This window comes from Paracoccus sp. DMF (assembly GCF_004407025.1).
Classification (GTDB): Bacteria; Pseudomonadota; Alphaproteobacteria; order Rhodobacterales; family Rhodobacteraceae; genus Paracoccus; species Paracoccus aminovorans_B.
Map to the genome: position 1 here is coordinate 1 of NZ_SOKV02000025.1, position 51,046 is coordinate 51,046.

At 68.0% G+C, this 51,046-nt stretch carries 48 protein-coding genes and 1 pseudogene; 34 read left to right on the forward strand and 15 right to left on the reverse strand.

Going from position 1 to position 51,046, the window contains the following annotated elements:
• From E3D03_RS13365 to E3D03_RS13445, 17 genes are all read left to right on the forward strand, one after another.
• Nucleotides 1-277: substrate-binding domain-containing protein (locus tag E3D03_RS13365; RefSeq protein ID WP_263567336.1), on the forward strand; the 277-nt coding region annotated here is incomplete at its 5' end.
• Nucleotides 278-330: 53 nt separating this feature from the next.
• On the forward strand, nt 331-1,842 hold the full coding sequence (locus E3D03_RS13370) for a sugar ABC transporter ATP-binding protein (protein WP_263567337.1): 1,512 nt from the start codon (nt 331-333) through the stop codon (nt 1,840-1,842).
• Nucleotides 1,843-1,857: 15 nt separating this feature from the next.
• The gene (locus tag E3D03_RS13375) at nt 1,858-2,868 is read left to right on the forward strand and encodes an ABC transporter permease (protein WP_062562376.1); all 1,011 of its coding nucleotides are present in this window, start codon (nt 1,858-1,860) and stop codon (nt 2,866-2,868) included.
• Between the two features lie 3 nt (nt 2,869-2,871).
• Nucleotides 2,872-3,984 carry a Gfo/Idh/MocA family protein gene (locus tag E3D03_RS13380; RefSeq protein ID WP_263567338.1) on the forward strand — a complete coding sequence of 371 codons (1,113 nt, stop codon included), beginning with the start codon at nt 2,872-2,874 and terminating at the stop codon, nt 3,982-3,984.
• An 8-nt stretch (nt 3,985-3,992) separates the two neighbouring features.
• Entirely contained in the window at nt 3,993-4,898 is a 906-nt protein-coding gene (locus tag E3D03_RS13385; protein ID WP_263567339.1) for a sugar phosphate isomerase/epimerase family protein, read from the forward strand.
• Complete coding sequence (locus tag E3D03_RS13390) at nt 4,895-5,905, forward strand: Gfo/Idh/MocA family protein (RefSeq protein ID WP_263567340.1); 1,011 nt, start codon at nt 4,895-4,897, stop codon at nt 5,903-5,905. Before E3D03_RS13385 ends, E3D03_RS13390 begins: the two co-directional genes overlap by 4 nt.
• 9 nt (nt 5,906-5,914) lie before the next feature.
• Nucleotides 5,915-6,712, forward strand: coding sequence for a TIM barrel protein (locus tag E3D03_RS13395; protein ID WP_263567341.1), 798 nt, complete (start codon nt 5,915-5,917; stop codon nt 6,710-6,712).
• A 4-nt stretch (nt 6,713-6,716) separates the two neighbouring features.
• Nucleotides 6,717-8,636, forward strand: coding sequence for a bifunctional 5-dehydro-2-deoxygluconokinase/5-dehydro-2-deoxyphosphogluconate aldolase (locus E3D03_RS13400; protein WP_263567342.1), 1,920 nt, complete (start codon nt 6,717-6,719; stop codon nt 8,634-8,636).
• Nucleotides 8,637-8,779: 143 nt separating this feature from the next.
• Nucleotides 8,780-10,609, forward strand: coding sequence for a 3D-(3,5/4)-trihydroxycyclohexane-1,2-dione acylhydrolase (decyclizing) (gene iolD / locus E3D03_RS13405; protein ID WP_263567343.1), 1,830 nt, complete (start codon nt 8,780-8,782; stop codon nt 10,607-10,609).
• A gap of 12 nt (nt 10,610-10,621) precedes the next feature.
• Entirely contained in the window at nt 10,622-11,518 is an 897-nt protein-coding gene (iolE, locus tag E3D03_RS13410; RefSeq protein ID WP_263567344.1) for a myo-inosose-2 dehydratase, read from the forward strand.
• A 9-nt stretch (nt 11,519-11,527) separates the two neighbouring features.
• The gene (locus E3D03_RS13415; protein WP_263567345.1) at nt 11,528-11,713 is read left to right on the forward strand and encodes a hypothetical protein; all 186 of its coding nucleotides are present in this window, start codon (nt 11,528-11,530) and stop codon (nt 11,711-11,713) included.
• Nucleotides 11,710-12,516, forward strand: coding sequence for a 5-deoxy-glucuronate isomerase (iolB, locus tag E3D03_RS13420; protein ID WP_263567346.1), 807 nt, complete (start codon nt 11,710-11,712; stop codon nt 12,514-12,516). Before E3D03_RS13415 ends, iolB begins: the two co-directional genes overlap by 4 nt.
• Before the next feature lie 210 nt (nt 12,517-12,726).
• Nucleotides 12,727-14,331, forward strand: a complete 1,605-nt coding sequence (locus tag E3D03_RS13425) for an ABC transporter substrate-binding protein (protein ID WP_062562366.1) — start codon at nt 12,727-12,729, stop codon at nt 14,329-14,331.
• Between the two features lie 67 nt (nt 14,332-14,398).
• Nucleotides 14,399-15,406, forward strand: coding sequence for an ABC transporter permease subunit (locus E3D03_RS13430; protein WP_263567347.1), 1,008 nt, complete (start codon nt 14,399-14,401; stop codon nt 15,404-15,406).
• On the forward strand, nt 15,403-16,305 hold the full coding sequence (locus tag E3D03_RS13435; RefSeq protein ID WP_263567348.1) for an ABC transporter permease subunit: 903 nt from the start codon (nt 15,403-15,405) through the stop codon (nt 16,303-16,305). The genes E3D03_RS13430 and E3D03_RS13435 overlap by 4 nt, the downstream gene beginning before the upstream one ends.
• Nucleotides 16,306-16,308: 3 nt before the next feature.
• Nucleotides 16,309-17,145 (forward strand): ABC transporter ATP-binding protein, encoded by an 837-nt coding sequence (locus E3D03_RS13440; protein ID WP_263567349.1) that lies wholly within the window; start codon nt 16,309-16,311, stop codon nt 17,143-17,145.
• On the forward strand, nt 17,142-17,978 hold the full coding sequence (locus E3D03_RS13445; protein ID WP_263567350.1) for an ATP-binding cassette domain-containing protein: 837 nt from the start codon (nt 17,142-17,144) through the stop codon (nt 17,976-17,978). The genes E3D03_RS13440 and E3D03_RS13445 overlap by 4 nt, the downstream gene beginning before the upstream one ends.
• Nucleotides 17,979-18,070: 92 nt before the next feature.
• Here the strand turns inward: E3D03_RS13445 and E3D03_RS13450 are convergent, their stop codons facing one another.
• Both E3D03_RS13450 and E3D03_RS13455 read right to left on the reverse strand, forming a co-directional pair.
• Nucleotides 18,071-19,072 (reverse strand): lysine-2,3-aminomutase-like protein, encoded by a 1,002-nt coding sequence (locus E3D03_RS13450; RefSeq protein ID WP_263567376.1) that lies wholly within the window; start codon nt 19,070-19,072, stop codon nt 18,071-18,073.
• Nucleotides 19,073-19,201: 129 nt separating this feature from the next.
• Complete coding sequence (locus E3D03_RS13455) at nt 19,202-19,945, reverse strand: calcium-binding protein (RefSeq protein WP_263567351.1); 744 nt, start codon at nt 19,943-19,945, stop codon at nt 19,202-19,204.
• Between the two features lie 225 nt (nt 19,946-20,170).
• Between E3D03_RS13455 and E3D03_RS13460 the strand changes: the two genes are divergently transcribed.
• The 3 genes from E3D03_RS13460 to E3D03_RS13470 are packed head-to-tail and all read left to right on the forward strand — an operon-like array spanning nt 20,171 to nt 22,490.
• Entirely contained in the window at nt 20,171-20,482 is a 312-nt protein-coding gene (locus E3D03_RS13460; RefSeq protein ID WP_263567352.1) for a PepSY domain-containing protein, read from the forward strand.
• Nucleotides 20,482-21,159, forward strand: a complete 678-nt coding sequence (locus E3D03_RS13465; RefSeq protein ID WP_263567353.1) for a response regulator transcription factor — start codon at nt 20,482-20,484, stop codon at nt 21,157-21,159. The genes E3D03_RS13460 and E3D03_RS13465 overlap by 1 nt, the downstream gene beginning before the upstream one ends.
• The gene (locus E3D03_RS13470; RefSeq protein ID WP_263567354.1) at nt 21,156-22,490 is read left to right on the forward strand and encodes a sensor histidine kinase; all 1,335 of its coding nucleotides are present in this window, start codon (nt 21,156-21,158) and stop codon (nt 22,488-22,490) included. Before E3D03_RS13465 ends, E3D03_RS13470 begins: the two co-directional genes overlap by 4 nt.
• A gap of 38 nt (nt 22,491-22,528) precedes the next feature.
• Here the strand turns inward: E3D03_RS13470 and panC are convergent, their stop codons facing one another.
• Both panC and panB read right to left on the reverse strand, forming a co-directional pair.
• A complete protein-coding gene (panC, locus tag E3D03_RS13475) occupies nt 22,529-23,377 on the reverse strand; it encodes a pantoate--beta-alanine ligase (protein WP_263567355.1) in 849 nt (282 codons plus the stop codon).
• On the reverse strand, nt 23,374-24,204 hold the full coding sequence (panB, locus tag E3D03_RS13480) for a 3-methyl-2-oxobutanoate hydroxymethyltransferase (RefSeq protein WP_263567356.1): 831 nt from the start codon (nt 24,202-24,204) through the stop codon (nt 23,374-23,376). Before panB ends, panC begins: the two co-directional genes overlap by 4 nt.
• A 480-nt stretch (nt 24,205-24,684) precedes the next feature.
• Here panB and argC point away from each other — a divergent pair, with 480 nt between their 5' ends.
• The gene (argC, locus tag E3D03_RS13485) at nt 24,685-25,713 is read left to right on the forward strand and encodes an N-acetyl-gamma-glutamyl-phosphate reductase (protein WP_263567357.1); all 1,029 of its coding nucleotides are present in this window, start codon (nt 24,685-24,687) and stop codon (nt 25,711-25,713) included.
• A 114-nt stretch (nt 25,714-25,827) separates the two neighbouring features.
• Complete coding sequence (locus E3D03_RS13490) at nt 25,828-25,995, forward strand: hypothetical protein (protein WP_198289619.1); 168 nt, start codon at nt 25,828-25,830, stop codon at nt 25,993-25,995.
• A gap of 56 nt (nt 25,996-26,051) precedes the next feature.
• On the opposite strand, the gene efp is transcribed toward E3D03_RS13490, so the two are convergent.
• Nucleotides 26,052-26,618 (reverse strand): elongation factor P, encoded by a 567-nt coding sequence (efp, locus tag E3D03_RS13495; RefSeq protein ID WP_062562355.1) that lies wholly within the window; start codon nt 26,616-26,618, stop codon nt 26,052-26,054.
• A gap of 120 nt (nt 26,619-26,738) precedes the next feature.
• Between efp and epmA the strand changes: the two genes are divergently transcribed.
• Together epmA and E3D03_RS13505 are read left to right on the forward strand one after the other, a co-directional pair.
• On the forward strand, nt 26,739-27,785 hold the full coding sequence (gene epmA / locus E3D03_RS13500) for an EF-P lysine aminoacylase EpmA (protein ID WP_263567358.1): 1,047 nt from the start codon (nt 26,739-26,741) through the stop codon (nt 27,783-27,785).
• A 146-nt stretch (nt 27,786-27,931) separates the two neighbouring features.
• Nucleotides 27,932-29,212 (forward strand): lytic murein transglycosylase, encoded by a 1,281-nt coding sequence (locus E3D03_RS13505; protein ID WP_263567359.1) that lies wholly within the window; start codon nt 27,932-27,934, stop codon nt 29,210-29,212.
• 359 nt (nt 29,213-29,571) lie between these two features.
• Here E3D03_RS13505 and E3D03_RS13510 read toward each other — a convergent pair whose 3' ends face one another.
• From E3D03_RS13510 to E3D03_RS13520, 3 genes are read right to left on the reverse strand one after another with little or no spacing between them, the layout of a single operon-like run.
• On the reverse strand, nt 29,572-29,751 hold the full coding sequence (locus E3D03_RS13510) for a hypothetical protein (RefSeq protein WP_156429148.1): 180 nt from the start codon (nt 29,749-29,751) through the stop codon (nt 29,572-29,574).
• 7 nt (nt 29,752-29,758) lie between these two features.
• Complete coding sequence (locus tag E3D03_RS13515) at nt 29,759-31,531, reverse strand: PHA/PHB synthase family protein (RefSeq protein ID WP_263567360.1); 1,773 nt, start codon at nt 31,529-31,531, stop codon at nt 29,759-29,761.
• Entirely contained in the window at nt 31,528-32,175 is a 648-nt protein-coding gene (locus E3D03_RS13520) for a helix-turn-helix domain-containing protein (protein ID WP_318013740.1), read from the reverse strand. The genes E3D03_RS13515 and E3D03_RS13520 overlap by 4 nt, the downstream gene beginning before the upstream one ends.
• Nucleotides 32,176-32,379: 204 nt before the next feature.
• On the opposite strand from E3D03_RS13520, the gene E3D03_RS13525 reads away from it, so the two are divergent.
• From E3D03_RS13525 to E3D03_RS13535, 3 genes are read left to right on the forward strand one after another with little or no spacing between them, the layout of a single operon-like run.
• The gene (locus tag E3D03_RS13525) at nt 32,380-33,447 is read left to right on the forward strand and encodes an HlyD family secretion protein (protein WP_263567362.1); all 1,068 of its coding nucleotides are present in this window, start codon (nt 32,380-32,382) and stop codon (nt 33,445-33,447) included.
• Nucleotides 33,444-36,206, forward strand: a complete 2,763-nt coding sequence (gene rbbA / locus E3D03_RS13530) for a ribosome-associated ATPase/putative transporter RbbA (RefSeq protein ID WP_263567363.1) — start codon at nt 33,444-33,446, stop codon at nt 36,204-36,206. Before E3D03_RS13525 ends, rbbA begins: the two co-directional genes overlap by 4 nt.
• 1 nt (nt 36,207) lies before the next feature.
• Nucleotides 36,208-37,320 (forward strand): ABC transporter permease, encoded by a 1,113-nt coding sequence (locus E3D03_RS13535; RefSeq protein ID WP_263567364.1) that lies wholly within the window; start codon nt 36,208-36,210, stop codon nt 37,318-37,320.
• Nucleotides 37,321-37,385: 65 nt separating this feature from the next.
• On the opposite strand, the pseudogene E3D03_RS13540 reads toward E3D03_RS13535, so the two are convergent.
• Nucleotides 37,386-37,527 (reverse strand): annotated as a pseudogene (locus E3D03_RS13540) (IS5/IS1182 family transposase); the annotation flags it as partial.
• Between the two features lie 200 nt (nt 37,528-37,727).
• On the opposite strand from E3D03_RS13540, the gene rarD reads away from it, so the two are divergent.
• Nucleotides 37,728-38,660 (forward strand): EamA family transporter RarD, encoded by a 933-nt coding sequence (gene rarD / locus E3D03_RS13545; protein WP_263567365.1) that lies wholly within the window; start codon nt 37,728-37,730, stop codon nt 38,658-38,660.
• Nucleotides 38,661-38,800: 140 nt separating this feature from the next.
• Here rarD and E3D03_RS13550 read toward each other — a convergent pair whose 3' ends face one another.
• The 5 genes from E3D03_RS13550 to E3D03_RS13570 form a co-directional block, all read right to left on the reverse strand.
• Entirely contained in the window at nt 38,801-38,917 is a 117-nt protein-coding gene (locus E3D03_RS13550) for a DUF2474 domain-containing protein (RefSeq protein ID WP_263567366.1), read from the reverse strand.
• A complete protein-coding gene (gene cydB, locus E3D03_RS13555) occupies nt 38,917-39,921 on the reverse strand; it encodes a cytochrome d ubiquinol oxidase subunit II (protein WP_263567367.1) in 1,005 nt (334 codons plus the stop codon). Before cydB ends, E3D03_RS13550 begins: the two co-directional genes overlap by 1 nt.
• A 1-nt stretch (nt 39,922) precedes the next feature.
• On the reverse strand, nt 39,923-41,326 hold the full coding sequence (locus E3D03_RS13560; protein ID WP_062562345.1) for a cytochrome ubiquinol oxidase subunit I: 1,404 nt from the start codon (nt 41,324-41,326) through the stop codon (nt 39,923-39,925).
• Nucleotides 41,327-41,675: 349 nt separating this feature from the next.
• On the reverse strand, nt 41,676-43,895 hold the full coding sequence (locus tag E3D03_RS13565; RefSeq protein WP_263567368.1) for a heavy metal translocating P-type ATPase: 2,220 nt from the start codon (nt 43,893-43,895) through the stop codon (nt 41,676-41,678).
• Nucleotides 43,896-44,133: 238 nt separating this feature from the next.
• Nucleotides 44,134-45,039: a LysR family transcriptional regulator gene (locus E3D03_RS13570; RefSeq protein ID WP_263567369.1), complete on the reverse strand. Its 906-nt coding sequence runs from the start codon at nt 45,037-45,039 to the stop codon at nt 44,134-44,136.
• Between the two features lie 105 nt (nt 45,040-45,144).
• On the opposite strand from E3D03_RS13570, the gene E3D03_RS13575 reads away from it, so the two are divergent.
• From E3D03_RS13575 to E3D03_RS13595, 5 genes are read left to right on the forward strand one after another with little or no spacing between them, the layout of a single operon-like run.
• The gene (locus E3D03_RS13575; RefSeq protein WP_263567370.1) at nt 45,145-46,146 is read left to right on the forward strand and encodes a hydroxyacid dehydrogenase; all 1,002 of its coding nucleotides are present in this window, start codon (nt 45,145-45,147) and stop codon (nt 46,144-46,146) included.
• A gap of 11 nt (nt 46,147-46,157) precedes the next feature.
• Nucleotides 46,158-46,835, forward strand: a complete 678-nt coding sequence (locus E3D03_RS13580) for an RraA family protein (protein ID WP_263567371.1) — start codon at nt 46,158-46,160, stop codon at nt 46,833-46,835.
• Nucleotides 46,836-46,886: 51 nt separating this feature from the next.
• Nucleotides 46,887-47,843, forward strand: a complete 957-nt coding sequence (locus tag E3D03_RS13585) for a tripartite tricarboxylate transporter substrate binding protein (protein ID WP_263567372.1) — start codon at nt 46,887-46,889, stop codon at nt 47,841-47,843.
• The gene (locus tag E3D03_RS13590) at nt 47,843-48,304 is read left to right on the forward strand and encodes a tripartite tricarboxylate transporter TctB family protein (protein ID WP_062562339.1); all 462 of its coding nucleotides are present in this window, start codon (nt 47,843-47,845) and stop codon (nt 48,302-48,304) included. The genes E3D03_RS13585 and E3D03_RS13590 overlap by 1 nt, the downstream gene beginning before the upstream one ends.
• A 21-nt stretch (nt 48,305-48,325) precedes the next feature.
• Nucleotides 48,326-49,834 (forward strand): tripartite tricarboxylate transporter permease, encoded by a 1,509-nt coding sequence (locus E3D03_RS13595; RefSeq protein ID WP_263567373.1) that lies wholly within the window; start codon nt 48,326-48,328, stop codon nt 49,832-49,834.
• 104 nt (nt 49,835-49,938) lie between these two features.
• Here the strand turns inward: E3D03_RS13595 and E3D03_RS13600 are convergent, their stop codons facing one another.
• Nucleotides 49,939-50,343 (reverse strand): hypothetical protein, encoded by a 405-nt coding sequence (locus E3D03_RS13600; RefSeq protein ID WP_263567374.1) that lies wholly within the window; start codon nt 50,341-50,343, stop codon nt 49,939-49,941.
• A gap of 313 nt (nt 50,344-50,656) precedes the next feature.
• Between E3D03_RS13600 and E3D03_RS13605 the strand changes: the two genes are divergently transcribed.
• A partial coding sequence (locus tag E3D03_RS13605) for a formate--tetrahydrofolate ligase (protein WP_263567375.1) occupies nt 50,657-51,046 on the forward strand: 390 nt, incomplete at its 3' end.

The window sequence follows — 51,046 nt, forward strand, 5'->3', positions numbered from 1 at the left end:
CGAGATGGCGATCGGCGCCATCCAGGCGCTGAAATCGGCCGGCCGCGACATGAATTCGGTGGTCATCGGCGGCGTCGATGCGACCCAGGACGCGCTTGCGGCGATGAAGGCGGGCGAGCTGGACGTGACGGTGTTCCAGGATGCCGCCGGCCAGGGCAAGGGCGCGGTCGACACCGCGCTGAAGCTCGCGCGCGGCGAGGCGGTCGAGCAGAAGGTCTTCGTGCCCTTCCAGCTGGTCACGCCGCAGAACCTGGACCAGTTCCTGTCCAAGAACTGAAGCCTGCGGCGGGGCCGCCCAAGGCCCCGCCCGAACACGACAGGGGGAAGGCGATGCTTGACCGGACCGGCGCCTGGCAGGGCGAGTTCATTCTGGAAGTCGACAATATCACCAAGGAATTCCCGGGCGTGAAGGCGCTCGACGGGGTGCAGCTGAAGATCCGCCCCGGCACCGTCCATGCGCTGATGGGCGAGAACGGCGCCGGCAAATCGACGCTGATGAAGATCATCGCCGGGGTCTATACGCCCGACGGCGGCGAGGTGCGCTTTGCCGGCCAGCCGCTGAGCGTGAAGACCCCGCTCGACGCGCTGAACTCGGGCATCGCCATGATCCATCAGGAGCTGAACCTGATGAACTGGATGACGGTGGCCGAGAACATCTGGATCCGGCGCGAGCCGCTGAACCGCCTGGGCCTGGTTGATCACGGCCGCATGCGCCAGATGACCGCCGACCTGCTGGGCCGGCTGAACATCCGGCTGGACCCCGACGCCCAGGTCAGCGACCTGACCGTGGCGCAGAAGCAGATGGTCGAGATCGCCAAGGCGGTCAGCTACAATTCCGACGTGCTGATCATGGACGAGCCGACCAGCGCCATCACCGAGGCCGAGGTCGAGCATCTTTTCGCCATCATCCGCGACCTGAAATCGCGCGGCATCGGCATCGTCTACATCACCCACAAGATGAACGAGCTGTTCGAGATCGCCGACGAATTCACCGTCTTCCGCGACGGCAAATATGTCGGCACGCATCCCTCCAGCAGCGTCACCCGCGACGACATCATCCGCATGATGGTCGGGCGCGAGATCACCGAGATGTTCCCCAAGATCGACTGCGAGATCGGCGAGACCATCCTGGAGGTCCGCAACCTGACCCTGCCGGGCGTGTTCCACGACGTCAGCTTCAACGTCCGCAAGGGCGAGATCCTGGGCATCGCCGGGCTGGTCGGCTCGAAACGCTCGAACGTGGCCGAGGCGATCTTCGGCGTGCATCCCGCGCCCATCGGCGACATCCTGATCGACGGCCGGCATGCGCGCATCACTTGTCCTTCGGACGCCATGGCGCATGGCATGGCCTTCCTTACCGAGGACCGCAAGGAGACCGGCTGCTTCCTGATCCTCGACTGCCTGGAAAACATCCAGTCGGCGCTGATCACCCGCGGCCATGTGAAGAACGGCTTCCTGGACCAGAAGACCATCACCGCCAAGGCCGAGGAGATGGCCGCGACGCTGCGCGTCAAGACCCCGAACCTGTTCGAGCGGGTCGAGAACCTGTCGGGCGGCAACCAGCAGAAGCTCTTGATCGCGCGCTGGCTTCTGACCGAGCCGCGCATCCTGATCCTGGACGAGCCGACCCGGGGCATCGACGTCGGCGCCAAGTCCGAAATCCACCGCCTGATCACCGGCCTGGCCGCGCAGGGCGTGGCGATCGTGATGATCTCCTCGGAAATGCCCGAGGTTCTGGGAATGAGCGACCGCATCATGGTCATGCACGAAGGGCACGTCTCGGGCTTCCTGAACCGCGACGAGGCCGATCAGGTCAAGATCATGTCTCTGGCCGCCAAGTAACCAAGAGGGATACCCATGTCAGACGCAAGCCTTGCCGCGCAGCCGCGACGGCACCGCCCGATGATGGCGGAACTCAATATCCTGCTGGTCCTGGTCGGCATCAGCCTGACCTTCGAGATCCTGGGCTGGATCACCCAGGGCCAAAGCTTCCTCGGCAACTGGCAACGGCTGTCGATCATGATCCTGCAGGTCTCGGTGGTGGGCATCATCGCCATCGGCGTGACGCAGGTCATCATCTCGGGCGGCATCGACCTGTCCTCGGGCTCGATCGTCGGCGCCACGGCCATGGTCTCGATGAGCCTGGCACAGGCCGCCGGCTATGAGCGTGCGGTCTATCCGGCACTGACCGGCCTGCCGGTGCTGGTGCCGCTGCTGGTCGGGCTGCTGTTCGGATTGCTCTGCGGCATCATCAACGGCGCGCTGATCGCCTATACCAGGATCCCGCCCTTCATCGCCACGCTGGGCATGATGGTGACGGCGCGCGGCTTTGCCAAATGGTATACCAAGGGCCAGCCGATCAGCTTTCCCTCGGACAGTTTCGCCGCCATCGGCAAGGGCATGATGCCGGTCGTCATCTTCCTGGTGGTGGCGCTGATCTTCCATGTCGCGCTGAAATACACCCGCTATGGCAAGTTCACCTATGCCATCGGCGCCAATCCGCAGGCGGCGCGCGTCTCGGGCATCAATGTCGAGCGGCAGCTGGTCAAGATCTATGCCGTGGCGGGGCTTCTGTCGGCGCTGGCCGGGATCGTGGTCGCGGCGCGCGGCCTGACGGCGCAGGCCGGCATGGGCACCATGTACGAACTCGACGCCATCGCCATGGCGGTGATCGGCGGCGTGTCGCTGACCGGGGGCAGGGGCTCGATCCTGGGCACGATGATCGGCATGGTGATCTTCGGCGTCATCATCTCGGGCTTCACCTTCCTGCGGCTCGACGCCTATTACCAGGAAATGATCAAGGGCGTGATCATCGTCGCCGCCGTGGTGGCCGATGTCTATCGCCAGAAGAAGCGCAAGAAGGTCTGAACCATGACCCGCGCTTCCCTGGGTGTCGCGCTGATCGGCACCGGCTTCATGGGCAAATGCCATGCCATGGCCTGGCGCAACCTGGCGACCGCCTTCGGCGGCCTGCCGCCCCGGCTCGAGATCCTGGCCGACACGCCTGCCGACAAGGCCGAGGCTCTGGCCGCGTCATGGGGCTTTGCCCGCGCCAGCGGCGACTGGAGGGCGGCGGTCGCGGACCCGGCGGTGGATGTGGTGTCCATCACCACGCCGAACGGCCTGCATCGCGAGATGGCCGAGGCGGCGCTGGCGGCCGGCAAGCATGTCTGGCTGGAAAAGCCGATGGCGCTGACGCTTGCTGATGCCGAGGCCATGCAGGCCGCCGCCGCGGCCTCGGGGCGGGTGACGATGCTGGGCTACAACTACACCCGCTCGCCCGCCTTCCGCGCCGCCGTGGACCTGGTGGCGCAAGGCGCCATCGGCCGGCCGATCCACTTTCGCGGCATCTATGACGAGGATTACATGGCCGACCCCGGCTTGCCCTGGAGCTGGCGGCTGACCCGCAAGGACGGCGGCCTCGGCGCGCTTGGCGATCTGGGCTGCCACCTCGTCTCGGCCATGCTGGCGCTGATGGGCCCGGTCGCCCGGCTCTATGCGCAGGCCGATACCGTGATCGCCACCCGTCCGCACCAGGACGGCACGGCGGCGGTCGAGAACGAGGACCAGGCCCAGGCGCTGATCCGCTTCGCCTCCGGCGCCTCGGGCGAGTTCTCCTGCTCGCGGGTGGCGCGCGGCTATCGCTGCCACCTGGCCTGGGAGGTGCAGGGCAGCGAGGGCACGCTGCGCTTCGACCAGGAGCGGATGAACGAGCTCTGGCTCTATCAGCCCGGTGCGGCGCAGGCGGACGGCTTCCGCCGCATCCTGACCGGCCCGGCGCAGCCCGGCTTCGCCGCCTTCTGCCCGGCACCGGGGCATAATTTCGGCTTCAACGAACAGAAGGTGGTCGAGGCGCAGATGCTGCGCGAGGCCATCGAGACCGCCACCCCCGCCTGGCCCGATTTCACCGCCGGGCTGACCATCGAACGCATCATCCACGGCATGGCCCGCTCGGCCGAGACCGGCCAGGCCGTCAACCTGTAAAGGCCACCATGAAAATTGCCATCGACCCCTTTATGCACCGCCATCTGCCGCTGGAGCAGATCCCCGCCAAGGTCAAGGAACTCGGCTATGACTGGATCGAGCTCAGCCCGCGCGGCGATTTCCTGGAATGGTTCAAGGCGCCGCGCGTCTTTCCGGACCGCATCAAGGCGCTGAAGCAGGCACTGCGCGACGCCGAGGTGGGCATCGCCAGCCTGTTGCCGATGTATCGCTGGGCCAGCAATGACGAGGCCGAGCGCCAGGCTGCCGTCAAGCACTGGAAGCGCGCCATCGAAATCGCCGTCGAGCTGGGCGTGGACACGATGAACAGCGAATTCGGCCGCGGCCCGCATCCCGACAAGGGCAGCTGCTATTGCTGCCACACCGGCAGCATGATCGAGGCCTGCGAGGATGCCTGGTGGCGCAGCATCGAAGAGCTGGTGCCGATCCTGGAACGCGAGGGCATCCAGCTGAACGTCGAGCCGCATCCCGAGGACTGGTGCGAGACGCTGCAGCCGGCGCTCGACATCATCCGCACGGTGAACAGCAAGGCGGTGAAGTTCCTCTATTGCGCGCCGCATACCTTCTATTTCGGCGACGATACCAAGGCGATGCTGCGCGAAAGCGCCGATGTGCTGGCGCATGTCCATGTCGGCGACACCTTCAACCACAAGGCCAGCTCGGGCCTGCGCTATATCCTGAACCCGCCCGGCACCCAGGCGCGCGTGCACCAGCACCTGAACATCGGCCAGGGCGAAGTGCCCTGGGACGATTTCTTCGGCACGCTCCACGAGATCGGCTTCGACGGCATCATGACCGCCTGCGTCTTCGCGTGGGAGGACAAGGCGGACCAATCCGGAACCTTCATGCGCAACGAAATGCAGCGCTACATCGACCAATACTGGGGAAAGAAATGACAGTGAACATCGGAGTCATCGGCACCGGCGCCATCGGCCAGGACCACACGCGGCGCATCAACCAGGTGCTGGCCGGCGCCAGGGTCGTGGCGCTGAACGACGTGAACCGCGCCAATGCCGAAAGCTGCCAGCGCGATTTCGCCCCCGAGGCGCGGATTTTCGACGATGCCCATGCGCTGATAGCCGACCCCGGCGTCGATGCGGTGCTGGTCTGCTCCTGGGGCCAGACGCATGAGGAATATGTCCTGGCCGCCATCGCTGCCGGCAAGCCCTGCTTCTGCGAAAAGCCGCTGGCCACCACCGCCGAGGGCGCCCGCCGCATCGTCGAGGCCGAAGAGGCCGCCGGCAAGCGGCTGGTGCAGGTCGGCTTCATGCGCCGCTACGACCCGGGCTATGTGGCGCTGAAGCGCGCCGTGGCCGAGGTCACCGGCGCGCCGCTGATGGTCCATGCCGCGCATCGCAACCCGCGCGTCGGCGACAGCTACCTGACCCCGATGGCGATCCACGACACGCTGATCCATGAAATCGACGTGCTGCGCTGGCTTCTGGACGACGATTATGTCAGCGCCCGGGTGTTCTTCCCGCGCAAGTCGCCCCGCGCCCATGAAAAGCTGCGCGATCCGCAGGTGGTGGTGCTGGAAACCGCCAAGGGCGTGGTGATCGACGTCGAGGTCTTCGTGAACTGCCATTACGGCTATGACATCCAATGCGAGATCGTGGGCGAGGACGGCATCGCCAGGCTGCCCGAGCCGATGTCGATCCAGACCCGATCCGGCGCGGTCCTGGGCAATCCGATCCTGATGGACTGGAAGGACCGCTTCATCGACAGCTACGACGTCGAACTGGCCGATTTCGTCAAGGCGGCCGCCGCCGGCACCGCCGCCGGGCCGACCGCCTGGGACGGCTATGTCGCCGCCGTCACCGCCGATGCCTGCGTGGCCGCGCAGGAAACCGAAGGGCAGGCGGTCGATATCGCGCTGCCCGCCCGCCCCGCGCTTTACAACTGAGGTGTGCCCATGCGTTTCGCCCTGAACCATATCGTCGCCCCGCGCCTGCCGCTCGCCGATTTCCTGGCGCTGGCCGGCCGGCTCGGCTGCCATGAGGTCGAGATTCGCAACGACCTGCCCGACGTGACCGGCCAGCCCCCGGCCGAGGTCGCCCGCATGGCCCGCGACGCCGGCCAGACCATCCTGTCGGTCAACGCGCTTTACCCTTTCAACCAGTGGTCGTCCGACCTGGCCGCGCGCGCCGAGCGACTGGCGGATTTCGCCGCGGGCGCCGGGGCGCAGGCGCTGGTGCTGTGCCCGCTGAACGACGGCAGCGCCATCGCCCATTCGGCGACGGTCGAGGCGCTGGACCGGCTGGGCGCGATCCTGGCCGCGCGCGGCCTGCGCGGCCTGGTCGAGCCGCTGGGCTTTCCGCAAAGCTCGCTGCGCCGCAAGGCCGAGGCCATCGCCGCGATCACCGAGGCCGGCGGCTTCGACCGCTTCGGCCTGCTGCATGACACCTTCCACCACCATCTGGCCGACGAGACCCAGGTCTATCCGCGCCGCACCGCGTTGGTGCATGTCTCGGGCGTGACCGACCCAGGCCTGCCAGTGGCCGGGATGCTCGACGCGCATCGCGTGCTGGTGGACGGTGCCGACCGGCTGCAGAACCTGGCGCAGCTGCGCGCGCTGATCGCCGACGGCTATGACGGCCCGGTCAGCTTCGAGCCCTTCGCACCCGAAGTCCATGCGTTGGGCGACATCGAGGCCGCGCTGCGCGCCAGCATGGAGCTGCTGCGCGCCGGTGTCGAAACCGCCGAGGCATAGCGCCATGAAATCCCTTGACGTCATCATGATCGGCCGTTCGTCGGTCGATCTCTATGGCCAGCAGATTGGCGGCCGGCTGGAGGACATGGGGTCGTTCGCCAAGTATATCGGCGGCTCGCCCACCAATATCGCCTGCGGCACGGCCCGGTTGGGGCTGCGCTCGGCGGTGATCACCCGGGTCGGCGACGAGCATATGGGCCGCTTCATCCGCGAGCAGCTGGTCCGCGAGGGCGTCGATGTGCGCGGCGTCGCCACCGACCCCGAGCGGCTGACGGCGCTAGTGCTCTTGGGCATCCGCGACGAGGACAGCTTCCCGCTGATCTTCTATCGCGAGAACTGCGCCGACATGGCGCTGTCCGAGGCCGACATCGACGAGGGCTTCATCGCCGAGGCGCGCTCGGTGCTGGCGACCGGCACGCATCTGAGCCATCCGCGCACCGAGGCGGCGGTGCTGAAGGCGCTGAAGCTGGCGCGGAAGCACGGGGCGAAAACGGCGCTCGACATCGACTATCGCCCGAACCTCTGGGGCGTGGCCGGGCATGGCGCGGGCGAGAGCCGCTTCGTGGAAAGCGCCGCGGTCACCGCCAAGCTGCAATCGACGCTGCATCTCTTCGACCTGATCGTCGGCACCGAGGAGGAATTCCACATCGCCGGCGGCTCGACCGACACCATCGCGGCGCTGCGCGCGGTGCGTGCGGTCTCGGGGGCCACGCTGATCTGCAAGCGCGGCGCGGCGGGGGCCGTGGCCTTCCAGGGCGCGATTCCGGACAACCTCGATGCGGGCGAGACCGGGCCGGGCTTTCCGATCGAGGTGTTCAACGTGCTGGGCGCGGGCGATGGGTTCTTCTCGGGGTTGCTGAAGGGCTGGCTCGACGGCGAGGACTGGCCCAGGGCGCTGGAATACGCCAATGCCTGCGGCGCCTTCGCGGTCTCGCGCCACGGTTGCACGCCGGCCTATCCCTCGCTGGCGGAGCTGGAATTCTTCCTCGGCCGCGGCGTGCTGCGGCCGGACCTGAGGAACGATGCCGAGCTGGAGCAGATCCACTGGGCCACCAACCGCCAGGGCCGGATGGGCGGCGACTGGTCCAGCATGCGGGTCTTTGCCTTCGACCATCGCCTCCAGCTCGAGGAGATGCCGGGCTACACGCCGGAAAAGGGCGGCGCCTTCAAGGAACTGTGCCTGCAGGCGGCGCTGAAGATCGCCGACGGCCAGCCCGGCCATGGCATCCTGTGCGACAACCGCATCGGCCGGCGGGCGCTGCATGCGGCCTCGGGGACGGGGCTGTGGATCGGGCGGCCCTGCGAATGGCCGGGCTCGCGGCCGCTGGAACTGGAGCCGGAACTGGGCCCGGATTGCGGCGCGCTGGCCGAATGGGCGCGCGAGAACGTGGTCAAGGTGCTGTGCTTCTGCCATCCCGGGGACGGTGCCGAAACGCGCGCCGACCAGGAAGCGACGGTCAAGCGGCTGTTCGCGGCCGCCCGCCGCAATGGGCTGGAGTTCCTGCTGGAGGTGATCCCCTCGAAGGTCGGGCCGGTCGATGACGACACCACGGCGAGCCTGATCCGGCAGTTCTATGCCATCGGCGTCTATCCCGACTGGTGGAAGCTGGAGCCGATGCAGACCCGGGCCGCCTGGGCCAATGCCATCGCCGCCATCGAGGAGAACGACCGCCACACCCGCGGCATCGTGGTGCTGGGACTGGACGCGCCCGAAGAGGAGTTGCGCGCCAGCTTCCAGATCGCCGCCGGTTTCGACCTGGTCAAGGGCTTTGCCGTCGGCCGCACGATCTTCGGCACGGTCGCGCGACAATGGCTGACGGGCGAGGTCGGCGACGAGGTTGCCGTGGCCGAGATGGCCGACCGCTACCAGAGACTTTGCGCGGTCTGGGACCAGGCGCGGGAAAAGGCGCTGGCCGCGGCCTGAGCGGTGGGCGCGAGCGGCGAGGCGGGGCCGGGGGGCTCTGCCCCCCACGTCCGTCAGACCCCTCGACGGGGTCTGCCGGACGTCCCCCCGGGATATTTGGACACAAAAGAGAAAGCACGGGCGTGGACCCGGGAAGGTGCGAGATGAGCGGAACGGTGCGTTTGACGGCGGCGCAGGCGATGGTGCGCTGGCTCTCGGTGCAGATGACGGAAGAGGGCGAGCGCTTCGTCGAGGGCTGTTGGGCCATCTTCGGCCATGGCAACGTCGCCGGGATCGGCGAGGCGCTGCACGGCATCGGCACCGCCTTTCCGACCTGGCGCGGCCAGAACGAGCAGACCATGGCCCATGCCGCCATCGCCTATGCCAAGGGCAAGGCGCGCCGGCGGGCGCAGGCGGTGACCAGCTCCATCGGGCCGGGGGCCACCAACATGGTGACAGCGGCGGCGCTGGCGCATGTGAACCGGCTGCCGGTGCTGTTCATCGCCGGCGACGTCTTCGCCAGCCGCCGGCCCGACCCGGTGTTGCAGCAGGTCGAGGATTTCGGCGACGGCACCGTCTCGGCCAATGACTGCTTCCGCCCGGTGGTGCGCTATTTCGACCGCATCCAGCGTCCCGAGCAGTTGCTGAGCGCGCTGCCGCGCGCGCTGCGGGTCATGACCGATCCGGCCGATTGCGGGCCGGTCTGCCTGGCCTTCTGCCAGGACGTGCAGGCCGAGGCGTTCGACTGGCCCGAGGCCTTCTTTGCCGAGCGGGTCTGGAAGATCCGCCGGCCCGAGCCCGATGCGGCCGAACTCGCCGAGGTGGCGGCGCTGATCCGGGCGGCGAAGGCGCCGGTGATCGTCGCCGGCGGCGGGGTGATCTATTCCGGGGCCGAGGCGGCGCTGGCGGAATTCGCCAGCCGTCACGGTATTCCGGTGGCCGAGACCCAGGCCGGCAAGTCGGCCCTGGCGCAGTCGCATGCGCTGAACCTGGGCGCCTCGGGCGTCGACGGCTCGGCGGCGGCGAATGCCGCGCTTGCCGCAGCCGACCTGGTGATCGGCGTCGGCACGCGCTTGCAGGATTTCACCACCGGCTCGCGCACGCTGTTCTCGGGCCGGCTGGTGTCGATCAACGTACAGGGCTACGACGCGGCCAAGCATGGTGCGGTGAGCCTGGTCGCCGATGCCCGGGTGGCGCTGGAGCGGCTGACGGCGGCCCTGGGCGATCACTACGCCACTTTCGACGGCGCGGCGCGGGCCGAATGGCTGGCGGCGGTCGATGCGCATTGCGCCGCCCCGGCCGAGGGCAATGCGCTGCCGACCGACGCGCAGGTGATCGGCGCCGTACAGCGCGCCGCCCCCGAGGCCATCGCCATGTGCGCGGCGGGCACCATGCCGGGCGCGCTGAAGCTGCTCTGGCAGCCGGCGCAGGGCGGCTATCACATGGAATACGGCTATTCCTGCATGGGCTACGAGATCGCCGGCGCGCTGGGGTTGAAGCTGGCGCGGCCGGAGCGCGAGGTGATCTGCTTCGTCGGCGACGGCAGCTACATGATGGCCAACAGCGAGCTGGCAACGGCGGTGATGCGGCGCGTGCCCTTCACCGTGGTGCTGACCGACAACCGCGGCTATGGCTGCATCAACCGCCTGCAGGCCGGCACCGGCGGCGCGGCCTTCAACAACATGTATGCCGATTGCGCCGTCGAGGCGCAGCCGCAGATCGACTATGTCGCCCATGCCGCATCCATGGGCGCCCATGCCGTCAAGGCCGGCAGCATCGCCGCTCTGGAGGCCGAGATCGCCGCCGCCCGGTCCCGCGACATCCCCACGGTCATCGTCATCGACACCACCGCCGCCCCCGGCCCCGGCGACGGGCTGACCGGCGCCGGCCATTGGTGGGATGTCGCCGTGCCCGAGGTCGGCGACACCGACCGGCTGCGCACAGCCTATGCCAGATACATCGAAAACGCCCGCAAACAGGCAACCGTCAATTGAAGGACTGACAGAATGATCCGCTATGGCACCAATCCCATCGCCTGGGCCAATGACGACGACCCGTCGATCGGCGCCCATATCCCGACCGAACAGATCCTGCACGAGGCGGGCGAGGTGATCGGCTTCGACGGCATCGAGAACGGCCACCGCTGGCCCGAGGATCCGCAGGCGCTGAAGGCGCTTCTGGGCCGCTATGGGCTGGCCTTCGTCTCGGGCTGGTATTCGACGGCGCTGCTGACCCGCTCGGTCGAGGAGGAGATCGCCGCCGTGCAGGGGCACCTGGCCAAGCTGAAGGCCAATGGCTGCACGGTCTGCATCGCCTGCGAATGCTCGAACACCGTGCATGGCAGCCCCGACGTGGCGGTGAACGACCGGCCCCGGCTGACCCCGGCCGAGATGGCGGAGTTCGGCGCCAGGATGGAGGCATTCGCCGCCTATCTGGCGGAGCAGGGCATCACGCTGGCCTATCACCACCACATGGGCACCGTGGTCGAGACGCCCGAGGAGATCGACGCCTTCATGGCCGCCACCGGCCCGGCCACGCATCTGCTGTTCGACAGCGGGCATTGCACCTTTGGCGGCGGCAACCCCGAGGAGGTGCTGGCGCGCCATGTCGGCCGCGTCGCGCATTTCCACGCCAAGAACATCCGGCCGGCCGTGACCGCGCGGGTGCGGGCCGAGAACCTGTCCTTTCTCCAGGGCGTGCTGGCCGGGGCCTTTACCGTGCCGGGCGATCCCGAGGGCGCCATCGACTTCACGCCGCTGCTGAAGATCCTGGCCGGCGCGGGCTATGACGGCTGGCTGGTCATCGAGGCCGAGCAGGACCCCGAGGTCCGCAACCCGCTCGCCTATCAGTCCATGGGCCTGAAGGCGCTGAAGGACATGGCGCAGGCCGCCGGTCTGCACTAACCTGCCGCCATGCTGGTCGATCCCCAACACCCGTTCTTCCGCCGCCTCTGGGTCCGTGTCCTCTGCGCGCTCCTGCCGCTTCTCTGGGCGGGGGTGGAGCTGGCCTCGGGCAATATGTTCTGGGCCATCCTGTTCGGGGCGGCGGGGGTCTACCTGGTCGTGGCGCTGTTCATCATCCGCAAGGAGGAGCCATGAAACTGCTGCGCAAGCCGGACGGCCAGACCGGCCTGGTCCATCACGTCACCCCGGAAAACGCCGGCTGGTCCTATGTCGGCTTCGACCTGTGGCGGCTCGGGCCGGGCGAGTCCGCCTCGGGCAGCCTTGGGGGCGACGAGGCGATCCTGGTCATCGTCGAGGGGCGCGCCCGCATCACCGCCGCCGGCCGCGACTGGGGCGAACTGGGCCAGCGGCTCGACGTCTTCGAAAAGACGCCGCCGCATTGCCTCTATCTGCCCGACGGCAGCGACTGGCGGGCCGAGGCTACGACACCGCTGACGCTGGCGGTCTGCCGCGCGCCCGGCAAGGGCGGCCATGCCGCCCGTCGCATCGGGCCCGAGGGCATCGCGCTGACCCAGCGCGGCCAGGGCGCGAACACCCGCTTCATCAACAACATCGCCATGGAAAACGAGGATTTCTGCGACAGCCTGCTGGTCACCGAAGTCTTCACCCCGGCTGGAAACTGGTCGAGCTATCCGCCGCATCGCCATGATGAGGATGACTTTCCCCGGATGACCTATCTCGAGGAGACCTATTACCACCGGCTGAACCCGGCCCAGGGCTATGGCATCCAGCGCGTCTTTACCGAGGACGGCAGCCTGGACGAGACCATGGCGGTCGCCGATCACGACGTGGTGCTGGTGCCGCGCGGCCATCATCCTTGCGGCGTGCCCTATGGCTACGAGATGTATTACCTCAATGTCATGGCCGGGCCGATCCGCAAGTGGCGCTATGAGAATCATCCCGACCACGACTGGATCTGGCAGCGCGACAACGCCTGAGCGGCGCCGGTACGCGCGGTTCGGGCACCGCGGCCGGCCTGCCGGCCGGGGCGCCAAGCAGGCAAAACGCCGGAAACTTGACGCGGTTTTCGGCGTTTCGTCGCGTCATTCCAGCAGAACGACGATAAATCCCGGCAAAGCACTTGACCTGTCAGGCAGATTCGTTTGCATCAGGGACAGTGCAAAATAAGTCCAGACATGGGAGGCAATATGTCGTTCTTCTCCACCCGTTTCCTCGCGGCATCCGCGCTGGCGCTGGTCGCGGCGACGCCCTTGAGCGCCAAGACCTTCGTCTATTGCTCCGAGGGCTCGCCCGAAGGCTTCGACCCCGCCCCCTATACCGCGGGCACGACCTTCGACGCCTCGGGTCACGCGGTCTACAACCGCCTGGTGCAGTTCAAGCCCGGCACCACGGAAATCGAGCCGGCGCTGGCCGAAAGCTGGGATGTCAGCGAGGACGGGCTGACCTATACCTTCCACCTGCGCAAGGGCGTCAAGTTCCATTCGAACGACAAGTTCACCCCCTCGCGCGACTTCAACGCCGATGACGTGATCTTCACCTTCGAGCGCCAGGCCAGCGCCGACAATCCCTGGCACGAATACATCTCGGGCATCACCTACGAATATTATTCCTCGATGGAGATGGACAAGCTGATCAAGTCCATCGAGAAGGTGGACGACAATACGGTGAAGTTCACCCTGAACCACCCCGAGGCGCCGTTCCTGGCCAACGTCGCCATGCCCTTCGTCTCGATCGTCAGCAAGGAATATGCCGACACGCTGGAAAAAGCCGGCACGCGCGAGGACCTGAACAACGCGCCGATCGGCACCGGCCCGTTCAAGTTCGTGGCCTATCAGAAGGACGCGGTGATCCGTTACCAGAAGAACGCCGATTACTGGGGCGAGGCGCCCAAGATCGACGACCTGGTCTTTGCCATTACCCCCGACGCCTCGGTGCGGCTGCAGAAGCTGAAGGCCGGCGAATGCCACCTGATGCCCTATCCCTCGCCCGCCGACATCGCCGACATCAAGGCCGATCCGAACCTGAAGCTGGACGAGCAGGCCGGGCTGAACGTCGGCTACCTGGCCTATAACACCACCGTCGCGCCCTTCGACAAGCCCGAGGTGCGCAAGGCGCTGAACATGGCCATCGACAAGAAGGCGCTGGTCGATGCCGTCTATCAGGGCGACGCGGAAATCGCCAAGAACCCGATCCCGCCGACCATGTGGGGCTATAACGACGCCATCGAGGCCGACAAATACGACCCCGAGGCCGCCAAGGCCGCGCTGGAGGCCGCCGGCGTCAAGGATCTGTCGATGGAAGTCTGGGCCATGCCGGTGCAGCGCCCCTATATGCCCAACGCCCGCCGCGCCGCCGAGCTGATCCAGAGCGATTTCGCCAAGGTCGGCGTCAAGGTCGACATCGTCAGCTACGAATGGGGCGAATACCTGAAGAAGTCGATGGAGCCCGGCCGCAAGGGCGCGGTGATCCTGGGCTGGACCGGCGACAACGGCGACCCGGACAACTTCCTGTCGGTGCTGCTGAGCTGCGCCGCGGCCCAGGACGGCGGCGCCAACCGCGCCTTCTGGTGCAACCAGGAGTTCTCGGACGTGATCGCCAAGGCCAAGGCCACCAGCGACCACGACGAGCGGGTCAAGCTCTATGAAGAGGCGCAGGTCATCTTCAAGAAGGACGAGCCCTGGGCCACGCTGGCGCATTCGACGCAATATGTGCCGATGCGCAAGGAAGTCACCGGCTTCGTGCAATCGCCGCTGGGCGACTACACTTTCGAAAACGTCGATCTGACCGAATAATCTTCGGCGATCATGACAGCGGCCGTGCGGGGACGTGCCCCGCACGGCCCTTTTGGATCAGGGTTCGATGCTGAGATTCATCCTCACCAAACTGCTTTACCTGATCCCGACCATGCTCGGGATCACGCTGGTGGCTTTCGGGTTCATCCGCCTGCTGCCCGGCGATCCCGTGCTGCTGATGGCCGGCGAACGCGGCGTCTCGGCCGAGCGCTACGCCCAGATCGCGGCGCAGCTCGGCTATGACAAGCCGATCTGGCAGCAATATCTGCATTACCTCGGCAATCTGCTGCAGGGCGACCTCGGCAATTCGCTGGTGACGAAAAAGCCGGTGCTGGCCGAATTCCTGACCCTGTTCCCGGCCACGGTCGAACTGGGCCTGGTCGCCATCATCATCGCCACCGTGATCGGCGTGCCGGTCGGCGTCATCGCCGCGATCAAGCGCGGCAGCTGGTTCGACCAGATCTCGATGACCGGGGCGCTGGTCGGGTTTTCCATGCCGATCTTCTGGTGGGGGCTGCTGCTCATCATCCTGTTTTCCGGCATCCTGCAATGGACCCCGGTCTCGGGCCGCATCAGCCTGATGTATTTCTTCCCGCCGGTGACCGGCTTCATGCTGATCGACAGCCTGATCTCGGGGCAGGCGGGCGCGTTCAGATCGGCGCTGAGCCACCTGATCCTGCCCGCGGTGGTGCTGGCGACGATCCCGCTGGCGGTGATCGCGCGCCAGACCCGTTCCGCCATGCTGGAGGTGATGGGCGAGGACTACGTCCGCACCGCCCGCGCCAAGGGCCTGTCGCCCCGCCGCGTCATCGGCGTGCATGCGCTGCGCAATGCGATGATCCCGGTCATCACCACCATCGGCTTGCAGATCGGCGTGCTGCTGGCCGGCGCCATCCTGACCGAGACGATCTTTTCCTGGCCCGGCATCGGCAAGTGGATGATCGACTCGATCTCGCGCCGCGACTATCCGGTCGTGCAATCCGGCCTCTTGCTGATCGCCGCCATCGTGATGATCGTGAACCTGATCGTCGACCTGACCTATGGTCTCATCAACCCGAGGATCCGGCACAAATGACCGATACCACCGTGAAACTCTCGGATGCGGCCATCCGGCGCCGGCAGATCAAGGAATTCTGGTTCTATTTCAGTCAGAACCGGGGTGCGGTGATCGGGCTCGTGGTCTTCGTGGCTCTGGTGCTGACCGCGTTCCTGGCGCCGCTGCTGGCGCCGCACGATCCGACGCAGCAGTACCGCGACGCGCTGCTGGTGCCGCCGGTCTGGCAGGAGGGCGGCCGGGCCGGTTTCCTGCTGGGCACCGACGCCGTCGGCCGGGACATGCTGTCGCGGCTGATCTACGGCGCGCAATATTCGCTGTTCATCGGCATCGTCGTCGTCGCCATCGCGCTGACCGGCGGCATCATCATCGGGCTGATCGCCGGCTTCTACGGCGGCTGGGTCGACAGCGTCATCATGCGGGTGATGGACGTGGTGCTGGCCTTCCCCTCGCTGCTTCTGGCGCTGGTGCTGGTCGCCATCCTGGGCCCGGGCCTGACCAATGCGATGATCGCCATCGCCATCGTCTACCAGCCGCATTTCGCCCGCCTGACCCGCGCCGCGGTGATGGGCGAGAAGGCGCGCGAATATGTCGCCGCCGCCAAGGTGGCCGGGGCCTCGAACCTGCGGCTGATGTTCAAGACCATCCTGCCGAACTGCCTGGCGCCGCTGATCGTGCAGGCAACGCTTTCGTTCAGCTCGGCGGTGCTCGACAGCGCGGCGCTGGGTTTCCTCGGCATGGGCGCGCAGCCGCCGGCCTCGGAATGGGGCACCATGCTGGCCGAGGCACGCGAGTTCATCCTGCGCGCCTGGTGGGTCGTCACCTTCCCCGGCCTCGCCATCCTGGTCTCGGTGCTGGCGATCAACCTGATGGGCGACGGTCTGCGCGACGCGCTCGACCCGAAACTGAAGCGGAGCTGAGCCATGGCCTTGCTGAAAATCCGCAACCTGACCGTGCGCTTCGCCACCTCGACCGGCAGCTTCACCGCCGTGGACGGCATCGACGTGACCGTGGACAAGGGCGAGGTGCTGGCCATCGTGGGCGAGTCCGGCTCGGGCAAGTCGGTCTCGATGCTGGCGGCGATGGGCCTGCTGCCCGATACCGCCGTGGTGACTGCCGATGAGATGAGCTTCGACGGCAAGGACCTGCTCAGGATGACCCCGCGCCAGCGCCGCCGTGTCATCGGGCGCGAGATCACCATGATCTTCCAGGAACCCATCGCCTCGCTGAACCCCAGCTTCACCACCGGCTACCAGATCGAGGAGGTGCTGCGCTTCAACGCCGGCATGTCGAAACGCGCCGCCCGCGTTCGCGCGCTGGACCTGTTCCGCCAGGTCGGCATCCCCGACCCCGAAGAGAAGCTGAAGAGCTATCCGCACCAGATGTCGGGCGGCCAATGCCAGCGGGTGATGATCGCCATAGCCATCGCCACCAATCCGCGCCTGCTGATCGCGGACGAGCCGACGACGGCGCTGGACGTGACCATCCAGAAGCAGATCCTGGACCTGCTGATGGATCTCCAGGAAAAGACCGGCATGGCGCTGATCCTGATCACCCATGACATGGGCGTGGTCGCGGAAACCGCCGACCGGGTGCAGGTGCAATACAAGGGCAGGAAGATGGAAGAGGCCGACGTGCTGTCGCTGTTCGAGGCGCCGAAACACCCCTATACCCGGGCGCTGCTCTCGGCCCTGCCGGAAAACGCCACCGGCGACCGCCTGCCCACCGTGGGCTCGTTCCTCGAGGAGGCCGCGAAATGAGCGTGGTTGAGGGCAAGAATATCATCCGCGACTATCACGTCCCCGGCTCGCTGACCCGCCGGGCGCGCGAGGTGCGCGCGGTCAAGGGCATCAGCTTCTCGGTCGATCGCGGCAAGACCCTGGCCATCGTCGGCGAATCCGGCTCGGGCAAGTCGACGCTGGCGCGCATCGTCGCGCTGATCGACCCCGCGACCGAGGGCGAGTTGCTGATCGAAGGCAAGCCGGTCGACATCACCAAGGGCCTGACGCGTGAGATGCGCTCGAAGGTGCAGATGGTGTTCCAGAACCCCTATGGCTCGCTGAACCCGCGCCAGAAGATCGGTGACGTGCTGATGGAGCCGCTGTTGCTGAACACCGACACCCCCGCCGCCGAGCGCCGCCGCCGGGCCGAGGAAATGCTGGTCAAGGTCGGGCTGCCGGCCGAGCATTTCAACCGCTATCCGCATATGTTCTCGGGCGGCCAGCGCCAGCGCATCGCCATCGCCCGGGCCCTGATGCTGAACCCGACGCTCTTGGTGCTGGACGAGCCGGTCTCGGCGCTGGACCTGTCGGTGCAGGCGCAGGTGCTGAACCTGCTGGCTGATCTCCAGGACGAATTCGACCTGGCCTATGTCTTCATCAGCCACGACCTGTCGGTGGTGCGCTACATCGCCGACGACGTTCTGGTCATGCACAAGGGCGAGGCGGTCGAGCAGGGCACGCGCGAGGCGGTCTTCGCCGCGCCCTCGCATCCCTATACCCGCGAGCTTTTCGCCGCGACCCCGGTGACCGATATCGAGGCGATCCGCCAGCGCGTCGCCCGCCGCCAGGCGCTGCGCGCCGCCACGGCCTGATCTTGCCCAGGGCGGGGCCGAACGCTCCGCGCCAGGCTTCTTTGTTCTGGAAATACCCTCGGGGGGTCCGGGGGGCGAAGCGCCCCCGGTCCTCAAGCCTGCGGATCGCAATAATCGTGCCAGTTTCCGCGCCAGTCGCGGATGCGCCAGCGGCCGCCGCCAGCGGCCACCGCATCGCCCGATTCCAGCCCGACCTTGCCATGTCCGCCCGGCAGGTCCAGCACATAGCGCGGCAGCGCCGTGCCCGAGATCCGGCCGCGCAAGCCCGCCATGATCGCCAGCCCCTCGGCGATGCTGGTGCGGAAATGCCCGGTGCCGCGCGCCAGGTCGCAGTGATGCAGGTAATAGGGCTTGACCCGGTTCCGCAGCAGCGCCCGGAACAGCTCCTCCAGCGCCGCGGGATCGGCGTTCACCCCGCGCAACAGCACCGTCTGCGACAGCAGCGGCAGCCCGGCATCGGCCAGCCGCGCCAGGGCGGCCCGTGCCGCGTCGGTCAGTTCCGCCGCATGGTTGGTGTGGATCACCACCCAGACCGCCAGCCGCCCGGGGCGCAGCGCCGCCAGCATGGCCTCGTCGATCCTCTGCGGCGCCACCACCGGCACCCGGGTATGAAAGCGCACCAGGTCGAGATGCGGGATCGCGTCCAGCCGCGCCAGCAGCGCCGCGATCCGCCGCGCCGACAGCACCATCGGATCGCCGCCGGTCAGGACGACCTCGCGGATCGCCGGCACCGCCGCGATGTAATCCAGCGCCGCGGCCAGGTCGGATTCGGGCAGGCTGCCATCCTCGCCCACCACCTCGCGGCGGAAGCAGAAGCGGCAATAGACCTCGCAGGTCCTGGTGATGTGCAGGATGACGCGGTCCGGATAGCGATGCGTCAGACCGGGGGCGGGGCTGTGCGCCGCATCGCCGATCGGGTCGACCAGCTCCTCGGGGCGCACCAGCAATTCGCGGGCATCGGGCACGAATTGCGCGGCCACCCCGGGGGCGGCCGCGGCCTGGCGCATGGCCGGCGTCACGCGGATGCGAAAGCCGGTCGCGACCTGCTCCAGCACCCCGGCCTCGGCCGCATCGACCAGCCCGGCATCGACCATGCCGGAGACCGAGGTGAGGGGACGGGTAGACAAGCGGCGACTCCGGCGGCTGGGAAACCCGGCTTATCGACCCGGCAAGGCCGCTTGACAAGCCCCGCGCGCGCCATGAAGGCGCGGCGGGGCAGGGGATCAGAACGTGAAGTCGCCCATGTCGAGCTGCGCCCGGTCCATGTCGCGGATCGTGACCGTGGTATCGGCCGACAGCTGCAGCACCAGGTCGTCGCCGACCTGGCGGGCGCCGTTGATGACCTGCTGCACCTGGGCGCGGCTGAAATCGTCGAAGTCGAGCCGGTCGACGCCGTTCTGGAAGTCGCCGATCACGTCGGTGCCCTGGCCGCGTTCGAATTCGAAGACATCGGCTTCGGCGCCGCCCCGCAGCACGTCATTGCCGCGCCCGCCGTCCAGCGTGTCCCGGCCGGCGCCGCCATAGAGGATGTCGTTGCCGGCATCGCCGTCCATCTCGTCATTGCCGGCCTCGCCATGCAGCGTGTCATTGCCATGGCCGCCCTCGAGATCGTCATTGCCGAGGCCGCCGAACAGCCGATCCGCGCCGTGGCCGCCGTCCAGCTCGTCATTGCCGACACCGCCCCAGAGCGAATCATTGCCGTGCCCGCCTTCCAACTCGTCATTGCCGGTGCCACCCCACAGCGAATCGAAGCCGTTGCCGCCGAACAGGTCGTCATGGCCGTCGCCGCCGGCGATGGAATCATTGCCGTCGCCGCCCCAAAGGCTGTCGTTGCCGCCGCCGCCATACAGGCTGTCCTGGCCGCCAAACCCGTAGACCCGGTCATTGCCGTTCAGTCCCGACAGCCAATCGGCCAGGTTGGTGCCCTGCAGCACATCGGCGAAATTCGTTCCGGTCTTGCGTACCATGATCATGGTCCTTTCAGGTTGCGGGCGGGCGCGTTGCGCGCGTCGATGGCCCGGGGTTGGCTCGCGGCGATCAAGGGCGCCGCGATCAGAATATCCTGCTGATGCCACAGGCTGGCTGACAGCCCTCTGACCCGGGCTGTCAGCGTTCTGTCAGCACCGCGACCAGGAAGATCCAGGTCGCAAAATGTCAGGCCGCTGTCAGTCGCGCCACGCTATCCGACAGGCATGAAACCGCTCATCGCCCTCTTTCTGGTCCTGTTGCTGCCGCCGGTCGCCGCCCGGGCGCAATTCGGCCCGACGCCCGATTACGAATTCGCCCGCGACGCGGTCGCGCGCGGCGAAATCCTGTCTCTTGCCGAGGTGCTCGCCAGGTTGCAGGATTCGCATCCCGGCCGGGTGGTCGATGTGGAGTTGGAGCAGGACGACGACATGCTGATCTACGAGGTCGAACTGGTGACGCGCGACGGCCGGCTGATCGAGGTCGAGATCGACGCGGCCACCGGCCGCATCATCAGCCTCGACGAGGACGCCGGCTGATGCGCGCCCTGGTGGTCGAGGACGACGCCCGCATCGCCGCCGATCTGGAACGCGCGCTGACCGCGGCGGGCTTCCGGGTCGAGAGCGCGGCCGATGGCGACACCGCCTGGTTTCGCGGCGGGACCGAGAATTACGACCTGATCGTGCTGGACCTGAACCTGCCGCGTCTCGACGGGCTGACGGTGCTGAAGCGTTGGCGGGCCGAGGGCTGCGAAAGCCCGGTGCTGATCCTGACCGCGCGCGGCGGCTGGACCGAGCGGGTCGAGGGCATCGACGCCGGCGCCGACGACTACCTGCCGAAGCCCTTCCGCATGGAGGAACTGATCGCCCGTGCCCGCGCCCTGGTGCGCCGCGCCGGCGGGCGCGGCACCGCCACCCAGCAGGTCGGCCGGCTGACCGTGGACCTGAACCGGATGACGGCGGCCATCGACGGCATCCCGGTGGCGCTGACGCCGCTGGAGTTCCGGCTGATCGCCTATCTGGCGCTGAACCGCGACCGCACCGTGCCGCCGACCGAGCTCCTGGAACATCTCTACGGCGACGACGATGCGCGCGAGGCCAATGCCGTCGAGGCCGTCATCACCCGGCTGCGCCGCAAGCTCGGCGCCGGCGTGATCGCGACCCGGCGCGGCTTCGGCTATCACCTCGAGGGCGGCGCGGCCCCGGGGGCGGCATGATGCGTTCGATACGCTGGCGGCTGGTGCTGGCGGGCGGGCTCGCCATCGCGCTGGCGCTGGCGCTGTCGGGCATGGGCCTCGCGGTGCTCTTCGATCGCCATGTCGCCCGCGTCGCCGCCGCCGACCTGCGCAACCGCGCGCTGGCGCTGGCCGCCATGGTCGAGCCGCGCGGCGCCAGCCTGCGCGCCCCGCCGGAAGACCCGCTCTACGACCAGCCCTTCTCGGGGCATTACTGGCAGGTCAGCCTGGGCGAGGAGACGCGCCGCTCGCGCTCGCTCTGGGACTATGCGCTGCCGCTCGAGGGCAGGCCGCTGCCGCCGGGCCAGAGCCGGGTGCTGAACCTGCCCGGCCCGCGCGGCGAGCCGCTCCTGGCGGTCGAGCAAAGCCTCGCGGTCGGGCAGGGCGCGGGGGCGCTGCCCCTGCGCATCGTGGTGGCCGAGGACCGCAGCCGGCTCGCCCTGGCGAAACAGGGCTTTCTGGGCGACCTGCTGCCCTATCTGTCGCTGCTGGGCCTGGCGCTTCTGCTGGCCAGCTGGGTGCAGATCACCATCGGCCTGCGCCCGCTGGCCCAGGTCGGCGCCCGGGTGGCGGGGCTGGTTGCCGGCACCCGGCCGCGCATGGGCCGGGACCTGCCGACCGAGGTGACGCCGCTCGCCAACCAGATCGACAGCCTGCTCGACGCCCGCGACCAGGAACTGGAACGCGCCCGCCACCGCGCGGCCAATCTGGCGCATGGCTTCAAGACCCCGCTCCAGGCTCTTCTGGGCGATGCCGCGCAATTGCGCGGCCGGGGTGAAACGGAGCTCGCGCGCAGCATCGAGACCATCGCCACCGAAATGCGCCGCCACGTCGACCGCGAGCTGGCCCGGGCCCGGATTCAGACCGCCGGCCCGGCCAGCGGCGCCGTCCCGGCCGAGATCGCCGGCAAGCTGATCGGCGTGCTGCGTCGTACGCCGGCGGGCGCCCGGCTCGACTGGCAGCTCGACGCCGCGCCCGGGCTGCGCGCCCGCATCGACCCGGGCGACCTGACCGAGGCCATGGGCGCGCTGATGGAAAACGCCATGCGCCATGCCCGCAGCCGCGTGCAGATGACCGTCCGCGCCGAAGCCCCGCGCCTCGTCATCGCCATCCGCGACGACGGCCCCGGCGTCGCCGAGGCCGAGCTTGCCAGCCTGACCCGGCGCGGCCTCAGCCTCGATCCCAGCGGCCAGGGCCAGGGCATCGGCTTGGCCATGGTCGCCGACATCACCGACGCCGCCCAGGGCGCGCTCAGCCTGCAAAACGCCCAGCCCGGCTTCCTGGCCGAGCTGCGCTTCGACCTCATGCCCTGACCGGATTTTCACCGTTTTCCAAATACTCCGGCGACGCTTCAGCCGGTCGCCACCGCGACATTGTCGATCAGCCGCACGCCGTCCAGCCAGGCCGCGACCAGCAGCCGCGCTGGTTGCCCGGGCCGGGCCGGACCCAGGCTTTCGCCGTCGCGCAGCTCCAGGTAATCGACCGGGCCGACGCCCGCCGCGTCCAGCCCGGCGCGCGCCTCGGCCAGAGCCGCCTCAACCTGCCCGCCCGCCTCGATCACCCGCGCGGCCGCGAACAGCGCCTGCGGCAGGGCGGCGGCGCGGGCGCGCGCCTCGGGGTCCAGCCGCTGGTTGCGCGAGGACAAGGCCAGCCCGTCCTCGGCCCGCACGCAGGGGCAGGGCACGATCTCGCAGGGCAGCTTCAGGTCGGCGACCAGCCGGCGCACCAGCTGCAATTGCTGCCAGTCCTTCTCGCCGAAATAGGCCCGGTCGGCGCCGGTCATGTTCAGAAGCAGCGTCACCACCGTCGCCACGCCGTCGAAATGCCCGGGCCGATAGGCGCCCTCCAGGGGCGCGGTCACGCCCGAGACCGAGACCACCGTGGCGTGGTCCGGCGGATAGATCTCGGCCGCGTCCGGCACGAACAGCGCATCGACCGACAGCGGCGCCAGCAGCGCGGCATCGGCATGTTCGGTGCGGGGATATTTGGCGAAATCCTCGGCATTGTTGAACTGGCGCGGGTTCACGAACAGCGTCACGATCACCCGGTCGCAGCCGGCTTTCGCGGCCCGGACCAGGCTCAGGTGCCCCTCGTGCAGGGCGCCCATGGTCGGCACCACGCCGATGGTCTCGCCCGCGGCCTTCCAGCCCCGGACCAGGGCGCTGAGCTCGGCCAGCGGCCGGATGATGGGCGTGGTCATTCCGGCTTGCCCTCGCCGAAGCCGTGCTCGGGGCCGGGGAAGGCGCGGGCACGCACCTCCTCGGCGTAGGCGGCGATGGCGGCCCCGGCCGCTTCGCCCAGCTCGGCATAGCGCTTGACGAATTTCGGCCGGAAGTCCGAGAACAGCCCCAGCATGTCGTCGACCACCAGCACCTGGCCGTCGCAATCCACCCCGGCGCCGATGCCGATGGTCGGCACCGCGATCTCGGCGCTGATGCGGGCGCCAAGCGCGCTCGGCAGCTTCTCCAGCACCACGGCGAAGGCGCCGGCATCGGCCAGTGCCGCGGCATCGACGGCGATGCGGTCGGCCTCGTGATGGCTGCGGCCCTGCACCTTGTAGCCGCCCAGCGTGTTGACCGATTGCGGCGTCAGCCCGACATGGCCCATGACCGGGATGCCGCGCGCGACCAGGAAGCCGACCGTCTCGGCCATGTGCCGTCCGCCCTCGAGCTTCACCGCCTGGCAGCCGGTCTCGGCCAGCAGCCGCGCGGCATTGCGGAACGCCTGCCCGGGGCCTTCCTCGTAGCTGCCGAAGGGCATGTCCACCACCACGCAAGAGCGCGTGGCACCGCGCATCACCGCCTTGCCGTGCAGGATCATCATCTCCATGGTCACGCCCAGGGTCGAGGGCAAGCCGTGCAGCACCATGCCCAGGCTGTCGCCGACCAGGGTCACGTCGCAATGCGCGTCCACCAGTTGCGCCATGGGCGTGGTATAGGCGGTCAGGCAGACCACGGGCTGGATGCCCTTGTGGGCGCGGATGTCGCCGGGGCTCAGCCGGGCCTTGCGCTCGGGTGTCGCGCTCATCAGTTCCTCCGTTATCCAAGGCCTCGGCGGCCGCTGCCCGAATATTTGATTCCGTCCGCCATGTCTCGCAATAAAATGATGCAGATGCAGCATTCCTGCGCACGAAAAGAAGCCTCGTCCTTCGCGCGCCCTGCCGATTTCTCAACTTTCATAAATGTATTCAAATTGATAAGTGTCCTCGAACGGACCGAAGCGAGCATGGCAGTCCCGGCGGGACTGCCATTGGCGCCGCTGTCAGCGACCTCACCTGCAAAAAGGCTGATTTTTATATAGCAGCTCCCGATAGTTGAACTTGATTATTTATCCAATTTCTCAAGAAAATGCCAACAAGCGGTCCGCGCTTTCGTGCGAACGGGCGTGCCCTGCGACCTGGCCGGCGGCTTGACATGCCGGAAGCCCGGGCCTAGTGCCGGTTTTCGGCCCCCGCGGGCCTGACAACCAGCGCCGCGCCTGCGCGGCCAGTTTCCTCGGGATCACGACATGACGCTGAAAGCTGCCATCCTGGGCGCCTCGGGCTATACGGGCGCCGAACTCGTGCGGATCCTCGCCACGCATCCCTCGATCGAGGTCGCGGCGCTGTCGGCCGACCGCAAGGCGGGGCAGGGCTATGACGCGGTCTTTCCGCATCTGCGCCACCTGGAACTGCCGGGGCTGGTCAAGATGGAAGAGATCGACTTCTCGGCCATCGACCTGGTGTTCTGCGCCCTGCCGCATGGGCTCAGCCAGCCGCTGGTCGGGCAGATCCCGGGCCATGTGAAGATCGTCGATCTGGGCGCCGATTTCCGGCTGCGCGACCCGGCGGAATACAGGAAATGGTACGGGCTCGACCATGCCGCGCCCGAGGTCCAGCCGCAGGCGGTCTATGGCCTGACCGAATTCTATCGCGACCAGATCAAGGGCGCGCGGCTGGTCGCCGGCACCGGCTGCAACGCCGCCACCGTGCAATTCGCGCTGCGGCCGCTGATCGGATCGGGGCTGATCGACTTCGACGACATCATCTGCGACCTGAAGAACGGCGTGTCCGGGGCAGGGCGGTCGCTCAAGGAAAACATGCTGTTCGCCGAACGCTCCGAGGATGTGGCCGGCTATTCCCAGGGCGGCAAGCACCGCCATCTGGGCGAGTTCGACCAGGAATTCTCGCTGCTGGCCGGCCGGCCGGTGCAGATCCAGTTCACCCCGCATCTGGTGCCGGTAAACCGCGGCATCCTGGCCTCGTGCTATCTGAAGGGCGAGCCGCAGGCGGTCCATGCCGCGCTGGCCCAGGCTTACGCCGACGAGCCCTTTATCGTGGTGCTGCCCTTTGGCCAGTTGCCGGCGATGGCGCATGTGCAGGGGTCGAACTTCTGCCATATCGGCGTGACCGGGGATCGGATCTCGGGCCGCACGCTGGTGGTCTCGACGCTGGACAACCTCTGCAAGGGGTCCTCGGGGCAGGCGGTGCAGAACGCGAACCTGATGCTGGGCCTGCCCGAGACCGAAGGGCTGATGCTGGCGCCGATCTTCCCCTGAACCCAGCGGCCTGCGGCGCTTTCTTCCGCGTTTTCCCGGGAACCCCGGGCCTTCCCCGCGCGTCTTGTTGCCAGAGCGGCGGCGGCATGTCGCCGCGGCAGAGGAGGATCTGGAATGCGTAGCCTGTTTGCGACTGCCGCTTCCGTCATGGTGCTGGCGCTGGCCGCCTGCGGCGACAATGCCACCGAACGCGCCGCGACCGGCGGCATCGGCGGCGCGGTGGTGGCCGGACCCGTCGGCGCCGTAGCCGGGGCCACCGTCGGCGCCGCGACGGCCGATTGACGCCATGAAAAAGGGCAGGGCCTCGCGGCCCCGCCCGTCATGCGCCCGTCAAGACCTCAGGCCTTGGCGCGTTCCACATAGGTCAGGTCGGCGGTGTTGATGATCACCTTGGTGCCGACGCCGATATGCGGCGGCACCATGATGCGCACGCCGTTATGCGCCATCGCCGGCTTGTAGCTGGACGAGGCGGTCTGGCCCTTGACCACCGGCTCGGTCTCGACCACCTCGACGGTGACTTTCTGCGGCAGTTCGATGGCGATGGCGACGCCGTTATGCACCTGCAAAAAGACGCTGATGCCGTCTTCGAGGAACACCTTGTCGTCGCCGACCACGTCGGGCGAGACCACGACCTGCTCATAGCTTTCCGGCTCCATGAAGTGGAAGCCCTCGCCGTCCTCATAGAGGAAGTTATAGGCGCGCTCGTCCACGTGGGCGCGCTCGACCTGTTCGGTGGTCTTCCAGCGTTCCGAGACCTTGTTGCCGTCCGAGATGCGGCGCAGGTCGACCTGCGTCGTCGGCGTGCCCTTGCCGGGGTGGAAGTTGGTCGCCGTCAGGACGACATGAAGCTTGCCGTCGATCTCGACGACATTGCCTTTGCGAAGGCTGGAGGCGATGACTTTCAAGGCGGTTTCCCTTGCCTGCTTTTCAAATTCCGACGCGCCGGCTATGCCGGCGATGATGATTTCCCTTAGCGCCTCGCGCGGCTTTGCGCCAGTCGCAAGCGGCGAAAAACGAGGTCTGCGATGAAAACCGCCCCTGACACGCCCTGGTGGGACCGCGACCGCCACGCCGGCCGCCGGCCGCTGCTTCTGGCCCGCAACCGCATCCAGCGCGCCATCCGCGACTGGCTCGAGGCCCAGGATTTCACCGAGGTCGATCCGCTGGCCCTGGCCGTGAGCCCCGGAAACGAGGCGCATCTGCATGCGTTCGAGACCCGGCAGATCGGCAACGACGGCCAGCCCCGGCCGATGTATCTGCATACCAGCCCGGAATTCGCCATGAAGAAGCTGCTGGCGGCGGGTGAGGCGCGCATCTTCGCCTTCAGCCATGTCTGGCGCAACCGCGAGCGCGGCCGGCTGCACAGCCCCGAGTTCTGCATGCTGGAATGGTATCGCGCCGGAGAGGATTATCGCGTGCTTTTCGAGGATTGCGCGCAGTATCTGCGGCTGGCCGCCGAGGCTGCCGGGGCCGAAATGCTGCGGTTCCACGATATGGAATGCGACCCTTTCGCCGCGCCGCAGGTGATGAGCGTGGCCGAGGCGTTTCGCGAACATGCCGGCATCGACCTGCTCGCGACCTGCGACGGCGCCGAGACCGATGCCGCCGGCTTGCGCGCCCAGGCCGAGGGGCAGGGCATCCGCCTTGGTGCCGACGATAGCTGGTCCGACATGCTGTCACGGATCCTGGTCGAGAAAGTCGAGCCGCATCTGGGCCAGGGCCGGCCGCTGATCCTGGACCGCTATCCCGCCGCCGAGGCCGCACTGGCCCGGCCGGCAAGCGACGAGCCGCGCGAGGCCGAACGCTTCGAGCTTTACGCCTGCGGCGTCGAACTGGCGAATGGCTTCGGTGAGTTGACCGATCCCGCCGAACAGCGCCGCCGGTTTGAACTTGAGATGCAGGAAAAGGCCCGAATCTACGGCGAGCGTTATCCGCTGGACGAGGATTTCCTGGCGGCCTTGGCGCAGATGCCGCCGGCCTCGGGCTGCGCGCTGGGATTCGACCGGCTGGTGATGCTGGCCACCGGCGCGCCACGCATCGACGAGGTGATCTGGACGCCACTGGCGCAATAACAACCTGTTGCACGCGACAGTTGATGTTTTTTCGAGATGCGGCGCGGCCGCGGATGCGCGACGCCTTGCCGCCGCCGTGATTTCGCCTTTCGGCCCGATCACGGGAACGCTAGGTTGAAAAAAACACATGCGCGAGGGGCAGGGGAATGCGGTTTTCATTGCGACTGACAGCCACTTTGACGGCTTTGGCCTTGGTTCTGGGCGGATGCAGCGGCGGGATGTACTCCCCGCGCGGTGGCGTGCCGCAGCAGAGCCAGGAGATCAAATGGGGCCGCAACCAGAACCCGCCGCCGGCCAAGGTCGCCGGGCTGAACCAGTGGATCGCCGGCTTCAAGGCCAATGCGCGCGCCCAGGGCATCAGCGACAGCACGCTGGATTTCGCCTTCCGCGACGTGGTCTACAACCCCGAGGTGGTCAAGCGCAGCCAGAACCAGGCCGAGTTCAAGAAATCCCTTTGGGAATATCTGGAAAACGCGGTCTCGGAAAAGCGCCAGACCAACGGCCGCGCCGCGCTGGGGCAATATGGCGGCGTGCTGAGCCGCGTCGAGGCGACCTATGGCGTCGACAAGGAGATCGTCGCCGCGGTCTGGGGCATGGAATCGACCTATGGCGAGCGGCGTGGCGACCTGCCGCTGATCGAGGCGCTGTCCACCTTGTCCTATGAGGGCTATCGCGGCGATTTCTTCCGCAGCCAGTTGATGGCCTCGCTGAAGATCCTGCAAGCGGGCGATATCGACCCCGCCCATATGACCGGCAGCTGGGCCGGCGCCATGGGGCATACCCAGTTCATTCCGACGACCTATCTGTCCTATGCCGTTGATTTCACGGGCGATGGCCGCCGCGACATCTGGTCGAACGACCCGTCGGATTCCCTGGCCTCGACGGCGAATTACCTGGCGAAATCCGGCTGGCAGCCCGGCCTGCCGGCCGCGGTCGAGGTGACGCTGCCCGCCGGCTTTAACACCGGCCTTGCCGGCAAGGGCAAGCGGCGCTCGGTTTCGGAATGGCAGTCGCTGGGCATCCGCCAGGCCACCTCGCGGCCCTTGCCGCCGGCCGGTGCCTCGACCGAGATGCTGATTCCCGGCGGCGCCGACGGCGCGGCCTTCCTGATCACCCGCAACTTCCACGCCATCCTGCGCTACAACAACGCCGACAGCTATGCGCTGGCGGTGGCGCATCTGGCCGACCGGCTGAAAGGCTATCCGGGACTGGCGAACCCGTGGCCGGCCAGCCACCCCGGCCTGCGCATCGAGCAGCGCAAGGAGATGCAGCGCCTGCTGACCGCGCGCGGTTTCGACACCCAAGGCGTGGACGGCAATGTCGGCTCGAACACCATCAACGCGATCCGGGCCTATCAGACCTCGCGCGGGCTGCCGCCGACCGGCACGCCCTCGGCCGCGCTGCTGGAGCAGCTGCGCCGCGGTTGACGGCAGGAATGACGAACGGGCGAAGGCCACCACAACCTTCGCCCGTTTCGCGTCGGAACGACTTGGGACCGCTTACCACCACAACAAGCGCACCGCTGACCGACATGATCCTTTTGTCGCGCGCCGGGCGCCGGATGTGAAGCTGGCATTTTGGGCAGGTCGTGGCCGGCAGGATGCGCAGCACAGTTTATTTTACATAACTCTGGTTATCGGAAAATCCTTGCGGAAGGGCGGCGGTTCTATTGTCGAACAACCGGGATTCATCCATCCGAGCCGGACAAATTCATCCTAAACCCGATCCACCAGATGCCGGGACTGAACAGCTGGGATGCGCTTTGCCGGGGTTCAGCTTTATGTCATCAATCCGCCCAATCGATAGATTGCAGCGCATCCTTGACGGTCGCGAGGTCCAGCCCGGCGCGCCATGTCTTGCAGCATGGCCGCCCGCTCGCGCCTTGCCGCCGTGGTCGTAAGCCTGCATCGAGCGCACCACGTCGATAGCGACGGCCGCAGGCGCGGTTGCGGATCGGATCGCCCATGGCCGCCTCATCGTTGCAGGACATAGGTGCCGGGCGCAGCGGCCAGCGCCGGATAACCGCGCTCGGGCGCGCCCGCGCCGGGGGGCGGAACCTGCGGGCCGGAGGATTGCGCCGCCAGCCAGTCCGCCCATTCGAGCCACCACGAGCCCTCCTTCTCGGCCGCGCTTTCCAGCCATTCGGCCGGAGCCAGATAGGGATCGGCCATCCGCTTCAGTGCCACGCGGAAATGCCGGTGCCCGCTGCCCGGCTCGCTGAGAATGCCGGCATTGTGGCCGCCGCCGGTCAGCACGAAGGTGATGTCGGTGTCGCAAAGCTGGTGGACCTTGTAGACCGAAGGCCAGGGCGCCACGTGGTCGCGCTCGGTTCCCACCACGAACAGCGGCACGCGGATGTTCTGCAACGCCGCGGGCCGGCCGTCGACCATGAACCGGCCGCTGGCCAGTTCGTTGTCGATGTAAAGCCGCTGCAGATATTCGGCGTGCATCCGATAGGGCATCCGGGTCGAATCGGCATTCCAGGCCATGATGTCGAACATCGGCGTGCGCTCGCCCATCAGATAGTCGTGGACCAGCCGCGACCAGATCAGGTCGTTGCTACGCAAGAGCTGGAAGGCCCCCGCCATCTGATCCGCCGACAGATAGCCGCGGTTCCACATCATGCTTTCCAGGAAATGCATCTGGCTGTGGTCGATGAACAGCGCCAGTTCGCCCGGCTCGGTGAAATCCGTCTGCGCCGCCAGCAGCGTGAGCGAGGCCAGCCGGTCGTCCCCGGCATGCGCCATGGCCGCCGCAGCGATGGAGAGCAGCGTGCCGCCCAGGCAGTAGCCCGCGGCGTGGATCTTTTGTCCCGGCACGATGGCGTTGATCGCATCCAGCGCCGCCATCACCCCCAGCCGGCGATAGTCGTCCATGGTCAGGTCGCGGTCCTCGGCGGTCGGGTTGCGCCACGAGATGCAGAACACCGTATGCCCCTGCCCGACCAGATAGCGGATCAGCGAGTTCTGCGGCGACAGGTCGAGGATATAGTATTTCATGATCCAGGCCGGAACGATCAGGACCGGCTCGGGCCGGACAGTTTCGGTCGCGGGGGCATATTGGATCAGCTCGATCAGGTGGTTGCGCCAGACCACCTGCCCCGGCGTGACGGCGACGTCGCGGCCGACGACGAAATCCTCGGTCCCGGCGGACGGCTGGCCCGCCGCCAGCCGGCTGGCATCCTCCAGCCAGTTCTGGAACCCCTGCACGAAATTGGCGCCGCCGGTGGCCAGCGCCTTGCCGATCACCTCGGGGTTGCCGAAGGGATTGTTCGAGGGCGAAAAGAGGTCCAGCCATTGCCGGGCGGCGAAAGAGATCACCTCCTCATGGTGGGGGGTGACGCCGGGCACCTCGCGCGTGGCATTGTGCCACCATTGCTGGTTCAGCAGGAACGCCTGCGACCAGAAACGCCATGGCTGCTTTTGCCAGCCCTCGGCCCGGAAGCGGTGGTCCCCCGGCAAGGGCTCGATGCAGGGCGGGGTGTCGGCGCACAGCCGGGCGGCGGCCATATGGGTCGCCAGCCGCTGGAACTTGGTCATCGCCTTGTAGGCCAGTTCCAGGCGCTTGCCCGGCGCCATCGCCAGATGGATGGACCAGTCGAACACCGCCAGCGCCAGAGCCGCCGGCGACAGGCCGCCGGTCATCTGCGCGGCCAGCGCCTCGCGCATCCGGTCCATGCTGCGGAACGCTTCGAAGCCAAGGGTTCCGTCCTGTCCCTGCGGGGATTGCGGCAGGTTCTTGGTCATTTGTCCGGGTCCTCCTCTGCGCCCGCGGCCGCGCCGGCAGGCAGGCCGCCGATATGGGCGATCGTGGTTGCCAACAGGTGGTCAAGGTCGCTGCCCGCGCCCTCGCGCAGCGGCGCGATCTCCAGAACGTTGCGCAGGATGCCGACGCCGGCCAGCAGCGCGGCGATGACGGCGGCCCGCATCGCCGCCGGATCGTCCAGCCGCGCCCCGAGGGGTGCGACAAATTCGCGCATGATGCAGTCGCGCACCACGCGGGACGCCGCCGGGCTGGACAAGGAATGGATGATGATGTCCAGCGGCCCGATTTCCCTGGGCGTCGCCTGGCCGTCGCGGTGGAACACCTGCGCGGACAGGTGACGGCTCAGGTCGCGCGGCTGTTCGGCCAGGACATGCTGCATTCCGGTCGAGGCCAGGACGGCCTGCGCAAACAGCTGTTCCTTGGACCCGAAGCAGCGGTGCGCATAAGCGACGTCGACACCGGCATCGGCGGCGATGTCGCGCAAGCCGGTTTCCTCGTAGGAATTCCGTGCAAACCGCTGGACCGCTGCCTGCAGAATGCGGGCGCGGACGGGAATTGCGTGCAGATCGGGGGCCGGGGCGCGGCGCATCGGGGGACTCGCGAGATCAGGTTGCCAATACCGCATTTGGTAAACTCGAACGCGGTCAACCGTTGTTGTCCTGGATCAAGGTGCGGCGCATTTTTCGCGGGCATGTCACCCCTGCCGGGATCGCAAGCAGGAGACGAGCATGGCGAATCATCGAAGGGTCGCGGGCGCGGCTGCGGCGGCAAGCCAGCCGCGGATCGAACGCCCCGAAAACGAACGGCTCCGAATCAAGAGGGTGCTGCCATGAAGTCCAGTTCCAGAAGGTGGCTGCTGGCCGCCCTTGCCATCATCATCGTCGCGGGCGCCTGGCTGGCCTGGCAACGGCTGGGCGCGGCCGGCCTGCCTTCGGGACTGGCCGGCGGCAATGGCCGCATCGAGGCGGTGGAAATCGACATCTCGACCCGGACGGCGGGCCGGCTGAAGGAAATCCTTGCCGACGAAGGCGATTTCGTCGAGGCCGGCCAGCCGCTGGCCCGGATGGACACCGTCCAGCTGGACAGCAAGCGCCTGCAGGCCGAGGCCGAGCTGAAGCGGGCGCGGATCGGCGTGGACACCGCGAAGATCCAGATCCTGCAACGCGAGGCCGAGCGCGAGGCAGCCGCGGCCGTGGTCGCGCAGCGCGAGGCGCAGCTGGACGCCGCCGACCGCCGGCTGGCCCGCAGCGAGCAGCTGGCCCGTAGCAACGCGACCAGCCAGCAGGTGCTGGACGACGACCGCGCCACCCGGCAGGGCGCCAGGGCAGCAGTCGAGGCCGCGAAGGCCCAGCTGGCCGCGACCGAAGCCGGGATCAACGCCGCCCGCGCGCAGGTGGTCGATGCCGAGGCCGCCGTCGGCGCCGCCGAGGCCGCGATCGCCAGCATCGTCTCGGACATCGACGACAGCACGCTGACCGCGCCGCGCGCCGGCCGCATCCAGTATCGCGTCGCCGAGCCGGGCGAGGTTCTGGGCGCCGGCGGCCGTGTGCTGTCGCTGGTCGATGTGGGGAATGTCCATATGACCTTCTTCCTGCCGACCTCGCAGGCGGGACGGGTGGCGCTGGGAAGCGATGTCCGCATCGTGCTGGACGCGGCGCCGCAATATGTCATCCCCGCCCGCGTCAGCTTCGTGGCCGACGTGGCCCAGTTCACCCCCAAGACCGTCGAAACCGAGGAGGAGCGCCAGAAGCTGATGTTCCGCATCAAGGCCAAGGTCTCGCCCGAATTGCTGGGCAAACACGTCCAGCAGGTCAAGACCGGGCTGCCCGGCATGGCCTATGTCAAGATCGACCCCGCCGCCGAATGGCCGGCCGAACTGGCGGAAACCGTGCAATGATCCCGGCGGGGGAAGCGGGGCCGGTGGTCCGGGTTCAGGGCGTCGGCCTGTCCTATGGCAAGACCCGCGCTTTGCGGGACGTGACGCTGAACGTGCCCGCCGGCTGCATGGTCGGCTTGATCGGGCCGGACGGGGTGGGCAAGTCCAGCCTGCTGTCGCTGATCGCCGGGGCCCGCGCGCTGCAGTCCGGCCGCATCGAGGTGCTGGGCGGCGACATCGCCGATGCCCGCCACCGCCAGGCCGCCTTTCCCCGCATCGCCTATATGCCGCAGGGTCTCGGCAAGAACCTTTATCCGACGCTTTCGGTGTTCGAGAACATCGACTTCTTCGGGCGGCTGTTCGGCCATGACCGGGCCGAGCGCGAACGCCGCATTCAGGAATTGCTGGCCCGCACCGGCATGTCGGCCTTTGCGGACCGTCCAGCCGGCAAGCTGTCGGGCGGGATGAAGCAGAAGACCAGCCTGTGCTGCTCGCTGATCCACGACCCGGACCTGCTGATCCTGGACGAGCCGACCACCGGCGTGGACCCGCTGTCCCGCCGCCAGTTCTGGCAGCTGATCGACGACATCCGCCGCGACCGGCCGGGGATGAGCGTCATCGTCGCCACCGCCTATATGGAGGAAGCCGCGCGCTTCGACTGGCTGGTGGCGATGAACGACGGGCAGGTGCTGGCGACCGGCGCGCCCGCCGCGCTGTTGCAGCAGACCGGCACCGCCAATCTGGACGCCGCCTTCATCGCCCTGCTGCCCGAGACCGCGCGCAAGGACCACCACGAGGTCGTGATCCCGCCCCGCCCCGCCACCGCCGACCAGGACATCGCGATCGAGGCCCGGGGCGTCACCGTCCGCTTCGGCGACTTCACCGCCGTGGACAATGTCAGCTTCCGCATTCCGCGCGGGGAAATCTTCGGCTTCCTGGGCTCGAACGGCTGCGGCAAGACCACCACGATGAAGGTGCTGACCGGCCTCTTGCCCGCCAGCGAAGGCACCGCGCGGCTGTTCGGGGCCGAGGTCGATCCCGACGACATCGCCGTGCGCCGCCGCGTCGGCTACATGAGCCAGGCGTTCTCGCTGTACACGGAACTGACGGTGCGGCAGAACCTGCAATTGCACGCGGAACTGTTCGGCATGGCCGCCGGTGCGATCAGGCCGCGGATCGCGGAACTGGCCGGGCGCTTCGACCTGACCGAGGTCATGGACACGCTGCCCGACGCGCTGCCGCTGGGCATCCGCCAGCGGCTGTCGCTGGCGGTGGCGCTGATCCATTCGCCGGAAATCCTGATTCTGGACGAGCCGACCTCGGGCGTGGACCCGGTGGCGCGCGACGGCTTCTGGCAGATTCTCTCGGACCTGTCGCGCAAGGACAATGTGACGATCTTCGTCTCGACCCATTTCATGAACGAAGCCGAGCTTTGCGACCGCATTTCGCTGATGCACGCCGGCAAGGTGCTGGTCAGCGACACGCCCGCCGCCATCGTGCAAAGCCGCGGGGCCGGGACGCTGGAACAGGCTTTCGTCGCCTGTCTGGAGGAGGCGATCGGCACGCCCCCCGAAGCGCCGGCCGCAGCCCCTGCCCCGCCGGCCGGACCGGCAGCCGGTCCCGCGCCCCCCGCACCTGCGCCCGCGCGGCGGTTTTTCGACCTGCGGCGCATGCTGGCCTATACCCGGCGCGAGGCGCTGGAATTGCGCCGCGACCCGATCCGGGCGACGCTGGCGATCATCGGCAGCGTGCTGTTGATGTTCGTGATCGGCTATGGCGTCAACATGGATGTCGAGGATCTCAGCTTTGCCGTCCTCGACCGCGACGACACCACCGTCAGCCGCGACTATGTGCTGCAACTCTCGGGCTCGCGCTATTTCACCGAGCAGCCGCCGATCACCGATTACGACGACATGGACCGGCGGATGCGCAATGGCGAGATCAGCCTGGCCATCGAGATCCCGCCCGGCTTTGGCCGCGACGCCACCCGCGGGCGCGCGGTCGAAATCGCCGCCTGGATCGACGGCGCCATGCCGACGCGGGCCGAGACCGTCCGCGGCTATGTCCAGGGGATGCACGCCGCCTGGCTGACCCAGAAATCGCGCGAGCTTTACGGCGACGCCGCGACGCAGGGCAATTTCCAGCTGGCCCTGCGCTATCGCTATAACCCCGACGTGCAAAGCCTTGTCGCCATGGTGCCTGCCGTCATCCCGCTGCTGCTGCTGATGATCCCGGCCATGCTGGCGGTGCTGAGCGTGGTGCGGGAAAAGGAGCTGGGCTCGATCATCAACTTCTATGTCACGCCGGTGTCCAGGGCCGAGTTCCTGCTGGGCAAGCAGATGCCCTATATCGCGCTGGCCTTCCTGAATTTCCTGATGCTGGCGGCCTTCGCGGTCTTCGTCTTCCGCGTGCCCTTCACCGGCAGCTTCGCCACGCTGGTGGCGGCGGCGCTGCTGTATTCCTTCATCACCACCGGCATGGGGCTGGTCATCTCGACCTTCATCGACAACCAGATCGCGGCGCTGTTCGCCACCGCGCTGATAACGCTGATCCCGGCGGTGCAGTATTCCGGCCTGATCGACCCGGTGTCGTCCTTGCAGGGGCTGGGGGCCTTTATCGGCCGGATCTATCCGACAACCTATTTCGTGACGATCACCCGCGGCACCTTCTCCAAGGGGCTGGACTTTGCCGACCTGGCCGGGGCCTTCCTGCCGCTGCTGATCGCCGTGCCGGTCCTGCTGGGCGCCGGCGTTCTTTTCCTCAAGAAACAGGCAAGCTGACATGAGCATGGCCAATGTCCTGAAACTGGGGATCAAGGAGCTGCGCCGGCTGATGCGCGACCCGGTGCTGCTGGTGCTGATCGTCTATGCCTTCTCGCTGGCGATCTTTACCGCGGCCAAGGCGATGCCGGAAACGCTGAACCAGGCCGCCATCGCCATCGTGGACGAGGACCAGTCGCCGGTCTCGGCCCGCATCATCACCGCCTTCTATCCGCCTTATTTCGTGCCGCCGCACCTGATTACGGCGCAGGAAATGGACAGCCGGCTGGACGCGGGAACCGACACTTTCGCGCTGAACATCCCGCCCGATTTCCAGCGCGACCTGCTGGCCGGGCGTGTGCCCACCATCCAGTTGAACGTGGACGCCACCCGCATGAGCCAGGCCTTCAGCGGCGGCGGCTATGTCCAGTCCATCGTCACCAGCGAGATCAGCGAGTTCCTGGACCGCCATCGCAGCCAGGCCAGCGTGCCGGTGGCGCTGAACCTGCGCGCCCGCTTCAACCAGGAACTGAACAAGGGCTGGTTCGGCGCCATCTCGAACGTGATTTCCTCGGTCACCATGCTGTCGATCATCCTGACCGGCGCCGCGCTGATCCGGGAACGCGAGCATGGCACCATCGAACATCTGCTGGTGATGCCCGTCACGCCGACCGAGATCATGGTCAGCAAGATCTGGTCCATGGCGCTGGTGGTGCTGCTGGCCTCGGGCTTCGCGCTGGTCTTTGTCGTAAAGGGCGCGCTGGCGGTGCCCATACAGGGCTCGATCCTGCTGTTCCTGGCCGGGGCGGCGCTGCACCTGTTCGCCACGACCAGCCTGGGGATATTCCTGGCCACGGTCGCCGGGTCCATGCCGCAGTTCGGGCTGCTGCTGATGCTGGTGCTGCTGCCGCTTCAGGTGCTGTCGGGCGGCGTCACGCCGCGCGAGAGCATGCCCGAGGTCATCCAGACCATCATGCTAGCCGCGCCGAACACGCATTTCATGATGCTGTCGCAGTCGATCCTGTTCCGCGGCGCAGGGCTTGGCGTGGTGTGGCCGCAGTTCCTGGCGCTGTTCCTGATCGGGCTGGTGCTGTTCCGGTTCTCGTTGCACCGGTTCCGCAGCTTCTTGCGCTAGGTTGCGGACTCATAACTTTGTTGCACAATCGGCCGGTGGTCGGGCAGCCTCGGGGGCAGAGCTGCGGCCTCGGCGATTGACGTGCCGAGCGCGGTAAAGCCGTTCAGCACGGCGACGGACCTGGAACGCGACCTGACGGTCGAAGTCCCGTGCGCCCGGCCGTTGGCCGAGCAGTTCCCCACGGTGCAGCTTGGTGTCTGCACGGCTTCCCGCCGCCCGCAAGAAGAAGGACGCCGGCCATGTCCTGACGCCGCCATGCCCCGCTTCGGCTTCTCGGACGCCGGGGCACGTCTCGGCGCAGATCAGCACGCTTTCCCATGTTTCCGGTTGCACGCGCGCAGATCGCCTCGCGGAACCGCGCACCGCCGCCTCTGGTGCAGTCGCGGATTGCAGCCTATGCAACCGCTATGAGCAGCCCTGCCGATCCCGACAGCGTTTCCCCCCGTGGCCTGGTCCTGGTGATCCTGACCTATGTCCTGTGGGGCTTTCTGCCGCTTTACATGAAGGCGCTGGCGCATGTGCCGCCGATCGAGGTCGTCGCCCATCGGGTGATCTGGTCGCTGCCCATCGCGGCGGCGGTGCTGATCTGGCAAGGGCGCGCGGCCGAGGTGATCGCGGCCCTGCGCACGCCGCGCCTGCTGGCCATGGCGGTGCTGACGGCCGTGCTGATCTCGGCCAATTGGCTGATCTATGTCTGGGCCATCGCCAACGATCACGCGATGGAGGCGGCGCTGGGTTACTATATCAACCCCCTGTTCAGCGTCTTCCTGGGGGCGGTGCTGCTGAAGGAGCGCCTGGGCCGGACGCAGCGCATGGCCATCGCGCTGGCGGCGGCCGCGGTCGTCATCATGACCGTGCAGGCGGGCCGCCTGCCGCTGGTGGCGCTGGGGCTGACCCTGTCCTGGGGCATCTACGCCTATTGCAAGAAGAGCCTGCCGCTCGGCCCCAACCAGGGCTTCACGCTCGAGGTTCTGGTGCTCTGTCCCTTTGCGGCGGCCATCCTGCTGTGGCTGGCGCTGACCGGGCAGTCGCATTTCGGCACGGGCTCAGGCGCCGACACGCTGCTCTTGCTGGGCTGCGGCGTGGTCACGGCGGTGCCGCTGATGCTCTATGCCAATGGCGCCAAGCTGGTGCGGCTGTCCACCGTCGGCATCCTGCAATATATCGCGCCGACGCTGATCTTTCTCTGCGCGGTGCTGGTTTTCGGCGAGCCGTTCGACCAGTCGCGGCGGATCGCCTTTCCGCTGATCTGGGCGGCACTGGTGCTGTATTCCCTGGGGTTGTGGCGGCAATATGGTGCCGCGCGCCGCAAGGCCGCAGCGACCGGCCGGATGCAATAGGCCGGCTCCGTCGTCGTGCCGGACTTGCGGTAGGACCGGCGGCACATTCCGGCGCGCCGTCTCTCGCGCCACATATCCCCGACAGAGAAACCGGTCATCATGAAGCTCGGAGGTGACCGGTAATCGTCAGGTGCGGAGGTTCACGGTGCAAGCGCCCAGCGGATGACCATGGCCACAAGGCCAAGGGCCAGGACGCTGGCGGCCCAGATCGCGGCCATCCAGACCAGCCGCTTCCACAGCGCAGCCTCGCCCGCCATCAATGGTAGCCGTGCGTTCCGACCTTGCCGCGGAACACCCAATAGGCCCAGCCGGTATAGGCCAGGATGATCGGGATGATGAACACGGCGCCGGCCAGCATGAAGGACTGGCTGCGCGGCGGCGCGGCCGCGGCCCAGATCGTCACCGAGCGCGGCACCGCATAGGGAAAGATGCTGATGCCCAGCCCGATGAAGCACAGCAGGAACAGGGCAAGGAGCATCAGGAAGGGCAGCCGCTCGGCCCCGGCAGCCAGGCTGCGCAGCAGCACGAAGGCGCAGATCGCGACCAGCAGCGGCACCTGCGCCGTCAGCAGCACGCCCGGGACGTCGAACCAGCGCCGCCAGTAGTCATAATTCAGGAAGGGCGTCGCGGCGCTGACCGCGATCAGCATGGCGATCATGGCCGGGACAAGCAGATGCACCATGCGCCGGGCGTGGCTCTGGGCGCCGCCCTCGGTCTTCCAGTTGAGCCAGGCCGCGCCGAGCGCCGCATAGCCCGTCAGCAGCGCCACCCCGGTCAGCAGGCTGAACGGGCTGAGCCAGTCCAGCCAGCCGCCGGCATAGGCACCCTGCCGGACCCGGATGCCCTGCAGGATGGCGCCAAGCGCGATGCCCTGCGACAGCGCCGCCACCACGGAACCGGCGGTGAAGGCCAGGTCCCAGAAGGCGCGGTGGCGGGGGTCGCGCCAGCGGAATTCGAAGGCGACGCCGCGAAAGATCAGGCCCAGCAGCATGGCGATCATCAGCGGATAGGTCGCCGGCAGGATGATGGCATAGGCCAGCGGAAAGGCCGCCATCAGCCCGCCGCCGCCCAGCACCAGCCAGGTCTCGTTGCCGTCCCAGACCGGCGCGATGGAATTCATCGCCTGGTCGCGCTCTTCGCCGACCTTCAGCGTCGGGAACAGGATGCCGATGCCCAGGTCGAACCCGTCCATGACCACATAGGCGAAGACCGCAAAGCCGATGATCAGCGCCCAGACGACGGTCAGGTCGATGCTTTCCATGTCAACGCTCCATGCTGGCGGTGGCGGGCGCGGGGGTGATCCCGGCGGCGCGCTGCGGCTGGGGCGGCGGCTCGGTCTCGTCCGGTTGCGGCGGCTTGGCCATCAGGCGCAGCAGGTAATAGATCCCCGCCCCGAAGGCGAAGAAATAAACGACGACGAAGGCGATCAGCGAGGTCGCGACGGCGGGCGCGGCCAGCGGCGAATGCGACTCGGCGGTGCGCAGCAGGCCATAGACGGTGAAGGGCTGGCGGCCGACCTCGGTGGTGATCCAGCCTGCGATCACGGCGACGAAGCCCGCAGGCCCCATGACCAGCGCCGCCCGGTGCAGCCAGCGCCAGTCGTAAAGCCCGCCGCGCCAGCGCGCGAACAGGCTCCAGAGCCCCAGCCCCAGCATGGCGAAGCCCAGGCCGACCATGATGCGGAAGGACCAGAAGACGATGGCCACGGGCGGCCAGTCCTCGCGCGGGAAATCGCTCAGCCCCGGCAGGGCGGCGTTCGGATCGTGCTTCAGGATCAGCGAGCCGAGCTTCGGCACCTCGACGGCGTAATCGACGCGCGCGGCCTGGCTGTCGGGCAGGCCGAACAGGATCAGCGAGGCGCCCTCGGGGCTGGGCTCGTAATGGCCCTCAATGGCCAGGATCTTGGCGGGCTGGTGCTCCAGCGTGTTCAGCCCATGCGCGTCGCCGACCAGGACCTGGATCGGCGCGACGATGGCCGCCATCCACATCGCCATCGAGAACATCTTGCGCGCACCGGGATTGGCGCGGTCGCGCAGCAGGTGCCAGGCCCCGACCGCGCCCACCGCCAGCGCCGTGGTCAGATAGGCGGCGATGACCGTATGCACCAGCCGGTAAGGGAAGCTTGCGGTGAAGATGATGGCCCACCAGGACGGCCCCGGCACGAACTGGCCCTGCTCGGTAAGCAGATGGCCCGCCGGGGTCTGCATCCAGCTGTTCGCCGCCAGGATCCAGGTGGCCGAGATCAGCGTCCCCAGCGCGACCATGCAGGTGGCCAGGAAATGCAGCCCCTTGCCGACCTTGTTCATCCCGAACAGCATCACGCCCAGGAACCCCGCCTCGAGGAAGAACGCCGTCATCACCTCATAGGCCATCAACGGGCCGATCACCGGCCCGGCCTTTTCCGAAAAGACCGACCAGTTGGTGCCGAACTGATAAGACATCACCACGCCCGACACGACGCCCATGCCGAACACCACCGAAAAGATCTTCAGCCAATAGCGGAACAGGTTGGCATAGACACCCCTGCCCGTGCGCAGCCACAGCGCCTCGAGCACCATGAGATAACTCGCCAGCCCGATCGAGAAGGCCGGAAAGACGAAGTGGAACGAGACCGTGAAGGCGAATTGCACGCGGGCCAGGACGACGGCGTCCAGATGTTCAAGCATGGCTGTCCCTCCGGGGGATCAGGTGGCGATGCGAACGGGAATGGATTTCGCGGCGGGCGTGCCGCTGATCCGGTCAATGTAATCAAGCGGCAGAAGCGGATTCGGTTCCGGATAATATCCCGCGACAGAACCGCGCGGCATCGGACAGGCGACGACCGCCAGTCCCCGTCGCGGCTGATCGTCTCCAGCGCCACCCGCTGGCATCGCAGCCTGCGCTGTCGCCGACCGGCCCGCCCGCCGAGAGGCTGACGGCCGAGATGGTGCGGTCTTCGCGCGCGAGAGCCGGCGCCGCCGACCCGATCTCGGGCAGGCCGATGCTGCTGTCGACGGGCGGCACGCGGCGCCGGGATCAGCCCTGCCGCGTCGGATCGAAGCGCAGCAGGCGAAGGGCGTTCAGCGTCACCAGCACCGTCGCCCCGGTATCGGCCAGGATGGCGATCCAGAGCCCGGTGATGCCCAGGATCGAGGTGACCAGGAACACCGCCTTCAGCCCCAGCGCGATGCCGACGTTCTGGCGGATGTTGCCCATGGCCGCCCGCGCCAGCCGGATCAGCGCCGGCACGTCCTCGACCCGGTCGCGCAGGATCGCCGCATCGGCGGTTTCCAGCGCCACGTCGGTGCCCGAGCCCATGGCGACGCCGACGCCGGCCTGTTTCAGCGCCGGGGCATCGTTGATGCCGTCGCCGATCATCATCACGCCCGCCTGCGCCTGCAGGCTGCGGATGGCGTCGAGCTTGTCCTCGGGCAGCATTTCGGCGCGGAAGTCGATGCCCAGCTGACCGGCGATGGCCTCGGCGGTGCGGGGATTGTCGCCGGTCAGCATCAGGGGCGCGATGCCAAGCGCGCGCAGCTGCGCCATGGCCGATGCGGCATCGGCGCGCGGCTCGTCGCGCAGCGCGATCAGGCCCAGGGGTGCGGCCTCGCGGAACACAGCGACCACGGTCTTGCCCTGCGATTCCAGGGCGGCGGCCCGGGCGGCATGCGCGGGGGCGATGCCGCCCGCCGCCTGCGCGTGGCGGGGCGAGGCCACCCAGGCCAGGCTGCCCCCGACCCGCGCCTCGGCGCCCTTGCCGGGCAGCGCGCGCGCCTCGGCGGCCGGCGGCGGGGCGACACCGGCGGCCTCGGCCCGCGCCAGGATCGCCCGCGCCAACGGGTGGCTTGAGCCCGCCTCGACCCCGGCCGCGACCGCGAGCAGCTCGGCCTCCGAAACGCCAGGGCCCGGCAGCAGGTCGGTGACCTGCGGCTTGCCATGGGTCAGCGTGCCGGTCTTGTCGAAGGCGACGCGGCTGACCCCGGCCGCCGCCTCGATCACCGCCCCGCCCTTCATCAGCAGCCCCTTGCGCGCCCCCGCCGACAGCGCCGAGGCGATCGAGGCCGGGACCGAGATCACCAGCGCGCAGGGGCAGCCGATCAACAGCAGCGCCAGGCCGCGATAGACCCAGGTGCCCCAGTCCTGGCCCAGCACCAGCGGCGGCAGCAGCATGACCAGCCCGGCCAGGGCGACGATGGCCGGCATGTACCAGCGGCTGAAACGATCGATGAAACGCTCGGTCGGGGCACGGGCCTCCTCGGCCTCCTCGACCAGGCGGATGATGCGGGCGATGGTGTTATCGGCTGCCTCGCGCCCGACGCGCAGGCGCAGGGCGGCCTCGGTGTTGATGGCCCCGGCGAAGACCGCGTCGCCGGGGCCGCGCGTCACCGGCACGCTTTCGCCGGTGACCGGGCTTTCGTCGATGCCGCTGCTGCCTTCGACGATCTCGCCATCGGCGGGGATGCGGTCGCCGGGCCGGACCAGCACGGTCTGGCCGATGCGCAGGCTTTCGGCCGGCACCTCGCGGGTGCGGCCGTCCTGCTCCAGCAGCGCGGTCTTGGGCACCAGCGCGCCGAGGGCCCGGATGCCGTCGCGGGCCTTGCCGGCGGCGACGCCTTCGAGCAGTTCCCCGACCGCGAACAGGAAGACGACCAGCGCCGCCTCCTCGGCCGCGCCGATGACCAGGGCGCCGATGGCGGCGATGGTCATCAGGCCTTCGATGGTGAAGGGCTGGCCCATGCGCAGCGCCTGGAAGGCGCGGGCCGCGACCGGGGCGACGCCGATCAGGCAGGCGGCGAGAAAGGCCCAATAGCCGATGCGGGCCGAGGTCAGCAGCTCGACCGCCCAGGCCAGCGCCAAAAGGGCGCCGGTCAGGATCACCAGCCGGCCCTTGCCGGTGCGATACCAGGGCAGGCCGCGTTCGGTCGGGGCGTTGTGGCTGTGGCCATGGCCGGTCTCGACCTGCGGCGCGCCGTGGTCGTGGTCGTGCCCCCTGCAGCAGCTTTCCTGCGCGCCCGGCCCGTGTCGTGACGCCTGGGCGCCGCGCGGCGCGATGCGATAGCCAAGCTTGCGCACGGTTTCCTCGACCGCATCGGCCGAGCCGGCGGGGGCGAGATCAAGGCTCAGCCGCTCGGCCATCAGCGCGACGCTGACGCCGCTGACGCCGGGCAGGCGTTCCACCGCCCGGGTCACCTTCAGGGTGCAGGCGGCACAATCCATGCCGCTGACCGTCCATTCGCGCCGTGTCGTCTGATCCATCGCCGGTCTCTCCTGCCCGGCCGTTGCCGGGGCCGCTCAACTCCATCGATTCGGAAATCTAGGGGCTCTAGCAACTAGAGCTTCAAGAGGTTTCGCGGCAAAGCGGGAAAAATCGCTCCTACGGAAAGCATGGCCGCCGCCGACGTCGCCGATGAGACCGAACCTTCTGAGCAACCGGGGCATCCTCATGCGCCACGGCCATGGAAAGCGCCGGAAAGCTGCTGGCCGGGCGACGCGGTCATGATGCGCCCTGCCCCCGTGCCGGCGCCGCCTTGACGCCGAACGCGCCGCTGACATCGGCAAGCTGCTCGTGCAACTCCTCGATCAGCTTCGCGCGCGGGCCAAGCGGGCGCTTGAGCAGGCCGATCTGGCGAAAGGCCGGCGGCTCGCCAAAGGGCAGCATGACCAGCCCCCGGCGCTCGATGGCGGCGATGCGCGGGACGACCGAGACGCCCAGCCCGTTCTCGACGCAGGCGGTGACGGCGGCGATGGTGTCCATCTCGGCGATGTCGTTCAGCGTCAGGTTCATGCGCCCCAGTTCGGACTCGATCAGCAGCGCCAGCGGCACGTTGCTGCGGAACCGCACGAAGGGATGCGCGGCCAGCATCTGCGGCACCGGCATCATCGCCGTGCCGGGCGGCGCGATCAGGTAAAGCGGCTCGCGGATGAAGGGCTGCCAGCTCAGCTCGCGCAGCGAGACGCTGTTCTCGGCGATGATCGCGGCGTCCAGCCGCCCGGCGGCCACGTCCTGGACCAGATCGCCGGAATTGCCGACTCGCAGCTTGATCTTCAGCCCCGGATGCGACGCCACCATGCGCGAGATCGCCTGCGGCAGCAGTCCGATGGCGCTGGTGCGCACCGATCCGATCGAGAACGTCCCCACGATGCGCCGGCCCGAGATGGCATCGAGCGCATTTTCCGTCGCCCGCACCAGCTCGGCCGCGGCCTCGACCATCTGGTGCCCGGCCGTGGTCAGGGTCGGCGGGCGGTTTTCGCGATTGAACAGGCTGACCCCGACTTCGGCCTCAAGCGCCTGAATCTGCTGGCTGACCGCCGAAGGCGTCAGCGCGACCTTCTCGGCCGCGCGGGCAAAGCTGCCGGTCTCGACGATGGCGAGAAGCGTCCTGAGCTGGCGTGTATCCATTTCATCCAGTTTTTCTTAATTAGATAAACAGAATTATCCGCTTTCATTTAGCATGGCAACTCTTATGAACTGTCTCCATTCTGACGCTGTCGGAGAGTGGGGGAGATGAGCGAAAATATCCTGATCACCGGGCCGAGCCTTGCGCCCGAGGCCGATGCCGTGCTGAAGAACGCCGGTTACAACCCGGTCTACCTGCCGCCCTATACCGAGGGCGAGGGTCTGCTGAAGATCGCGGCCGAAGCCCAGCCCGTCGGCATCCTGGTCCGCATGGGCCGCATCGACGAGGCGCTGTTCGCGCATACGCCGAAGCTGCGAGTGATCTCGAAACACGGGGTCGGCGTCGACAACATCGATCTCGCGGCCGCCAGTGCCCGCAATATTCCCGTGGTGGTGGCGACCGGCGCCAATGCGGTCTCGGTGGCGGAACATGCCATGGCGCTGCTCTTCGCGGTGGCCAAGAAGATCCTGCCGCTGGACCGCAGCCTGCGCGAAGGCCGCTGGGAAAAGCCCGGCTTCCTGGGACGCGAACTGGCCGGCTCGACCATGGGCCTGGTGGCCTTCGGCGCCATCGCGCAGCAGACCGCGCGCTTTGCCAAAGCCTTCGGCATCGATGTCGTCGCCTATGACCCCTTCGCGCCCGACGCGCTGTTCAAGGCCGAGGGCGTGGCGCGGGTCACCGATCTGGACGCCCTGCTGGCGCAAAGCGACATCGTCAGCCTGCACAGCCCGCTGACGCCCGAGACCCGCAACCTGATCAATGCCGAGCGTCTGGCGCTGATGAAGCCCGATGCCATCATCGTCAACACCGCCCGCGGCGGGCTGATCGACGAGCCGGCGCTGCTCGCGGCGCTGCGCGAGAACCGCATCGCCGGCGCCGGCCTCGACACCTTCGCCAAGGAACCCGCCGATCCGGACCATCCGTTCTGGGCCGAGCCGCGCCTGGTGGTGACGCCCCATATCGGCGGCGTCACCCGCGCGGCCAACCTGCGCGTCGGCACCGACGCGGCCCAGGCCATCGTCGACTATCTTGCGGGCAAGGAACTGCCGCGCAACCGCATCTTCAACCGTCAGCTCCTTGCCGCCGCCCCCGCGCGCGCGGCCAATTGAAGGTTCACGCCATGTCCATCGGTTTCCGCATCCTGAACCGCCAGCGCGTCGTTCCGGCCGAACTGGTCGCCCGTTTCGCCGCCCTTCCCGTGGCCAATGTCAGCGACAGCATGCACCGCACCATCGCCGCCGGCGACCGCCTGCGCAAGATCCACCGCGACGGCGTGCTGGCCGGCCCGGCCCTGACCGTCCGGTCCCGCCCCGGCGACAACCTGATGCTGCACAAGGCCATCGACCTGGCCCAGCCCGGCGACGTGATCGTCTGCGACGCCGGGGGCGACCTGACCAACTCGCTGATGGGCGAGCTGATGCTGGCCTATGCGGTCAAGCGCGGCGTCGCGGGCTTCGTGCTGAACGGCGCCATCCGTGACCTCGATGCCTTCGTGCAGACCAATCTGCCGGTCTATGCCGCGGGCGTGACGCATCGCGGCCCCTACAAGGACGGCCCCGGAGAGATCAACGTGCCCATCGCCATCGACGGCATGGTGATCGAGCCCGGCGACCTGATCCTGGGCGACAGCGACGGCGTGCTTTGCGTGCCCTTCGCCGATGCCGAGGCGGTCTATGCCAAGACCGCCGCCAAGCAGGACGCCGAGCAGAAGCAGATGGCCGCGATCGAGGCCGGCACCAACGACCGCGCCTGGGTCGACGCCTCGCTGAAGCGGCTCGGCTGCGAATTCCCGGCATAACTTCGATTCAACAGGGTCGCGGCGGGAGGCTGCGACCAAAGGGAGGATATCATGAAGACCTTGCTTGCCTTGCCGCTCGCGGCAGTTCTCTCCGCCGGCTTCGCCACCACGGCGCTGGCCGACTGGCCGACCGACCGGCCGATCGAGTTGATCGTCGCCTATTCGCCCGGCGGCGGCACCGACATCATGCTTCGCACCCTGGCGCCCTATATCGAGGCCGACCAGGGCACGCAGATCCCGGTCCTGAACCGCCCCGGCGCCTCGGGCGAGATCGCCTATACCGCGCTGTCGCAGGCCCGTCCCGACGGCTACACCCTGTCGTCGCTGAACGTGCCGGGCTTCCTGACCATGCGCATCGACCGCAAGCTGCGTTTCGACCCGGCCGATATCTGCCCGGTGGCGCGCATCGTCGAGGATCCGGGCATGTTCGTGGTGCAGGCGGATTCGCCCTACAACTCGCTGGCCGATGTGGTGGCCTATGCCAAGGACCATCCCGGCGCGGTCTCGGTGGGCACCACCGGCGTCGGCACCGACGAGCATCTGGCTATGCTGCAGCTCGAGCAATCGGCCGGGATCAAGCTGACCGCGGTGCCCTTCGGCGGCGCCAACGAGGCCAGGACCGCGCTGCTGGGCGGCCATGTCACGCTGATCGGGCTGAACGTCGGCGAATTTGCCAGCACCGAGCCCGGCCAGATCAAGGCACTGGGCCAGTTCGGCGAGCAGCGCTCGACCCTGGCGCCCGACCTGCCGACCGCCAAGGAGCAGGGCTTCGACGTGCTCATGGCGTCCGAGCGCGGCATGGCGACGCGCTGCGACGTGCCCGAAGAGATCCGGGCCAGGCTGGCGGCTTCGGTCGAAAAGGCGCTGGCCAATCCCGAGTTCCAGGAAAAGGCCAAGCAGCAAGGTCTGGCGCTGTCCTATCAGTCGGGCGCCGACTGGTCCGCCGCCATGCCGGCGCGGCTTGAGCGGTTCCAGGAGATCTTCAAGCTCATCAAGGACCGCCAGTGATGGCCGGGCCGGGTGTTCCGAACAAGGGCGATCGCCCCGACCTGCTGACGGCGGCGATATTCATCGGGCTTGGCGCACTCGGCCTGTGGCAGACGAGCGCGCTCGATGGCGGCACGCTGGCGATGATGGGGCCGGGCTACCTGCCCCGCGTCGTCTGCGGCCTTCTGATCGCCATCGGCCTGGTCGTCGGCTTCAACGCCATGCGGCGCGAGGCGGTCGCGATCGACCCGATCAAGCTGCGGCCGGTGATCGTCATCACCCTGTCGATCGTGGTCTTCGCCTATGCCGCGACCCATGCCGGGTTCGTCCTGGCCTCGCTGTTCCTGATCATCGCGGGCTCGCTGGCCGATCCGGGCGGCAAGTGGCGCACGACGCTGCTGCTGGCCGCCGGGCTGACGCTGTTCGGTGCGCTGGTCTTTGTCTACGGGCTGGGCGTGCAAGTCCCGCTCTGGCCGTTCTGAGCCACGCCTGGGGAGGGTAAAATGAACTTCATCGACCTGCTCATGCTCGGGTTCGGCGAGGCGATGACCTTGCAGAATCTCAGCTTCTGCCTGTTGGGCGCGCTGCTGGGCACGCTCATCGGGGTGCTTCCGGGGATCGGCCCGACCGCGACCATCGCGGTCCTGCTGCCGATCACCTTCTTCCTGCCGCCGCTGGCGGGCATCATCATGCTGGCCGGCATCTATTACGGCGCGCAATACGGCGGCTCGACCACGGCGATCCTGGTCAATCTGCCGGGCGAGGCCTCGGCCGTGGTCACCACGCTCGACGGCTACCAGATGGCGCAGCAGGGCCGCGCCGGGGCGGCGCTGGCCGTGGCGGCGCTGGGGTCGTTCTTTGCCGGCACGGTCGCGACCTTCGCCATCGCCATCGCCGGGCCGATGCTGTCGCAATTCGCCCTGTCCTTCGGCCCGGCGGAATATGTGGCGCTGATGGTCTTCGGCCTGCTCGCCGCCACCATCCTGGCCAGCGGCCCGGTTCTCAAGGCCATCGGCATGATCCTGGTCGGCCTGCTGCTGGGCATGGTCGGCACCGACCAGGCCACCGGGGCCGAGCGGCTGACCTTCGGCGCGGTCGAACTGTTCGACGGCATCGACTTCATCGTCATCGCCATCGGCCTGTTCGGCTTTTCCGAGATCATCGCCAACCTGGAACGCAGCGGCTCGGAAGGCGTGACCGTCGCGCCGATCACCCGGCTCTGGCCCACGCGCGATGACTTCCGCCGCTCGTGGCGCGCCGTGCTGCGCGGCACCGGCCTCGGCACGCTGCTGGGCCTGCTGCCGGGCGGCGGCGCGACGCTGGCCTCGTTCAGCGCCTATTCGCTGGAAAAGCGCGTCTCGCGCCATCCGGAGCAATTCGGCAAGGGCGTCGTCGAGGGCGTCGCCGCCCCCGAGGCCGCCAACAATGCCGCCGCGCAATCGTCCTTCATCCCGCTGCTGACGCTGGGCATTCCGTCGAACAACATGATGGCGATGATGCTGTCGGCCTTCATGATCCACGGCATCACCCCGGGCCCCTCGGTGCTGACCAACCAGCCCGAGATCTTCTGGGGTCTCGTCGCCAGCATGTGGATCGGCAACCTGCTGCTGGTCGTCATCAACCTGCCGATGATCGGGCTGTGGGTCAAGCTGCTCACCGTGCCCTACCGCCTGCTCTATCCCGCGATCCTGCTGTTTTGCTGCATCGGCGTCTACAGCATGAACAACCGCATCTTCGACGTGATGCTGGCCGCGGGCTTCGGGCTGCTGGGCTATGCCTTCCGCAAGGCGAAATGCGAGCCAGGCCCGCTGCTTCTGGGCTTCGTGCTTGGCCCGCTGCTGGAGGCGAACCTGCGCCGCACGCTGCTGATCGAACAGGGCGACCCCTCGATCTTCGTCGAGCGTCCGATCAGCCTGGTGATGCTGATCGCCACGGTGGCGCTGCTGGCGATGATGATCTTCCCGGCCTTCCGCAAGAAGCGCGAAGAGGCCTTCCAGGAAGAAGAAGCCTGACACCGCCACGCCGCGCAAGACCAGGCCCCGCCGGATCCGCTCCGGCGGGGCCTTGCCATGGAACGGCCGGGACTATGAGAAGCCCGGCTCTTCCGCCGTCGCGATCATGGCGCCATCGGCGAGCCCAGGCTGGACCCGAGCAATCGCCTGCCGTCGCCAGCAGCGGGATCTCGGTCGGCGTCGCGATGTCCGCGGATGCCAGGCTGTTCCCGGACTTCGAGCCCGAGCACCGGCGCACGACGACCGGCTATGCGTTTCCCGACCGGCCGTGGGTCGTCACTGATTCGCCGTTTCCAAGCAGCGCAGACCCATTTTTCAGGATGCAACGGTGGATCGATCGCGCCGACCGAAAAGCGCTCATTTGGACAGAATGTACCAGTTTGGCCGCCGGACCCGCCTGCTCCATGGTCAGAATGTCCGAAGATCGGGTGGCCGCATCGCGGCCGGCGGACAATGTGGCCGATCAACACATTGATATAAATCAATAAAATGTTGACAGCCAGAGCCAATACGGCGTTCCTGCTCTTGGGGGCATCGTCGGAAACGCTGCATGCGGGCACCGGCCGTCAGGGGAAGGGAGGAAATGATGCGTCATTCCAGCATGCCGGCAGGGCTGCCGCCAGCGGCGCCAGATGCCCGGCGGGCCACGGCCTGCCTCGACGAGCGACCCTATCCAGGGCTGTGAGCCGCATCGCGGCCGGATGGCTCTGCGGCGCCTCATACCGCAGATCTCTGGCATCTGACGGAATCGACCGGGCCGGCGGGTGAAGCCGGCTTGCGGGTGATCGTTTAGGCACAACCTTCAGCACCAAGAACATCATCATGGCATACAAGAGCGACTCGGAAATCGCCTCGGAGGCGGCCAAGCTGCCGATCCGGGACGTCGCGGCAAAGCTCGGCATCGCGGCCGAGGACATGCTGCCCTATGGCCACGACAAGGCCAAGGTCAGCCGGCAGTTCATCGACGGGCTGGCCGACCGGCCGCTGGGCCGGCTGGTCCTGGTCACGGCGATCAACCCGACCCCGGCCGGCGAGGGCAAGACCACCACCACCGTCGGCCTGGGCGACGCGCTGAACCGCATCGGCCGGCGCGCCTGCATCTGCATCCGCGAAGCCAGCCTCGGGCCGAACTTCGGCATGAAGGGCGGCGCGGCGGGCGGCGGTCATGCGCAGGTGATCCCGATGGAGGACATGAACCTGCATTTCACCGGC

Excerpts from the sequence above, each read along its gene's own strand:
- E3D03_RS13515 (WP_263567360.1), bottom strand. The coding sequence starts at position 31,531 with ATGACCAAGAACCTGCCGCAATCCCCGCAGGGACAGGACGGAACCCTT.
- E3D03_RS13560 (WP_062562345.1), bottom strand. The coding sequence starts at position 41,326 with ATGCTTGAACATCTGGACGCCGTCGTCCTGGCCCGCGTGCAATTCGCC.
- panC (WP_263567355.1), bottom strand. The coding sequence starts at position 23,377 with ATGACCACGCCCATCATCCGGCCGCTGGCCGAGCTCAGCGCCCTGGTC.
- E3D03_RS13575 (WP_263567370.1), top strand. The coding sequence starts at position 45,145 with ATGAGCGAAAATATCCTGATCACCGGGCCGAGCCTTGCGCCCGAGGCC.
- E3D03_RS13505 (WP_263567359.1), top strand. The coding sequence starts at position 27,932 with ATGCGGTTTTCATTGCGACTGACAGCCACTTTGACGGCTTTGGCCTTG.
- E3D03_RS13460 (WP_263567352.1), top strand. The coding sequence starts at position 20,171 with ATGAAACCGCTCATCGCCCTCTTTCTGGTCCTGTTGCTGCCGCCGGTC.
- argC (WP_263567357.1), top strand. The coding sequence starts at position 24,685 with ATGACGCTGAAAGCTGCCATCCTGGGCGCCTCGGGCTATACGGGCGCC.
- E3D03_RS13440 (WP_263567349.1), top strand. The coding sequence starts at position 16,309 with ATGGCCTTGCTGAAAATCCGCAACCTGACCGTGCGCTTCGCCACCTCG.
- E3D03_RS13595 (WP_263567373.1), top strand. The coding sequence starts at position 48,326 with ATGAACTTCATCGACCTGCTCATGCTCGGGTTCGGCGAGGCGATGACC.
- E3D03_RS13570 (WP_263567369.1), bottom strand. The coding sequence starts at position 45,039 with ATGGATACACGCCAGCTCAGGACGCTTCTCGCCATCGTCGAGACCGGC.
- E3D03_RS13490 (WP_198289619.1), top strand. The coding sequence starts at position 25,828 with ATGCGTAGCCTGTTTGCGACTGCCGCTTCCGTCATGGTGCTGGCGCTG.
- E3D03_RS13565 (WP_263567368.1), bottom strand. The coding sequence starts at position 43,895 with ATGGATCAGACGACACGGCGCGAATGGACGGTCAGCGGCATGGATTGT.
- E3D03_RS13380 (WP_263567338.1), top strand. The coding sequence starts at position 2,872 with ATGACCCGCGCTTCCCTGGGTGTCGCGCTGATCGGCACCGGCTTCATG.
- rarD (WP_263567365.1), top strand. The coding sequence starts at position 37,728 with ATGAGCAGCCCTGCCGATCCCGACAGCGTTTCCCCCCGTGGCCTGGTC.
- E3D03_RS13390 (WP_263567340.1), top strand. The coding sequence starts at position 4,895 with ATGACAGTGAACATCGGAGTCATCGGCACCGGCGCCATCGGCCAGGAC.
- E3D03_RS13590 (WP_062562339.1), top strand. The coding sequence starts at position 47,843 with ATGGCCGGGCCGGGTGTTCCGAACAAGGGCGATCGCCCCGACCTGCTG.
- E3D03_RS13400 (WP_263567342.1), top strand. The coding sequence starts at position 6,717 with ATGAAATCCCTTGACGTCATCATGATCGGCCGTTCGTCGGTCGATCTC.
- E3D03_RS13415 (WP_263567345.1), top strand. The coding sequence starts at position 11,528 with ATGCTGGTCGATCCCCAACACCCGTTCTTCCGCCGCCTCTGGGTCCGT.
- E3D03_RS13510 (WP_156429148.1), bottom strand. The coding sequence starts at position 29,751 with ATGGGCGATCCGATCCGCAACCGCGCCTGCGGCCGTCGCTATCGACGT.
- E3D03_RS13580 (WP_263567371.1), top strand. The coding sequence starts at position 46,158 with ATGTCCATCGGTTTCCGCATCCTGAACCGCCAGCGCGTCGTTCCGGCC.
- E3D03_RS13425 (WP_062562366.1), top strand. The coding sequence starts at position 12,727 with ATGTCGTTCTTCTCCACCCGTTTCCTCGCGGCATCCGCGCTGGCGCTG.
- E3D03_RS13395 (WP_263567341.1), top strand. The coding sequence starts at position 5,915 with ATGCGTTTCGCCCTGAACCATATCGTCGCCCCGCGCCTGCCGCTCGCC.
- panB (WP_263567356.1), bottom strand. The coding sequence starts at position 24,204 with ATGAGCGCGACACCCGAGCGCAAGGCCCGGCTGAGCCCCGGCGACATC.
- E3D03_RS13385 (WP_263567339.1), top strand. The coding sequence starts at position 3,993 with ATGAAAATTGCCATCGACCCCTTTATGCACCGCCATCTGCCGCTGGAG.
- E3D03_RS13520 (WP_318013740.1), bottom strand. The coding sequence starts at position 32,175 with ATGCGGTATTGGCAACCTGATCTCGCGAGTCCCCCGATGCGCCGCGCC.
- E3D03_RS13470 (WP_263567354.1), top strand. The coding sequence starts at position 21,156 with ATGATGCGTTCGATACGCTGGCGGCTGGTGCTGGCGGGCGGGCTCGCC.
- E3D03_RS13455 (WP_263567351.1), bottom strand. The coding sequence starts at position 19,945 with ATGGTACGCAAGACCGGAACGAATTTCGCCGATGTGCTGCAGGGCACC.
- E3D03_RS13430 (WP_263567347.1), top strand. The coding sequence starts at position 14,399 with ATGCTGAGATTCATCCTCACCAAACTGCTTTACCTGATCCCGACCATG.
- E3D03_RS13550 (WP_263567366.1), bottom strand. The coding sequence starts at position 38,917 with ATGGCGGGCGAGGCTGCGCTGTGGAAGCGGCTGGTCTGGATGGCCGCG.
- E3D03_RS13465 (WP_263567353.1), top strand. The coding sequence starts at position 20,482 with ATGCGCGCCCTGGTGGTCGAGGACGACGCCCGCATCGCCGCCGATCTG.
- E3D03_RS13445 (WP_263567350.1), top strand. The coding sequence starts at position 17,142 with ATGAGCGTGGTTGAGGGCAAGAATATCATCCGCGACTATCACGTCCCC.
- E3D03_RS13585 (WP_263567372.1), top strand. The coding sequence starts at position 46,887 with ATGAAGACCTTGCTTGCCTTGCCGCTCGCGGCAGTTCTCTCCGCCGGC.
- E3D03_RS13450 (WP_263567376.1), bottom strand. The coding sequence starts at position 19,072 with ATGGTCGATGCCGGGCTGGTCGATGCGGCCGAGGCCGGGGTGCTGGAG.
- E3D03_RS13525 (WP_263567362.1), top strand. The coding sequence starts at position 32,380 with ATGAAGTCCAGTTCCAGAAGGTGGCTGCTGGCCGCCCTTGCCATCATC.
- iolB (WP_263567346.1), top strand. The coding sequence starts at position 11,710 with ATGAAACTGCTGCGCAAGCCGGACGGCCAGACCGGCCTGGTCCATCAC.
- E3D03_RS13370 (WP_263567337.1), top strand. The coding sequence starts at position 331 with ATGCTTGACCGGACCGGCGCCTGGCAGGGCGAGTTCATTCTGGAAGTC.
- iolD (WP_263567343.1), top strand. The coding sequence starts at position 8,780 with ATGAGCGGAACGGTGCGTTTGACGGCGGCGCAGGCGATGGTGCGCTGG.
- epmA (WP_263567358.1), top strand. The coding sequence starts at position 26,739 with ATGAAAACCGCCCCTGACACGCCCTGGTGGGACCGCGACCGCCACGCC.
- cydB (WP_263567367.1), bottom strand. The coding sequence starts at position 39,921 with ATGGAAAGCATCGACCTGACCGTCGTCTGGGCGCTGATCATCGGCTTT.
- E3D03_RS13435 (WP_263567348.1), top strand. The coding sequence starts at position 15,403 with ATGACCGATACCACCGTGAAACTCTCGGATGCGGCCATCCGGCGCCGG.
- rbbA (WP_263567363.1), top strand. The coding sequence starts at position 33,444 with ATGATCCCGGCGGGGGAAGCGGGGCCGGTGGTCCGGGTTCAGGGCGTC.
- iolE (WP_263567344.1), top strand. The coding sequence starts at position 10,622 with ATGATCCGCTATGGCACCAATCCCATCGCCTGGGCCAATGACGACGAC.
- E3D03_RS13375 (WP_062562376.1), top strand. The coding sequence starts at position 1,858 with ATGTCAGACGCAAGCCTTGCCGCGCAGCCGCGACGGCACCGCCCGATG.
- E3D03_RS13535 (WP_263567364.1), top strand. The coding sequence starts at position 36,208 with ATGAGCATGGCCAATGTCCTGAAACTGGGGATCAAGGAGCTGCGCCGG.